This is a genomic window from Actinokineospora bangkokensis (assembly GCF_001940455.1).
GTDB lineage: Bacteria > Actinomycetota > Actinomycetes > Mycobacteriales > Pseudonocardiaceae > Actinokineospora > Actinokineospora bangkokensis.
This window is the reverse complement of sequence record NZ_MKQR01000026.1, coordinates 373,087-429,799: the sequence shown is the minus strand read 5'-3', so window position 1 is coordinate 429,799 and position 56,713 is coordinate 373,087. Positions and strand designations below refer to the sequence as shown.

Genomic DNA, 56,713 nt, shown 5'->3' with positions numbered 1-56,713 from the left:
CCCGCAAAGCAATCCGCGTTCTTTGACGCAGCTGCGCAGCAGCAAGCCAACCAGCAAGCCACCCTCACGTCACCCGGAACACCGGCCAGCCGATCTCCGTGCGCCACGCACCCGGGTCGCCCGCGTCCCGCGGACCGCAGACGTACACCTCCCGCACCGGCCCGGCCACCGACATCGCGTTCTCCACCACCCACGTCCCCAGCGCCCCGTACGTGACCTCGATGCCGTCGTGCTCCCCCACGTGCGTGGTGACGGCCAGCTCCGCGGCGGGCAGCTCCACGGGGTGCACGCGCCCGGTGCGGGGTGGCGCGGCGGTCGGCAGGTAGACCAGCGCGCGACCGCGTTCCTCCTCGAAGAGGGCGTTGTCGTAGCAGCCGCCCGGCGGCCCGGTCGCTGCGCCGCCGACCGCCGCCTCCAGCTCGGCCATCGCGCCCGCGAACCAGGCCGCGACGTCGCCGTGCCCGACCTCGGCCGCCACCGCCGCGACCGTCCTGGCCGGTTCCGCCCGCAGCTCGACGGCGATCGGCGCGGGGTCGGGCCGGAGCAGGCGGCGCAGCGACACGACCGCGGCCCTGGTGCGGTCGAGCACGTCCTCCAGGCGTTGCAGGTGGTCCGCGACCAGGGCCGACCGGGCGCCCGGGTCTGGGGTCCGCAGGATCTGCCGCACGTCGTTGAGCGGGACGTCCAGTTCGCGCAGGCGGTGGATCACCTGCGCGGTCGGGATCTGGTCGACGGCGTAGTAGCGGTACCCGGTGCCCTCGTCCACCACGGCGGGCTCCAGCAGGGCCGCTTCGTGGTACCGGCGCAGCGTCCGCACGCTCAGGTGGGTCAGCCGCGAGAACTCCCCGATGGTCAGCACCCCCCCATCGTGGACCCTCCCCCCGGGGGAGGGTCCACGGCTTGACCCTCCCGCGCGGCGACGCCGCAGGGTGGTCCCATGACGCAGAACACCGACCTGCTCCCCGCCACCGTGCGGGAGTTCTTCACCGCCCACATCGCCCGCGACGCCGACACCGCCTCGGCGCTGCTCACCGACGACGTCGTGGTCGTCGACCAGGACGAGACCTTCCGCGGCCGGGAGGCCGTGCACGCCTTCCTGCGCGACGCCGGGTCCGAGTTCGAGTACACGACCGAGCAGCTGGGCTCCCACCGCGTCGACGACGCGCACTGGGTGGTCACCGTGCGGATCGAGGGCACCTTCCCCGGCGGCGTCGCGGACCTCGACTACCGGTTCGCGCTGCGGGGCGACCTCGTCGCCGAGCTCGTCATCGCCAACCACGTCGCCTGACCCGGTCAGCACCACACCGACCATGAACGAGGAGAGAAGCATGTCTGGTCCCGACCGCGACCGTCTCGACGGTCGCCGGGCGCTGGTCACCGGCGGTTCCAAGGGCGCGGGCAAGGCCGTGGTGGCGCGGCTGCGCGAGCTGGGCGCCGACGTGTTCACCACGGCGCGGACGATGCCCGACGGGTACGAGCACCCCGACCGGTTCATCGCGGCGGACACCACGACGGTCGAGGGCACCGACGCGGTGGTCGCCCGGATCGCGGAGGCGGGCGGCGCGCTCGACGTCCTGGTGCACGTCGTCGGTGGCTCGTCGACGCCCGCCGGTGGGTTCGCCGCCATCACCGACGACCAGTGGCTCACCGAGCTGAACCTCAACCTGCTGGGCGCGGTGCGGCTCGACCGGGCGCTCGTCCCGGCGATGGTCGAGGCCGGGGCGGGCGTGGTGCTCCACTTCACCTCGATCCAGCGGGAACTGCCCCAGAACGAGGCGACCCTGGCGTACGCGGCGGCGAAGGCCGCCCTGCGCACCTACAGCAAGGGGCTGGCCAACGAGCTGGCGCCGCGCGGCGTGCGGGTCAACGCGATCAGCCCTGGCGGGATCGAGACCGAGGCCTACGAGCGGTTCGTGGACCGGATCGCGGAGGGCAACGGGCTCACCAGGGAGGCGGCCAAGCAGACCATCTTCGACTCCCTGGGCGGCGTCCCGCTGGGGCGCTTCGCGCGCCCCGAGGAGATCGCGGACCTGGTCGGGTTCCTGGTCTCCGACCGCGCCTCGTCGATCGTGGGCGCCGAGTACGTGATCGACGGCGGGACCGTCCCGACCGTCTGAGCCGCCCAGCACCGCACCCAGGTCCCCGCCGCGAGGAGAAACGCATGACCACGCACGTCACCGACCGGTCCGGCACCGGGCCGGTCGGACCACCGCCACCCTTCGACCCGGAACTGGCCCCCGTCCTGGAGGTGCTGACCGGCCTGCGCCCACCGGACGCTTACCGCCCGGACAACATCGCCGAGATGCGCGCGCCCGTCCCCGGGGTGCAGACCCCGACCGACGAGGTGCTCTCGCGGGGCGGCGCCTACAGCGTGCGGGAGCAGGTGGTGCCGGGGCCGGAGGGGCAGCCGGACATCTCGCTGCTGATCTGCCTGCCCCGGCACGCCGCTGCCCCGACGGCGGCGATCTACTTCGCCCACGGCGGCGGCATGGTCGTCGGGGACAACCGGTTCGGCCTGGTCGAGGTGCTGGACCTGGCCGAACCGCTGGGCGCGGCCGTGGTCTCGGTCGAGTACCGGCTCGCCCCCGAGACGCCCCACCCGGGCCCGGTCGAGGACTGCTACGCGGGCCTGGTGTGGGTGGCGGGGCACGCCCACGAGCTGAACGTCGACCCCGAGCGCGTCGTGGTCGCCGGGTCCAGCGCCGGGGGCGGCCTCGCGGCGGGGGTCGGCCTGCTGGCCCGCGACCGCGGCGGCCCGGCCGTGCTGGCCCAGCTGCTGCTGTCGCCGATGCTCGACGACCGCAACGACTCGCCGTCGGCCCGGCAGATGCGCGGCCTCGGCATCTGGGACAGCTCCTCGAACGAGACCGGGTGGAACGCGCTGCTCGGCGCGGGCGTGCGCGGCGGGCCGGACGTGTCGCCCTACGCCGCGCCCGCCCGCGCCGCGGACCTGTCGGGGCTGCCGCCCACGTTCATCGACGTCGGGTCGGCCGAGACGTTCCGGGACGAGGACGTCGCCCACGCCAGCCGCCTGTGGCAGGCGGGCTGCCGCGTCGAGCTGCACGTCTGGCCCGGCGGGTTCCACGGGTTCGACGTCGTGGCCCCCCGCGCCGCCCTCTCGCGGGACGCCGTCGCCGCCCGGGCGGCGTGGCTGCGCCGTCAGCTGGGGCCCGCCCCAGGGGCCGCGGAGGCCGCTCAGCGGTGACCGCGGGGCGACAACGCCCCGACACGCGCGAGGGCCCCTGACCGCACCAGCGGTCAGGGGCCCTCGCGTCGAACCGTCAGTCGGACAGCACGGTCCAGGTGTCCTTGCCGCGCAGCAGCGATTGCAGGTCCGGCGCCTTCGCCTCGACAGCCGCCTTCACCTGCCCCCGCGCCGCGTCGTCGTAGGTGGGGCGGGCCACGCTGCGGAACACGCCCGTGACCGTGTGCGACAGGTCCTGCGTCGACAGCCGCGACAGCGCGAAGGCGTAGCTCGGGTCGTCGGCGTGCGCGTCGTGCACGACGAGCGCGTCCTCCCCGACCGCGGCCACCTCGGCCACGGCCAGCGACCCGAAGCCCGACCGCACCACGCCGTACTCGCCGTCCTTGCCGAAGCGGATCGGCTTGCCGTGCTCCAGCGGGATCAACCGGCTGGCGGCCTCGTCGGCGTCCTTGAGCACGTCGAAGGCGCCGTCGTTGAAGATCGGGCAGTTCTGGTAGATCTCCACCAGCGCGGTGCCGCGGTGCTCGGCGGCCTGGCGCAGCACCTCGGTGAGGCCCTTGCGGTCGGAGTCCAGCGCCCGGCCGACGAAGGTGGCCTCGGCGCCCAGGGCCAGCGACACCGGGTTGAACGGGTTGTCCAGCGAGCCCATCGGCGTGGACTTGGTGACCTTGCCGGTCTCCGAGGTGGGCGAGTACTGGCCCTTGGTGAGCCCGTAGATCCGGTTGTTGAACAGCAGGATCTTGAGGTTCACGTTCCGGCGCAGGGTGTGCACCAGGTGGTTGCCGCCGATGGACAGCGCGTCGCCGTCACCGGTGACCACCCACACCGACAGGTCCTCGCGCGCGGTCGCCAACCCGGTGGCGATCGCGGTGGCGCGGCCGTGGATGGAGTGCATCCCGTAGGTGTTCATGTAGTACGGGAAGCGCGAGGAGCACCCGATCCCGGAGACGAACACGATGTTCTCGCGCTTGAGCCCCAGCGAGGGCAGGAACGACTGCACGGCGTTGAGCACCACGTAGTCGCCGCACCCGGGGCACCAGCGCACCTCCTGGTCGGACTTGTAGTCCTTGGCCTTCTGCGGCTCGTCGGTGGTCGGCACCCCGGCCAGGCCGCCCAGGCCGGGCAGCCCGAGGTCCACGGCGGTCATGCGGCAGCTCCCCTTGTCGAAACCCGATGTCCCCGGCGCACGGCGGTCCCGCTCACGCGTCGACCCCCTTCACCACGCCGGTCAGCACGTCCTGCAGCTCCTCGGCCATGAACGGCAGCCCCTGCACCTTGGTGTGGCTGATGATGTCGACGAGGTACTTCGCCCGCAGCAGCATGGCCAGCTGCCCCAGGTTCATCTCCGGCACCACGACCTCGTCGTAGGAGCGCAGCACCTCGCCCAGGTTGGCCGGGAACGGGTTGAGGTGGCGCAGGTGGGCCTGGGCGATCGCGTGGCCCTGCTTGCGCACCCGCCTGCACGCCGCGCCGATGGGCCCGTAGGACGAGCCCCAGCCCAGCACCAGCACCCGCGCCTTGCCGGAGGGGTCCTCCACCTCCAGGTCGGGCACCTCGACGCCGTCGACCTTGGCCTGGCGCAGCCGCACCATCTTGTCGTGGTTGGCCGGGTCGTAGGAGATGTTGCCGGTGCCGTCGGCCTTCTCCAGCCCGCCGATGCGGTGCTGGAGACCGGCGGTGCCGGGCACGGCCCAGGCGCGCGCCAGGGTCTCCGGGTCGCGCAGGTAGGGCCAAAACTCCCCGGAGCCGTCCGGGGCGTTGGGCTCGGTGGCGAATTCGACGGCCAGGTCGGGCAGCTCGGCCACGTCCGGCACCATCCACGGCTCGGCGCCGTTGGCGATCGCGCCGTCGGACAGCAGCAGCACCGGGGTGCGGTACTTCAGCGCGATGTGCGTGGCCTCCAGCGCCGCGGCGAAGCAGTCGCCGGGCGAGCGCGGGGCCACCACCGGCACCGGGGACTCGCCGTTGCGGCCGAACATCGCCTGCAGCAGGTCGGCCTGCTCGGTCTTGGTGGGCAGGCCGGTCGAGGGCCCGCCGCGCTGCACGTCGATGACCAGCAGCGGCAGCTCGGTCATCACGCCCAGGCCGATCGCCTCGGACTTGAGCGCCACACCCGGCCCGGAGGTCGAGGTCACGCCGAGCGCGCCGCCGTAGCTGGCGCCCAGGGCGGCGCAGATGCCCGCGATCTCGTCCTCGGCCTGGAAGGTGGTGATGCCGAACTGCTTGTGCTTGCTCAGCTCGTGCAGGATGTCCGAGGCCGGGGTGATCGGGTAGGTGCCCAGCAGCACCGGCAGCCCGGAGCGCTGCGCGGCGGCGACGATGCCGTAGGCCAGCGCGGTGTTGCCGGTGATCTGCCGGTAGGTGCCGGGGGCGAGCTTGGCGGGGGCGACCTGGTAGGTGGTCGCGAACGCCTCGGTGGTCTCGCCGTAGTTGTAGCCCGCGCGGAAGGCCAGCACGTTCGCCTCGGCGATGTCGGGCTTCTTGGCGAACTTCTCCCGCAGGAACCGCTCGGTGCCCTCGGTGGGCCGGTGGTACATCCACGACAGCAGGCCGAGGGCGAACATGTTCTTGCAGCGCTCGGCGTCCTTCTTGCCCAGCCCGGTGCCCGACAGCGCCTCCTGGGTGATCGAGGCCATGGCCACCGCGTGCACCTGGTAGGAGTCCAGCGAGTCGTCGTCGAGCGGGTTGGCGTCGTAGCCGACCTTGGTCAGGTTGCGCTTGACGAACTCGTCGGTGTTGACGATCAGCGTGCCGCCCGCGGGCAGGTCGGCGATGTTCGCCTTGAGCGCGGCCGGGTTCATCGCCACCAGCACGTCGGGGCGGTCGCCGGGGGTGAGGATGTCGTAGTCGGCGAAGTGCACCTGGAAGCTGGAGACGCCCGGGATGGTGCCCTGCGGGGCCCGGATCTCCGCGGGGAAGTTCGGCATGGTCGACAGGTCGTTGCCGAACGCCGCGGCCTCCGAGGTGAACCGGTCGCCGGTCAGCTGCATCCCGTCGCCGGAGTCGCCGGCGAACCGGATGACGACCCGGTCCAGTTTCGTGACGCCACCGCCGGTCGCCGCCGCGGCGCCGGTGCCGTCCAAGCCTGTGCTCATGAGCTGCCGATCCCTCTCTCCTGACAGCGGACCGTCCGCGGGTCAGGCCGTCCCGCGCCCGGGTGGCAGGCGCGCGGTGGCGCGGTGCAGAGGTTAGTCCTCGCCCGGGCACCGCCGGTGCGCTTGTCGCGGAGGTGTCGTGCGACCGCCGCTCGTTCCACGTTAGGCAACCCCGCACCCGCACGACCGGGGGGTGCGTCCCAGATCACAGGGCACCCCGCGAGCGCAGGTCAGCGGGTGAGTCGCGGGTGCACCGAACAGCGTAAGGGGTGCGGGCGGGGTTCCCGGATGGTGGACGCGGGTTACCGACTGGTGGTCGAGCCGCGGTCAAGCGGAGCCGGAGATGCGCGCCTTCATGGCCGCCAGCAGCTCGGCGAACTCGGGGGTGCCCATCGACTCGACCTGCACCGCCAGCTCGGCCTCCACCGCGCGGGCGTGCTCGGTCTCGTGCTCGGTGCCGCGCAGCGTCCGCTTGATGGACCTCACCAGCTCGCGCGGGCCCTTCGCCGCGGGGGCCGCCAGCTCCACGGCGGCGGCGACGAGCGCGTCGTGGTCGCCGTCGACCGTGCGCAGCGACAGCCCGACCCGCTCGGCCTCCGCGGCGCCGGGGACGTGCTTGAACAGGGTCATGGCGGTGGCGACCTGCGGGGTGACGAACCGCTGGAGCATCCAGGTCATGCCGCCGCCGGGGTGGATCCCCAGCTGGAGGAACCGGGCGTCGAACCGCGCCCCCGGCCCGCAGATCCGCACGTCGGCGGCCAGCGCCAGGTTGAGCCCGGCGCCCACCGCGGCCCCGCCCACGGCGGCGATCGTCGGCAGCGAGCAGCCCGCCACCGCCAGGAAGCCCGCGTAGATCCCGCGCAGCCCCTCGGCCTTGGACTCGCCCAGCACGGTGAGGTCGGCGCCCGCGCAGAAGGCGGGCGGCGCGCCGGTGACCACCAGCGCGTGCACCTCGGGGTCCTGCTCGCACCGCCCGACCAGCTCCGCGAGCCGCGCCGAGCTCGCCAGGGTCAGCGCGTTGCGCCGCCCGGGGTCGTTGAGGGTGAGCACCGCCACCCCGTCGCGCTTGTCCAGCAGCACGGCGCTCTCCAGCGCAGCGCTCTCCAGTGCAGCAGTCTCCGTCGACCCGTCCATGCCTGGGAACTTAGCCGGGTTCCGGCGCGGGGGAGCGCTCCAGCAGTGTGGAGAGCACCACGGTGGACACGGTCCGGGAGATCATGTCGACGCTGCGCAGCCGCTCCAGCGCCTCCTCCAGGTGGTGGATGTCGGCGGCGCGCAGGTGCACGATCGCGTCGGCCGCCCCGGAGACGGTGTAGGCGGCCACCACCTCCGGCAGCGGCTCCAACCGCTGCCGGATCCGGTCGGGGGAGACGTTGCCCTGGCAGTGCACCTCCACGAAGGCCTCGGTGCCCCAGCCCAGCGCCTCCGGGTCGACCACGGCGGTGAAGCCCTTGACCACCCCGCTCTCCAGCAGCCGGTCGACCCGCCGCTTCACCGCGGGGGCGCTGAGCGACACCGCCTTGCCGATCTCGGCGTAGCTGGCCCTGGCGTCGGCGACGAGCCGCGAAACGATTCGCTGATCGATGGCGTCCACGCGCAACATCCTGCCGGTGAACGGGCAAGGAAGCGACATTGTTGCCCGTGTTGTCGGCCCCTACATTGCGAATCATGACAGCCACCACGAGCACCACCACCCTCGTGCTCCCCGTCCCCAGCGCGGCCGTCAGCACCCCGGAGCGGCGGCGCACCACCCGGCACTACCTGGTCTGCGAACCCCGCCACTTCGCCGTCGAGTACTCCATCAACCCCTGGATGGACCCGTCGGCACCGCTGGACACCGACCTCGCCCTCGCCCAGTGGCGCGCGCTGGTGGAGGTCTACGAGGCCCTGGGCCACCGGGTCTCCCGCATCGCCCCGGTCCCTGGCCTGCCGGACATGGTCTTCGCCGCCAACTCCGGCACCGTCGTGCGCGGCCGCGTCCTCGGCGCCCGCTTCCGCGCCCCCCAGCGCGCCGCCGAGGCCGACCACTTCCGCACCTGGTTCCAGGCCAACGGCCACCCCCGCGTGGTCATGCCCACCCGCGTCAACGAGGCCGAGGGCGACTTCGCCTGGACCGGCGACCTGCTGCTCGCGGGCACCGGCTTCCGCACCGACCCCGCCGCCCACGCCGAAGCCCAGGAGGTCCTCGGCGTCCCCGTCGTCTCCCTCTCCCTGGTCGACCCCGCCTACTACCACCTCGACACGGCCCTGGTCGTCCTCTCCGAGGCCACCCCCGACCACCGCGCCCACATCGCCTACTACCCCGAGGCCTTCAGCGCGGGCTCCCGCGAAGCCCTGCGCACCCTCTACCCGGACGCCATCCTCGCCACCCCCGAGGACGCGGCCTGCCTCGGCCTCAACGCGGTCTCCGACGGCCACAACGTCGTCGTCCCCCGCGAAGCCACCCACCTCAGCGCCCGCCTCACCGAGTCCGGCTACACCGTCCACCCCGTCGACATCTCCGAACTCCGCAAGTCCGGCGGCGGCCCCAAGTGCTGCACCCTGGAGATCCGCGCCTGACCCCCCGAACGCGGCGGATGGGCACCGGTGGACCAGTGCCCATCCGCTGGTAGGCCCGCGCTAGCTGGGAGCGTCAGCGACCTGTTCATCTTCCCCTGGGGTGGATCACTCGCGGAACTCTTCGGCCGGGATCACCGCCCTGATACCCCGCACCGCGCAATCCGCTCGCATGATCACGTCATTGGTGACCACCACCGGCGCAGTGTCGGTGGCTCGCGCGTACTGGAGTATGCCGTTTATGATTTCGACGTCTCCTGACGCTTGCCGCTGGTGGTCTGATTCATCGAGGAGGATGTAGAGGCGCACGCCATCCCGCACCTCGGCGCCCTCGGGCTTGATGGCCTCCGGCAGCTTCTTGTCGAGGAACTTAGCCGTCCGCTTGGCTCGTTCGGGCACCTTCGACTTCGGCGCGCCGTGCTGCTTGGTGTCCAACTCCCTGACGACTTGGGCGTGAACAATCAATCGAAATTCCGCTGCTTTTGAAGTTGTGATCTGACGCCACTGATCCGGGGTTATGTCTTGCACCTGTTTGAAGTGAAGAAAGAAGTTGGTGTCGAGGAAGATTGGGGCGCCGCGCTGGTTTGCGAGGCGTATTTGAAGCTCTAGACCCGTGCTTATCTCCGCCAAGCGCCTCTCCTGAAACTCGATCTCCGACAGCAGGATCACCCATGGAAGGCGAGCAGTAGTGGTCATCTCCTGCAAGCGCCAGTATCTCTCTGAATATAGGCCATCCGCTATTTCGTGATCCTCGAATATGTGACGGAATACACTCTCCGCATTTGCGGCCCATTTGATGTAGAGATCTATAGCCATCATCGCGTTCTCGTATGCCGAACCGCCTGTAGCGCTGTTGATGACGTTCTTCAAGCCCGTCAGGTGTACAGCGATCACCTGAACGGCGGAGGCGGCAGTGTTGCCCTCGCGAAGGCGCGTAGTCATGCCCTGATGATGCTTGCGGGCACCGACAAAACGAGAGGCGCAGACGCCTGGCCCGTGCACCTCGTGCCTGCCAATCCCACGTTGGCCAGCGAGAAGCTTGAGCAGGGCGGCGTTCGACTCCTCGGGTGGGAGTCGTTGACCCCGTGGGGCCGCCTTCGATGATCATGGTCTGGTCGCCCGGAGGGTTTCGGCGGTGTGCTTGCCGCTGATCTCGAAGGGGACGACGGTGTCGCCGTGGATGACGAGGATGGGGACGATGACGGCCGTGCGGTTGGTGACCCCCTTGCTCGAAGAACTCGATGGTTGCGTCGTCGGGGTCGCCGCTCAGCGGGCGTTCGCCGCCGAGCGCGACCGGGCTGCCTGAGCCCGGTCGGTGTGGTGGGTGTCGACCTGGGAGTCGATGCGCAACGAGGCCATTAGCCCGAAAGGCACCTAGCCTGACCAGTGCGAACGTGCCACAGTGGCGGTCGTCACAGCGCTGTCGGTGTCAGCTGGGGTCGCAGTGGGAAATACCCGCATCGACACCGGCGATCTAGCCGGTGACACCGCATCCCCCGCAGAACAGGACCACCCCGTTGGACGACAACAGCCAGCGCCCCGCCACCCCGCAGCTGCCCGTGTTCCAGGCCGCCCCCGACAAGGACGCCCAGGAGCCGCCGCAGGTGACCCGCGCGGTCACCGCCGTGCCGCAGCCGGTGTTCACCAGCCGCCCGGCCTGACCAGCAGCTGGACCGCCTCCGCCAGCCCGGTGGCCCCGCCGCCGCCGGTGGCGAGCCTGCGCAGCTGCGTGCCCGCGACCAGGGCCACCACCGCCCCCGCCACCCGCTCGGGCGAGGGGACGCCGAGCGCGCGCAGCACGGTGACGGCGAAGGCGTCGTAGGCGGCGAAGCACTCCTCGGCCGCCGGTCGCAGCTGCGGGTCGCGCCCGGCGTGGACGTACAGCTCCAGCGGTGCGATCTCCTCGCGGCCGAAGGTGGTGCTCTCCACCACCTCGGCCACCAGCGCCGCCGCCTCGGCCACCCCCACCGGCCCCGGCCGCTCCCGCGCGAACTCCGCCAGCCGGGCGGTCTCCTCGCGCACGAACAGCAGCAGGGCCGCGCGCAGCATCTCGGTCTGCGTGGCGAAGTGGTAGGTGATCGACCCCAGCGACACCCCCGCCTCGGCGGCGATGCGCCGGTTGGTCAGCCCCGCCACCCCCACCGCGCCGAGCACCCGCAGCACCGCGCGCAGGATGCGCTCACGCACGCGGCGGCGTCCGCTCGTGCCAGCGCTCGACGCCCTCCAGCTCCGCGGCCAGCGACAGCAGCATGTCCTCGCTGTCGGCCGGGCCGAGCAGTTGCCCGCCCACCGGCAGGAACTCGTCGGTGAGCCCGGCCGGGACGTTGACCCCCGGCCAGCCCAGCACGTTCCACGGCCACGCGTACGGGCACGCCTTGATGATGCGCTGGTCGGTCTGCCAGCCGGTGAGGCCGTCGATGCCGCCCACCGGCAGCGGCTGCTCGGCGGTGGTGGGCGTGAGCACGACGTCGGCCCGCTCGAACACCCGCCCGACCCGGCGCTGGAACAGCCCGAGGGTGGCCCGCGCCGCGCCCAGCGCCCGCCCGCGCAGCAGCCCGCCCATGCGCCCGTTGTCCCGGGTGCGCGGGTCGAGCAGCAGCGGGTCGGGGACGCGCCCGTGCCAGTCGTGCAGGCCGCCCAGCGAGCGCGGCAGGAAGTTCAGCCCGATCAGCCCGTAGGCGGGGTCGGCCACCAGCACCTCGTGCCCGAGCCCGGTGAGCACCCTGGCCAGCCGCACCACGGCCGCGCGCACCTGCGGGTCGAGCCGCACCCGCACCCCGGTGAACGCGGGCCGCAGCGACAGCGCGACCCGCAGCCGCCGCGGCGGGGTGGCCGCGGCCCGCTGGAAGCGGGTGCCGGTGTCGGCGAGGACGTCGAGCAGCAGCGCGGCGTCGGCTACGGTCCTGGCCAGCACCCCGCTGGTGGTGATGCCGTGGAACAGCTCCACCTCCGGCAGCGGCGAGAGCCTGCCCCGGGTGGGCTTGACCCCCACCAGGTTCGTCCACGCCGCCGGGATGCGCACCGACCCGGCGCCGTCGGAACCCACGGCCGCGGGCACGACCCCCGCCGCGACCGCCGCCGCCGACCCGCCCGAGGAGCCGCCGGGGCTGTGGTCGAGCCGCCACGGGTTGCGGGTCACGCCGAACGCGGTGCCCTCGGTGATCGGCCACTGCCCGAACTCCGGGGTGTTGGTCTTGCCGACGATCACCGCCCCGGCCGCCTTGAGCAGCCGCACCAGCTCGCAGTCGGCGGTGCGCACCGGGAACTCGCCCGCGCAGCCGAACGCCGTGGGCGCGCCCTCGATGTCGACGTCGTCCTTGATCGCCAGCGGCACCCCGAGCAGCGGCGCCCGCTCGCCCGCGCGCAGCCGCTCGTCGGCCGCCGCGGCCTCCGCCCTGGCCCGCTCGGCGCGCACCACCCGGAAGGCGTTGAGCGTCGGCTGGGTGTCCTCGACCTCGGCCAGCGCTCGGTCGACCAGCTCGACCGAGGTCACCGCGCCGTCGGCAAGCGCTTGCGCGGTCGCCACCAGGCCCGCGAACCGCGCCGGGGGTGCCACCACCATGGGAGCCTCCTGTTCGTTCGGACGAACAGTAGGCCGGTCCCGGCGCCCGCGGTGCCGCCGAACGGGGGCCGCCGCGGCCCCTGCGAGGATGAGCAGGGTGAGCACGAACCCGCAGAGCCCGACCCGCCGCCGCTCCCGCAGGCAGGAGACCCGCCTCTGGCGCGTCCCGGTGGTGCGCGTCGAGCGGGTGACCCCGAACCTGGCCAGGGTCACCGTCCGCGACGACTCGCTGGCCGACCTCGCGGGCGCGGGCACCGACCAGAACGTGATGCTCTACTTCTACCCCGAGGGCACCGAGCTGCCGGAGCCGCTGACGCTGGAGTCCGCGCGCGGCATGTGGTCGCAGGTGCGCCCGCTGACCAGGACCTACACCATCCGCAGGCACGACCCGGCCACCAACGAGGTCGACTTCGACTTCGTCCTGCACGGCGACGCGGGCCCGGCCTCGGCGTGGGCGTCGCGGGTCGCGGTGGGCGACGAGGTGATCTTCGTCGGCCCGTCCCCGGTCTACCAGCCCGACCCGGCCGCCGACTGGTACCTGCTCGCGGGCGACGAGACGGCGCTGCCCGCGATCGCGAACATCATGGCCGCCGTCGACGCCCCGGTGCTGGCGTTCGTCGAGGTGGCGGGTCCCGAGGAGGAGCAGGACATCCCCGGGGTCACGTGGTTGCACCGCGACGCGCCCGCGGGGGAGAGCACCGTGCTGGTGGACGCCATCCGCGCGGCGCGGCTGCCCGAGGGCACGCCCGAGGTGTGGCTGGCGGGCGAGCGCGCGGCGATGGTCGCCGTCCGCGCGCACCTGCTGGAGGAGCGCGGGTTCCCCCGCAAGCAGGTGCGGCCCACGACGTACTGGCGCCGGGGCGAGAGTGGCAACTGACTCAGGGACCCGCTGGAACTTCTCCGGTTAAACCCGCGTTGGACCCAGCGGTGGGAAACGAGGACTTCACAACCCCCACCGGGTCCCGGAGCGGAGAGGAGCGCCCTGTGCACGGCCACGTCAACGGTCTCAAGACGGCGCTCCTGCTGGGCGGGCTCGGCGCGCTCATCATCGGTGTCGCCTCGCTGTTCGGCCGCACGGCGCTGCTGATCGGCATCGGCGTCGCCGTCGCGGTGAACGCCTACGCCTACTTCAACTCCGACAAGCTGGCCCTGCGCGCGATGCGCGCCCGCCCGGTGTCCGAGGCCGAGCAGCCCGCGCTCTACCGCATCGTCCGCGAGCTGGCCACCGCCGCCCGCCAGCCGATGCCGCGGCTGTACCTGAGCCCCACCCAGGCCCCCAACGCCTTCGCCACCGGCCGCAACCCGCGCAACGCCGCCGTGTGCTGCACCACCGGCCTGCTCGACCTGGTGGACGAGCGCGAGCTGCGCGGGGTCCTGGCCCACGAGCTGTCGCACGTGTACAACCGCGACATCCTCATCAGCTGCGTCGCGGGCGCGCTGGCCGGGATCGTCAGCACCCTGGCCAACATCGCCCTGTTCACCGGCCTGTTCGGCGGCGACGATGACGACGACAACCCGCTGGTGCTGCTGCTCGTGGCCATCCTCGGCCCGGTCGCCGCCACCCTCGTGCAGCTGGCCGTCAGCCGCAGCCGCGAGTACCAGGCCGACGAGAGCGCCGCCCGGCTCACCGGCGACCCCCTCGGCCTCGCCAACGCCCTGCGCAAGCTCGACGCGGGCACCCGCGCCGCCCCGCTGGCCCCCGAACCGGCCCTGGTCGCCCAGTCCCACCTCATGATCGCCAACCCGTTCCGCCCCGGCGACGGCCTGGCCAAGGCGTTCTCCACCCACCCGCCGATCCCCGACCGCATCGAGCGCCTGGAGCGGATGTCCTTCCCGGAGCTGTGAACCGGCCCGCGTGGACAGTCCCCTGTGGAATGAGGAGGACCCCCGCCCGGCGCCCGGGCGGGGGTCCTCGCGCTGTGCGGCGATCAGGCCCCGGCGGACTTCGCCAGCGCCATGATGTACTGGCCGTAGCCCGACTTCGCCAGCTTCTCCCCCAGCTTGTAGGCGTGGTCCGGGGTGATGAAACCGCGCTCCAGCGCGACTTCCTCCAGGCACGCGACCCGCACCCCGGTGCGGTGCTCAAGGGTCTGGACGAACTGGCCCGCTTCCAGCAGCGAGTCGTGGGTCCCGGTGTCCAGCCAGGCGAAGCCGCGGCCGAGGTCGAGCAGGCGCGCCCGGCCCTGGCGCAGGTACTCCAGGTTGACGTCGGTGATCTCCAGCTCGCCGCGCGGCGAGGGCTCCAGCGCCTTGGCGATCTTGACCACGTCGTTGTCGTAGAAGTACAGGCCGGTGATGGCCCGGTTGGACTTGGGCGCGGCGGGCTTCTCCTCGATGGAGACCAGCATCCCGTCCGGGCCGACCTCACCCACGCCGTAGCGCTCGGGGTCCTTGACCGGGTAGCCGAACAGGACCGCCCCGTCCAGCTGCTCGGTGTGGGCGCGCATGAGCTTGGAGAAGCCCGTGCCGAAGAAGATGTTGTCCCCGAGCACCAGCGCCACGTCGTCGGAGCCGATGAACGGCTCCCCGATGATGAACGCCTCGGCCAGCCCGTTGGGCTCGGCCTGCTCGGCGTAGCTGAAGCTCACCCCGAACTGCGACCCGTCCCCCAGCAGCCGCTGGAACATCGGCAGGTCGGTCGGCGTGCTGATGATCAGGATGTCGCGGATGCCCGCCAGCATCAGCACCGAGATCGGGTAGTAGACCATCGGCTTGTCGTAGACCGGCAGCAGCTGCTTCGACACCGCCTGGGTGATCGGGTGCAGCCTCGTGCCACTGCCCCCCGCGAGCACGATGCCCTTCATCACGACTCCCTGTCGTCTCGTCCCGGCAGGCACGACCACCTGCCCGCGTCGAGGCTACCGGGGCCCGCTGGAGCCCCCGCCCCCTCGTGCTCGGGCCTGGGTGGATCCCCGGTCGCGCCCCGGCACCCCCGGCACCGGGACGCCGCACGAGACCTCAGCGGTAGTTCGTGAACTGCGCCTGACTTGGGAAAACCCGAGCGGAAGCCGTCTGACCTGCGGACTGGTGCCGTTGCGTGATGGCTGGTAAGGCCTGGTATCAGGCTGGATCTGTACCGGACTTGTACCGGCCAGATGTCGAACCTGACAGTTGCCAACGTCATGAGGAACGCCTTCAGCCTCCACCGACGCGCGAACCACACCTCTCTACCCGCAGGTGTGACGAAGCTCAACTGGTGGCATCCTTGCGGGGTGAAGATTGACATGGTGCTCCGAATTCGCCTGGATGACGGCAGGTCCGGAGAGGTCCGTTGGTTCACCAAGCAGGTGCAGGCAGATGTCCCACACGTACCCCGTGTCGGGGAGGCTGTAGTTCTTCCAGGCGCGGATGGCAAGACCAATCTGGGTGCCCGGCGGGTGGAAGAGGTGATGTACCCGCTGAACGGACAGGTGCACCTCGACTTCCGATTGGACGGCGTGATTAACGATCCAGAGGCGCAAGTCGCTATCTTGAGAGCAGCGGGCTACCAGGAACTTCCTCCTCACTAGGAGGGGGCTTCCTTCCTCGCCGCCGTCTGGGCGCATTCGATCAGTCTGGTCCCCAGAGTGCAGCCCTTGGCGGGTCCGTCAGCCGAGTGACCGGGCTCTGCGTCTTGGTGGCCAGACTGATAGCCCGTGGATAGACGGCGGTGAGGCAGGCAGCCACCTCCGGACCGCAGCCCGACCGCTCTGCCTGCCTCGCTGCTGGCCTGCCCGCCCGGCGAGGGCATTTCTTTTGTCGGTAGGCCCGCTCGTTTGGCTCACAGTGGCCGCGTGGGTGGTTCTCGTGGTGGACGGCTGGGGCTCGCGTTGGGCACGCCTCGCCGGTCGGCGTCCGCGCGGGGACCGGCCGAAGGCCGCACGCCCCGTGCGGGGTTGAGCCGACCGGGGAAAGCACAGAGTGCCAGCGGGCCGCCCGAAGGGCGGGCCGCCTTGAGCCAGTAGAGAAAGTCCTCACCGCATCGCCGAGTGATGGAAGGCTCGTGCGGCTCACCGAGAAGCTCCGGCGCAGCAGTGGGGGCTATGTGCGGGAGATCAGGCGTGTTGTGAAGCCTGCCGCGACCAGTCGAGAGAAGGCTTCCTCGACTGCGGGAAGGATGTCCTGTGGGATGGCGTAGCCCTGTTCGGCGTAGATGCGGATGCGCTGGGTGTCGCCCACGAGCATGTTGATCATTCGTTGTGCGTCGCCGATCTGGTTGACGTAGTCGTCAAGCGTGAGGGGCAGAGATGCGCACAGGACTTCGACCTCGGGCCAGAGTTTGCGGCAGGTGGCATAGGCGCGGCGCTGTTGATAGGGACGCGTGATCAATGTGACCGACTGGACGGGGACGCTCTCACTGGCCAGAAGCTCGCGCGCGTAGGTGATGTTCTCGGCCGTATTGGTGGCCCTGGGCTCCACAAGGATGACGCTGCCAGGTACGCCCAACCTCAGCGCCTGCTCGCGGTAGTGGACGGCTTCGCCTCGGGGGAATCGGTCCACAGTGGTGGGGGCGTTGGCGCCTGTAAACAGGATGCGCGGGAACATGCCTTGGTGCCAGAGTTGGGCGGCGCAGGTGGCCACGCCAAGATCGTGACTGCCCAGCCCGATGCCGACGTCGGTCGGTTCCAACACGTGCCCGAGGTCGTGGTAGTTCCACAGGACCTCCACCGCCGCGCGGTCGCCCTCCGGGATCATCGCCACGGCTAGTCCGGCAGGATGAACGAGTAGGTCCAGGAAAAGCGGCTGGCGGAGTGGACGCCCGTCGCGTACTCGATCGCCACGTTGGCCTGCGTGTAGGTGGTTCGGTGCAGGATCATCACGGGCTCGCCTGCGGGGAGTTCGAGCATCTCCAACTCCTCGGGGGTCGGCATCCGGGCGAACACGGTCTCGGTCATGTGGTGAGGTTCGAGACCCCGGAGGGTGAGCACCGCGAAACCACCTCCCGGCGTGGCGGGGCCGGGTGTCGGGTCCACGAGAGGCGTGCCGTCTACGTGCTCGGGCCGGTAGTAGCTCGTGAGGGTGTGTGTGGGGACTCCAGCGTCCTTCACCAGCCTCGCCCGCTCCCACACCGGGGCGCCGACCTCGATCCCGAGCCTCGGCGGCGTCAGCGGAGACGCGGCGAACCTCGTTCGTCTGGTCGCCCGGCTTCCAGTCACGCCCCGACGCCTCCCGGTCGGCGGCGAACGCCACGAGGCCGAACTTCCACTTGCTCTTTGGCGTACCGAACAACTCCGAGGCGCTCCATGGGCGGCCTTGCCCGGCCCACGGTGCCCTTCGCTGAGCACACCCGGACCAACGAGTTGCCCGTGGTCGTCGCGGACGCGCTGCGGGATCCTATGAGGCGCTTCCCGGCCCTGTCGCCGGAGATCGCTGACGAGACCGACCCCCGGACCCCGGTCTCCCGGGCCGCGCGGCTGGTGTTCACCAGGGAGGACGGCCGACCGATCCACCGGGCCGACTGGTCGTACATCTGGCGTCCTGCGGTCAAGGCCGCTGGCCTGCCCGAGGGGTTCGGCCTTCGCGACCTGCGCCACTACTTTGCCACGGTCCTGATCTTCGGCGGAGCCAACGTCAAGACCGTGCAGCTCGCGATGGGCCACACCACGCCGACGGTCACCCTCAACACCTACGTCGGGTACTGGCCGGACGCCGTTGACCAGACTCGCAGCCTGGTGGATGCCTCACTCGGGTGTACCGGGGTTGTACCCGGCACCACCGCGTGAGGCATATCCCCAGGTCAGCGGCGTTGGATCAACGGTAGTTCGTGAACTGGAGGGCGATGCCGAAGTCGCCCGCCTTGAGCAGGGCGATGACCTCCTGCAGGTGGTCCTTCTTCTTGCCCGAGACGCGCAGCTGGTCGCCCTGGATCTGGGCCTGGACGCCCTTGGGGCCCTCCTCGCGGACCTTCTTGGCGATCTCCTTGGCCTTCTCGCTGGAGATGCCCTGCACGAGGGTGCCGGTGAGCCGGTAGACCTTGCCGGAGAGGGCGGGTTCGCCGTGGTCGAAGGCCTTCTGCGAGATGTTGCGCTTGACCAGCTTCTCCTTGAAGACCTCCAGCGCCGCCGCGCAGCGCTCCTCGGTCTCGGCCTGGATGGCGATGGCCTCCTCACCGGTCCACTTCACCTCGGCGCCGGTGCCGCGGAAGTCGAAGCGGGTCGACAGCTCCTTGGCGGTCTGGTTCAGGGCGTTGTCCACCTCTTGCCGGTCGACCTTGCTCACCACGTCGAACGACGGGTCTGCCACGTGACACGCACCTCCGCTACGCACTGCCGCTGGGATCGCGCCGATGCTACCGCCGCCCGCCCCCGCGACCCCGCCCCCGCGCCGGGGACCCCCGCAGCACCCCCCGCGGCGCGTCCGGTAAGGTCTCCGACGTCCACGAGGTGGACCCCGGCGGGTTGCCCGAGCGGCCAATGGGAGCGGACTGTAAATCCGTCGCGAAAGCTACAGAGGTTCGAATCCTCTACCCGCCACCACGAGGCCCGGTTCTCATCACGAGAACCGGGCCTCGTTGGATTCTCGGGGTATTCGGGATTCCCCTGCGCGGACCGCTCCGAAGTGGACGGCGACACCTTTCCGAGGGGTGTTCCGGACCGGTCCGCGGCGCCGGTGCCGACAGGGCCATCGGGGCGTGCGCGCTGGGTGTGGGGCTGGGTGGCGGGGTGTGGTGTGCTTTTCGGGGGAAAGAAATTCGACAGATATCGGTTCGGACACCCTTCACTGCTGCCGAATGGTCGCCGTCGATTGCGCTCTCTGTGGTAGCGCGGGTGGGTGTTCGGCCGAAAGTGCCTGGTGGGAGCGGGAAATCGAGGCGGTATCACCCGGGCGGGGGTCGATTGACCGGCGTGGTAGTCGTAGTTTCCGCAGCGTTGTCGTTTTCGCAGGGTTGTCGTCGAACGCGGGGGGTTTTCGCGTGAAGTGGGATGTCAGAGCAGGGGCGGTTCTCGCGGCCGTTGTGCTCGTCGGCGGGCTGGGTGGGCCGGGTGGGGTGGCGCAGGCCGCGCCCGCGCGGGAGGTGGACGCGGCGCGGGTGGGGGCGCCGCCGAAGGGGGCCGTGAAGCTGGACCTGCTGCCCGACACCGGGCAGGACCGGCCGTCGGGGCAGGTGGGGGTGCAGGCGTCGTACCTGCCGTTCACCTTCTCCTACGACTTCACCCGCAGCCTCACCTCGCGCACGTTCTGGCCGGTGGCCGGGCGGGCGTGCGTGAGCCTGCGGGGGGCGGGCAGCACGGACCCGGGGTACTTCTTCCAGGTCGTCAAGGTGGAGATGTGGGACGCCTACGGCACGGACCTGAAGAAGGGGCTCACCGCGCGGTACGCGCTCACCGGGGGCTACTTCGGGTACTGCTGGACGGGCCTGACCAACGGCCACGAGCACTACTTCCGCATCTACAAGGAGTGGAACACCGCCGCCAGGGTGTGGGGCGACGGGTGGACCTCCCCGATCTGAGGCGGCGGGCGCTCAGCCGACGGCCACCCGCAGCACCGCGGTGGCCGTCGACGGCGACGCCGCCTGCTCCACCCGCCACGGGTTCACCGAGGTGATGCGGCCGACGGTCACCTGGACCGACGGGTGCGCGGGCGGGGAGTACAGCACCCGGTTGCCGAGGGCGGGCAGGTCCGCCGTGGTGGGGGCGAACCGCAGCTCGCCGTCCCCGCGCACCAGCCTGCCGGGCACGCCGTCGACCGCGGTCGCCACCGGGCCCAGGGCGGCGGCCAGGTCGGTGTCGACCACCCCGTCCGCGCCGACCCGGCCCAGCACGCCGTCCTGGTCGCAGATCAGGTCGCCCGGGGTGGCGCCGCTGACCCGCAGCGCGGCCACCGACCCCGACCGGGTGACCGCGGTGACCTCCGGGTCGGCGGCGCCCGAGGCCAGCGGCACCACGGCCCGGCCCGCCAGCGCCACCGCGTTCCACGCGCCGATCCCGGGCCGGAACAGCGCCCAGGTCACCCCGGGCTCCACCGACGGGGTGGGCACCTGGTCGTCGAGGGTGGAGGTGCGCAGGGTGACCGCCTCGGCGCCGGGCGCCGAGAGCGCGAAGCCCAGCGACCCGCCGCCGGCGATCGGGTCGTCGCCGGGCAGCGGGGCCGCCGAGACGAAGCCCACCGCCTGCTGGCCGCGGGTGACCGGGGCGGTGGCGCGCAGCACGAACCGGCCCGGGTCGGGGGTGCCGTCGTCGCTGACGGCCGTGGTGGCGAAGGCCACCCGGGGGTCGCCGTGCTCGTCCACCGCGGCCAGCACCACCACGACCATCGACGCCGCCCGGTTGGGCGAGGTGCCCGCGTAGAGCACGCGCGCGCCGCCGCGCGGCCACACCGCCCTGGCCCGCTCGACCAGCCCGGCGTCGGCGACCAGCGGGCCGCGCGGCGACCACTCGGCCACCGCCTCGGCCACCGGGATGCCCGGGGCCGACCCGCGCTGCCAGGACACGACCCCGCCCGCGGCGACCGCGAGCACCACCGCCGCCGCGGCCCCCGCGACCGCGGTGCGCCGCCTGCGCTGCACCCGCCTGCGGTGGTGCAGGGCGCCCAGCAGCCCCTCGACGTCGTGGCCCCCGCGCACCTCGACCGCGTCGAGCTCGCGCCGGAGCCGGGCGACCACGTCGCGCTCCTCGGCGATCACGTGCCCCTCCTTCCCGGCGAGGCGGGCTCGTCGGCCCCCCACAGCTGTCTCACCCTGGCCAACCCCCGGCTGGTCAACGACTTCACCGTGCCCACCGAGCAGCCGAGCTCCTGGGCGGCCTGCGCCTCGGTCATGTCCAGCACCACCCGGCACACCACGGCGGCGCGCTGCCGGGCGGGCAGCTGCCCCAGCACCAGCAGCACGTGCTGGCGGTCCTCGACGGCGCCGGAGAAGTCGGCGACGTCGAGCCGGTCGACGTGGTCCTCCAGCGGCACCGGCGGCTTGCGCCGCACCGTGCGCAGGAACTCGTGGTACACCGCCTTGCGGGCGTAGGCGACCTGGTTGGCCGCGGGCACCCGCCGCCAGCGGGCCAGGCAGCGCAGCAGCGCCTCCTGCACGACCTCCTCGGCGTCGGGGCGGCGACCGGTGAGCATGACGGCGTACCGGAGCAGAGCCCCGTAGCGCTCCCGCACGAACGCGTCGAAGCTCGGGTCCTCACCCGGCACGCCGTCACCTCCCGATCACTGCCTAGAGCACCGGGTCACCCGGAAGGTTGCCGCGCTCCCGGGAGATTCTGCCGACCGCGCTACCGTGCGCCCCATGAGCACTGGAGCACGCCCGTGGACGTCGTAGCCCGCACGGTCGCGCAGGGCCTGGCCGGGCCCCGGGGCGGCGACCCGGTGGCCGCCGTCCGCCGGGTGGTCGGCCAGCCCGCGCGCGACGTGTTCGCCGCCGCGCTGGCCGTGCGCGCCCGCACCGCGGGCCTGGTGCTCTCCGACGTCGACGACGCGCTCACCTCCGGCGCGCTCGTGCGCACCTGGGCGATGCGCGGGGCGCTGCACGTGGTCGCCGCCGAGGACGCCGCCTGGTTGACCGCACTGCTGGGCCCGCGCGCCTCCGCCGAGCTGCGCGACCGGCGGCGCGCGCTGGGGCTCGACGACAGCCGCGTGGCGCACGGGGTGAAGGTGCTGGCCGAGTCCGTCGGCGCCGGGCCGCGCACGCGCGCGGAGCTGCTGTCCGACCTGGCCGCCTCCGGCATGGCCGTCGACGACAGCCGGGCCTTCGCCCAGCTCGTCGTGCACGCGGCGATGACCGGCGAGCTGGTGCGGGTCGCTGACCGCGACGGCGAACCCGCCTTCGCCCGCGGGCAGGGGTGCGCCGAGGACGAGGCCGTGCTGCTCGACCGGTTGGCGGGCCGCTACCTGGACGGCTACGGGCCCGCGGGCTGGGAGGACTTCGCCGCCTGGTCCGGGTTGCCCACCGGCAAGGCGAAGGCGGCGGTGTCCGGGCGCTTCCCGCCCGCCGCGCCTGCCGAACCGCCGCGCACGGTCCGGTTGCTCGGCAACGCCGACGCGTTCCTGGTGGGCTACCGGTCGCGGGTGGGGATCGTGCCCGCGGCGTTCGACGGGCGGGTGGTCGACGGCGGCGTCACCCTGCCGGTGGTGCTGGTCGACGGCGGGGTCGTGGGCACCTGGGGCACCGAGGGCGGCGTGGTGGAGGTGGCGCCGTTCGCGATCCTGCCCCGCGGGGTGGGGGCGTTGCTGCGGGCCGAGGTCGCTGACCTCGGGCGGTTCCTGGGCGTGGAGATGGTGCTGCGGGAACGGGCCTGAGCCGCGGGCGTCACGGGTGCGCCGGGCGGCGGACCCACGTCGTCCAGAGCGGGCGGTAGCCGTGGGAGTACCAGAACGGCGTCGAGCGCGGGTTGGGCAGCGCGTGGTGCAGCAGCGTCGCGGGCAGGCCCGACGCGTCGAGGACGTCGTGGGCGAAGCGGGCCAGCGCGTTGCCGATCCCACCGCCGCGGCAGGCCGCGGTGACGCCGAGGCTGGCCAGGTAGGCGACGTTCGGCAGCGACGTGAAGCGGGCCGCCCACGCCGAGAGCGGGGGCAGTTGCAGGTGGACGTGGCCCAGGGCGACCCCGTCCCGCTCCGCCACCCAGACCGCCGGGTCCGCCTCCGACAGCAGGTAGGTGAGCTGGTTGCGGAGGGCTTCGGCGGTGTCGTCCCGGGGCGTCACCTTCCCGAACGGCGCGTCGTAGTCGACGACCTCCAGGTTCAGCGCCACCAACCGGTCGAGGTCGTCGGGGGTGGCCTGCCGGATGGTCACCTCCGACGACCCCGCCGGGCCGGGGCGGTGCGGGGTGCGGACGGCCACCGCGCTCACGGGCGTGAACCCGCGGTGCACCAGGGCGAGCACCGGCCGCGTGTCCCGGCTGGGGACCTCCACCACGGCCGCCGCGTCGAGGTCGCCCCGGGCGGCGCGCGACCGCACGAGGGGCAGCCACTGGTCGAGCAGCGCGCCGAGGGACCCCGCCGGGTCTTCGCCCGCGAGGCGCACGGTGAGGGTGTGCCTGCGGGCGGCGTCCCACGTGCGGGCCGCGGTGCCCACGGGGGACTCGACGAAGCCCGCGACCCCCACGCCACCGGGGCACTGGAGCAGCTCGCCCGCCGCGGGGTCCAGCGGCGCGGGCGGGGGGAGCAGGGGGTCGAGGTCCGCGAGGCGGGCGGCGTGCTCGTCGGCGGTGGCCAGGGCGGCGTCGAGGTCCACGGGGGCATCCAAGCGCACCCGGACCGTGCCGCCGCGGGGGAGCGGGGTTGGACCGACGGGGTGATTCCGCGCGCGCCGCGGTCGCCGTCCGCAGTGATGACCGTCGCTCACTGATCGGGGAGCCGGGGCACCGGACGTGCGATGACGAGCCACGACCGGCGCAGGGCGGTCCCCGCGCGGCGGGGAAGTGGTCTCCACCAGTGACTAGCACACGTGCTTGCTTCGCCTGATCGGGGTACAGTCAGCGGGCCGTCGGGGGACCTGCCATGCGCGGGGGAGGCCAGCAGGGCCACCCACCGGCCGTCCGAGGAGGTTGCATGCCGGACCACCGTGGCGCGGCCGACACCGGTGCGCCGGTGGTGGCGGGCGCCGATCCCGACTACCCCCGCACCACCGACGAGGGCCAGGGGTGGGCCGCCGCCGACGCGCCCCCCGACCACCGCTTCCTCGTCTTCTCCGTCCTCGTGCTCGTCTCCTCGCTCGTCGGCGCCGGCCTGGTCTCGGCCTGGGAACCGCCCGCGGGCGGGGTGCGGCTGGTGTGGATCGGGCTCGTGCTCGCCCTCGGCTTCCTCGTCGCCGAGCAGCTGGCGATCAACGTCGACGTGCGCGGCGGGGTCTCCTGGACGATCTCCTTCTCCGAGATACCGCTGGTGATAGGGCTGTTCGTCGCCCCGTTCGAGGTGGTGCTCGCCGCCCACCTGGTCGCGGGCGTGGGCACCCTGCTGGTGCGCAGGGTCAACGACCGCATCCTCTACAACGCGGGCGCCATGGTCTTCGAGATCACCGCGGCGTTCGCCGTCTGCGGGCTGGTCGACCGGGCGATGGCGGGCAGCGGGCCCGCGTGGGCGGGCGCGCTCGCAGGCGCCCTGGCAGCCCCGCTGACCTCCACCCTGCTCGCCCTGGTGTGCGTGCGCGTGCTCGGCCGCCGGATGCGGCTGGGCGCCGCTGTCCGGCTCATGCTGCGCACCCTGGTGCTGGGCCTGGTCAACGCCTCCGTCGGCGTCGTCGGCTACCAGGTCGTCGCGCACGCCGAGGCCGGGTGGCCGCTGCTGGTGCTGGCCCTGGGCGGGCTGGCCGCGCTCTACATCGCCTACTCCGGGCTGCTGCGCGAGCAGCGCGACCTGGAGGCGCTGTCCGAGGTCAGCCTCATCGTCGCCCGCTCCGGCCACCAGGCCGCCGCCCGCCCCTCGCTCGGCCTGGCCGACCCGCACGAGGTCGCGGGCGCCACCGAGATCGACGAGTGGCAGGCCATCGCCGAGCGGATCAAGGAGCAGCTCGGCGCGGCCAGGGTGGTGCTGCGGCTGCGCTTCGACCCGCAGCTGCCGCTGCACACCGTCGTCTCCGGCTCCGACCTGCCCGCCGAGGTGCACGCCGCGCAGGCCTCCGGCCCGCGCGCCGACGCCCTGCTGCGGCTGCCCGGCTCGCACGTGCGCCACTTCCGCCGCGGCGACGCGGTCCCCGAGGTGCGCCACGCGCTGCTGCGCCGCGGCGCCGACGAGGCGCTGGTGGTGCCGCTGCGCAGCGCCAGCCACCTGCTCGGCGTGGTCGAGGCGCACGACAAGCTCTCCCGCTGGCGCGGCTTCGGCCAGGCCGACACCCGGCTGATCGGCACCATGGCCAGCCACCTGGCGACCGCCATGGACAACCGCAGGCTGCTGGCCACCCTGCGCCACGACGCCTACCACGACCCGCTCACCGGCCTGCTCAACCGGCCCGGCTTCCGCCGCGCGGCGGGCGAGCCGCTGCGCAAGCACCCCGACTCGGTGGTGCTGCGGGTCGACCTCGACGTGCTCTCCACCGTCAGCGACGCCCTCGGCTACGCCTGGAGCGACCGGATGGTCGTCGCCGCGGGCAGGCGGCTGCGCGACGCGCTCGGCCCGGACGTGGCGCTGGCCAGGCTGGAGGGCGGGCAGTTCGCGGTGCTGCTGCTCGACACCACCCCCGAGCAGGCGCACGAGGTCGCCGAGCTGCTGCGCGCCGGGCTGGCCGCGCCCTACCCGGTGGACCGGCTCACCGTCGAGGCCGCCGCCGTCGTCGGCTACTGCACCCCGCGCACCGCCGACGCCGAGGAGGACTCCCTCGAACTCGACGTCGACGCGCTGCTCCAGCGCGCGGACGTGGCGCTGCGCGCGGCCCGCTCCGGCGGCGACACCGTGCGCGCCTACCTGCCCACCATGGGCCAGGTCTTCCTGCGCCGCTTCCAGCTGGTCACCCAGTTCCGGCACGCGCTGGAGTCCGGCCAGGTCAAGGTGCACTACCAGCCGAAGGTGGCGCTGCCGTCGCGGCAGGTGATCGGCGTGGAGGCGCTGGTGCGCTGGCGGCACCCGGAGTTCGGCCGCCTCGACCCGGACGAGTTCGTCCCCGCCGTGGAGGCCGCGGGCCTGGTGGACGCGCTCACCGGCTTCGTCATGGACCAGTCGCTGATCCGGGTGCGCAAGTGGCTCGACCGCGGCCTGCGCATCGCCGCCGCGGTGAACCTGTCCGTGCGCAGCCTCGACGACCCGCACTTCCCCGACCGCGTGGCCGAGGCCCTGGCCCGCCACGACGTCCCGCCGGAGCTGCTGACCCTGGAGCTGACCGAGTCCGGGGTGATGGCCGACCCGCAGCGCGCGCTGCCGGTGCTGCGCCGCCTGCACACCCTCGGGGTCACCCTGGCCGTCGACGACTTCGGCACCGGCTACTCCTCGCTGGCCTACCTGCGCCAGCTGCCGGTGGACGAGGTGAAGATCGACAAGAGCTTCGTGCTCGGCATGGGCACCGACCTGGGCGACCTGGCCGTGGTGCGCTCCATCGTCGAGCTGGGCCACTCGCTCGGGCTGACCGTGGTGGCCGAGGGCGTCGAGGACGACGCCGCCCGCGACCAGCTGGCGTCGATGGGCTGCGACGTCGCCCAGGGCTACCTGATCTCCCGGCCGCTGTCGGAGAGCAGGCTGGAGGCCTGGTTGCAGGCCAGGACGACGCAGGCCAGGGGCCTGCGGGACGAGACGGTGCTGACCCTGCTCTCCTGAAGTGACCCCCCGGTTTTGAGCCCGCCGGGGGGCCGTGTATGGTTCTCCACGTCGCCAGGGAAACCGGGCGGCGCGAGCAAGACCTGCCCCTTTAGCTCAGTCGGCAGAGCGTCTCCATGGTAAGGAGAAGGTCTACGGTTCGATTCCGTAAAGGGGCTCGCAGGGTGAAGCCGCGGTCACACCGGGAATAGTGCGGTGTAGTCGCGGCTTCTACCATGTACCATGGTCACTGCACAGCGGCGTAGCTCAGTCGGTAGAGCAAACGGCTCATAATCGTTGTGTCGCCGGTTCGAGTCCGGCCGTCGCTACGTGGATGGGTGACCCCTGCCAGCGGACCGCGCTGGCCTGGGCCACCTCGCTTTTGACCCGGGGGGCGACCCCCGGACCCCCGACTCGGGGGAGCGGGTGGGTGGACGACTTCGGGTGGCCGGGTGCGGCCGACCGGGGAATGCCGCCCGGGAGTGGTGGGTTGTCCTGGTGGTCGGGTTCGGCTGACCGGGAGTTACACTCGGCCCGCGTCGATTCGATCCCCGCCCGGGGGGTGCTGCCGGGAACCGGCCCCAGGGTCGGTCATCGGTTACGAAAGGCATTGCTGTGGCTTCTACTGACGTGCGGCCGAAGATCACGCTCGCGTGCGAGAGCTGCAAGCACCGCAACTACATCACCAAGAAGAACCGGCGCAACGACCCGGACCGCGTGGAGCTGAAGAAGTTCTGCCCGAACTGCGGCACCCACCAGCTCCACAAGGAGACCCGCTGACCCCAGCGGCTGCCTGAACCGGGCGGCGTCGACCGGAGCCGTCCCACCGCGAGGTGGGGCGGCTTTCGTCATTCCCGGGGGCCGTGCGGGGGGCGGGGGGCGGCGCGCGGGGGTCGGTAAGGTGCCGGGGTGGCACTTGACCAGTCGTTCGCGGGGCGCACCTACCCGCCGGGCCCGGTGTACGAGGTGGGCCGGGAGAAGATCAGGGAGTTCGCCGACGCCGTCGGCGCCGACGACCCGCTGCACCGCGACCCCGCCGCGGCCCGCGCCGCCGGGTACCCCGACGTGGTGGCCCCGCCGACCTTCACCACCATCCTCAACCTCGCCGCGATCAACGAGATCGTCGGCGACCCGCAGCTGGGGCTGGACTACGACCGGATGGTGCACGGCGACCAGTCCTTCACCTACCACGCGCCGGTGGTCGCGGGCGACCGGCTGGTCTGCACCCCGGCGGTCGAGTCGATCATGCACCGGGCGGGCAACGACTTCATCACCCTGCGCGCGGAGATCACCACCGAGGCGGGCGAGCCCCGGGTGACCACCCGGGCCCAGCTGGTCGTGCGCGACGCGGGGGTGGCGTGATGGCACCGGCCAAGGGCGACGAGCTGGCGCCGCTGGAGGTCTGGCTCACCCGCTCCGACCTGGTCCGGTACGCGGGCGCGTCGCTGGACTTCAACCCGATCCACTGGAACCAGCGCTTCGCCACCGAGGTCGGGCTCCCCGACGTCATCGCGCACGGGATGCTGACGATGGCCGTGGCCGGGCGCGTGGTCACCCAGGCCCGGCTCGGGACCCTGGTGTCCTACTCGGCCCGGTTCACCCGGCCCGTGGTGGTGCCCGACGACGACAAGGGCGCGCTCGTGGAGCTGACCGCGAAGGTCACCGACGTCGCCGAGGGCGGCGACCTCACCGTGACCATCACGGCCAAGGCGGGCGGGCGCACCGTGCTGGGCAAGGCCGTGGCGGTCGTGCGGCCCTGACCGCCGCAATTGCTCCGGCGCCGAGGTGAGATCTCGCAACATTTGTCGCGCGGGCCTGGCCAAACCGCAACGCGATCGGGTAGTGAAACCCACTTGTCGCCGCGCCGCGCCCCAGGACTAGATTCCCGGGCGTGACGGCTTCCGACCTCATCTCCTTCGCCCGCGGCGCCCCCTCCCTCGACATCATCGACGTCGAGGGCCTCAAGGCGGCCACCGACGCCGCGCTGACCGAGGACCCGGGCGGCGCGCTCGGGTACGGCACCGCGATCGGCTACCCCAAGCTGCGCAAGCTCCTCGCCGACCGGCACGGCGTGGCCGAGGAGCAGGTGCTGGTCACCAACGGCTCCATGCAGGCCGACGCCTTCCTGTTCGACCAGCTGGTCGTCAGCGGCGAGCCGGTGGTCGTCGAGCGCCCCACCTACGACCGGACCCTGCTCGGGCTGCGCGAGCGCGGCGCCGTGGTGACCCCGGTGTCGCTGGCCACCGACGGCATCGACGTCGACGAGCTGGCCGCGGCCCTCGACGGCGGTCTGCGCCCGACGTTCGCCCACGTCATCCCGAACTTCCAGAACCCGGCGGGCTACACGCTGAGCCTGGCCAAGCGGCAGCGGCTGCTGGAGCTGGCCGAGCAGCACGACTTCATCATCTTCGAGGACGACCCGTACGTCTCGATCCGCTTCGCCGGTGAGCCGCTGCCGACGATGCTGGAGCTCGACGGGGGCAAGGGCCGCGTGGTCTACGCCAGCTCGTTCTCCAAGACCGTCGCCCCCGGGGTGCGCATCGGCTACCTCGTCGGCCCGGCGGACCTGATCGCGAAGGTGCGGGTGCGGGCGACCAACACCTACATCTCGCCGAACATGTTCGCCCAGGCCGTGATCTACCAGTTCGCCGCGAGCGGCGGCCTGGACCGGTCGGTGGCCAAGGTGAACGCCGCGCTGGCCGAGCGGGTGGCCACGCTGTGCTCCGCGCTGGAGAAGCACCTGCCCGAGGCGAAGTTCACCGCTCCCGAGGGCGGCTACTTCATGTGGGTGGAGCTGCCCGAGGGCGTCGACGTGGCGCAGCTGCTCACCGCCGCCGAGGAGCGCGGGGTCACCTTCGTCAAGGGCACCGACTTCCTGCTGGAGGGCGGGCGCTCGTCGCTGCGCATGGCCTACTCCGGCGTGCGCGACGACCAGATCGAGGAGGGCGTGAGCCGCCTCGCGGACGCGCTCAAGTCGCTGGGCGTGGCCGCGGGCTGACCCCCGGCACCCGGTGGGGTGGGCCTCGGTTGCGGGGCCCGCCCCCGGGTGCCGTATGCTCCCGTACTCGGAACCACCTGGCGCCCACTGGCCCGCGCGAGCAGGCTAAGCTGGGTTGGTCAGGCGCGGCCCCCGGGCCGCGGAGGGGCGTAGCTCAATTGGCAGAGCAGCGGTCTCCAAAACCGCAGGTTGCAGGTTCGATTCCTGTCGCCCCTGCGTTGGACGTCGGGGCCGGCTGAGGTGTTCAGCCGGCCCCGACGAACACACACACCGAGTGGAGGATGGCGTGGCCGAGGACCAGGAGCGGGAAGAGGGGCAGGAGTCCGCCCCCCGTCCGTCCACCGCCGCTGCCCGGCGCGAGCGCCGCGGCGCGAACCGCCCCGCCGCGCGCAAGGACGCCGACCCCAAGACCGAGAAGGTCAAGGCGGTCCGCCCCGCGGGCAAGACCGCCGCTGGCGCCGGTGCGGACAAGCCCGCCGCCGACAAGAAGGGGCGCCCGACCCCGAACCGCGAGCGCAAGGCCGAGAAGGTCGGCTTCTTCGCCCGCATCGCGCGGTACCTGCGCGAGGTCGTCGCCGAGCTGCGCAAGGTCATCTGGCCCACGCGCAAGCAGATGGCCACCTACACCCTGGTGGTGCTGGTGTTCGTCGCGTTCATGGTCGCGCTGGTCTCCGGCCTCGACCTGCTCCTCGGCAAGGGCGTCTTCTGGCTGTTCGCCTGAGGCGGCCTCAAGGCACCGCGCCGCCCGCGGCGCGCCCGGGGCCCGGCCTGGGGACGTGATGCAAGGAAAGGAAGCGAGACCAACCGTGACCGCCGAGAACGGCGCCGCTGACCCAGGCGAGCTGTCCCCCCGCACCGACGACGACCTGCTCGCGGAGTCCGACGAGGCCACCGCCGACGTCGACACCGACGACACCGCAGGCGCGGCCGTGGACGCCGGGGCCCCCGAGTCCGACGACGCCGACTCCGCCGCCGAGGGCTCCGACGACGAGGACCCGGCGGACACCGAGGACTCCGACACCGACACCGCCGAGAGCGACGACGTCGACACCGCCGAGAGCGCTGACGCTGACGACGCTGAGGGTGCGGCGGCCGACGCCGACGAGGCGCCGATCGACGCCCCGCCCGCCGACCCGGTGGCCGAGATGCGCGACGCGCTGCGCAGCGCCCCCGGCGACTGGTACGTCGTGCACTCCTACGCCGGGTACGAGAACAAGGTCAAGACCAACCTCGAGACCCGCATCCAGACCCTCGACCAGGAGGACTACATCTTCCAGGTCGAGGTGCCGACCGAAGAGGTCACCGAGATCAAGAACGGCCAGCGCAAGCAGGTGCAGCGCAAGGTGCTGCCCGGCTACATCCTGGTCCGGATGGACCTGACGGACGCCTCCTGGTCCGCGGTCCGCAACACCCCCGGCGTCACCGGCTTCGTCGGCGCGACGAACAAGCCGTCCCCGCTGACCATCGACGACGTGCTGAAGTTCCTGCTCCCGCAGGTGGAGGAGGCCAAGCCCGCCGCGGCCAAGGCGGGCGGCGGCACCGCCACCGCGGTGCGCCCGACCGTCGAGGTGGACTTCGAGGTGGGCGAGTCGGTCACCGTCATGGACGGCCCGTTCGCCACGCTGCCCGCCACGATCAGCGAGGTCAACGCCGACCAGCAGAAGCTGAAGGTCCTGGTGTCGATCTTCGGCCGGGAGACCCCGGTCGAGCTCTCCTTCACCCAGGTCTCCAAGATCTGACCGGGCGCCCGCGCCGTGCGCGGGTCCCCGGGCGGCCGACCGCGGCGCAGCCATTCGCCGCGGCCGGGTGACCGTGGCCGGTCCGCCGGTCACCCAGCACAGGAACAGGAATCGAGATGCCCCCCAAGAAGAAGAAGCTCGCAGCGATCATCAAGCTGCAGATCAAGGCGGGGTTGGCCAACCCCGCCCCGCCGGTCGGCCCCGCGCTGGGCCAGCACGGCGTGAACATCATGGAGTTCTGCAAGGCCTACAACGCCGCCACCGAGTCCCAGCGCGGCTCCGTGGTGCCGGTCGAGATCTCGGTCTACGAGGACCGCTCGTTCGACTTCAAGCTCAAGACCCCGCCCGCGGCCAAGCTGCTGCTCAAGGCCGCCGGGGTGGAGAAGGGCTCGGCCGAGCCGCACAAGACCAAGGTCGCCAAGGTGACCTGGGACCAGGTGCGCGAGATCGCCGAGACCAAGAAGACCGACCTCAACGCGGTCGACATCGACCAGGCCGCCAAGATCATCGCGGGCACCGCCCGCTCGATGGGCATCACCGTCGAGTAGGGGCCCCCGCCCCAGCTCAGCACGCGTGGGAGGGCCAGGCGCTGGCCCCTACCACGACTGATCGGCGGGACCGGGCTTCCTGACCGGGACCGCACTCCAGGACTTCTGCAGAGGAACAGCAATGGCAAAGCGCAGCAAGGCGTACCGTCAGGCGGCGGAGCTGGTCGACCGCGAGCGGCTCTACAGCCCGCTCGAGGCGGCCACCCTCGCCAAGGAGACCTCCAAGGTCAAGCTGGACGCGACCGTCGAGGTCGCCATCCGGCTCGGCGTGGACCCCCGCAAGGCCGACCAGATGGTCCGCGGCACCGTCAACCTGCCGCACGGCACCGGCAAGACCGCCCGCGTCATCGTCTTCGCCACCGGCGACAAGGCCGCCGAGGCCGAGGCCGCCGGTGCCGACGCGGTGGGCTCGGAGGAGCTGATCGAGCGCATCCAGGGCGGCTGGCTCGACTTCGACGCCGCGATCGCCACCCCGGACCAGATGGCCAAGGTGGGCCGCATCGCCCGCATCCTCGGCCCGCGCGGCCTGATGCCCAACCCCAAGACCGGCACCGTGACCCCGGACGTCACCAAGGCCGTCGCGGACATCAAGGGCGGTAAGATCAACTTCCGGGTGGACAAGCAGGCCAACCTGCACCTGGTGATCGGCAAGGTCTCCTTCGACAAGGAGAAGCTGGTCGAGAACTACGCCGCGGCGCTGGACGAGGTCCTGCGGGCCAAGCCGTCCGCGGCCAAGGGCCGGTTCCTGAAGAAGATCACCTTCTCCACCACCATGGGCCCGGGCATCCCGGTCGACCCGGCGCGCACCCGCAACCTGCTGGAGGACGAGGCCGCGGTCTGACGGACCCGACCCCGCACCACGCCGAACGGGCGGCCCCCCACACCGGGGGGCCGCCCGTTCGGCGTCCGGGGGCGGGTCAGGAGGTCGGGCAGGTCTCGCGGGAGTGCGCGGTGATGATCCACTGCCCGCCCGCGGAGCCCGCGATCTTCTCGGCGGTGAACTGGCCGAGGCGGGGACCGGTGCCGGTGTCGAGCCCGCACCCGCTGAACACCTGGGCGTCCGGGTCGGGCTGGGCCGAGGTGTCCCGGTCGACCTTGAGGAAGGACGCCTCGGCGAAGGTGTTCACCGCGCCGGTCCGCTTGGGGATCTGGGCGTGCAGGCGGTGCACGGCCGTCTCGCAGTCGGGGGCGTTGAAGTGGTCGGCGAAGCTCTGCTCCACCTCGGCCGTGGCGAACCGGTCGCAGGCGTTGCGGGACAGGTCCTGGGCGATGTCGTTGTAGACCTTGCGGACCGCTTCCTCGCCGCTGAACTCGAAGACCTTGTTGCGCTCGGTCTTGCCGCCGCCGGTCACCGAGGCGGGCAGGTTCTCGTCCGGGCCGCCGAAGTAGTGCTGGTAGGCCCAGTTGAGCACCAGCACCACGACCAGCAGGTAGAGGACCCGGCGCGACCACTTGGACAGCAGGACCCTGCGCCACAGCGGCTTGCCCTTGCGCGGGGGCCGGTCCTCGGTGGGCCCGGCGTCCGGGGTGCCGAACTGCGACGAGCGCTGCCACTCCTGGAAGCGCTGGAACTCCTGGAACTGCCGCCAGCGCTCCTGCTCGTCCGGGCCCACCGGGGTCGGGGGCGGGACGGGCGTGCCGGGCAGCGGGGGCTGGGCGGGGGGCGCGGCGGGCGGCGTGGGCGGGCGCAGCGCCGGGGGTCGGGACTGCTCCGGGCGCTGCTCGGGGTCCTCGGGGCGCTGGTTGTCGGCCACGTCGACCATCATGCCGTGACCCGATTTGGAGAGTCGACCGGCGGGGGCGTACTCTCGTCACCGGTTCTACCGAAGACCGCTGGTTTCCCGCGCTGCCCCCCCCGGGGTCGCAACGGACGAAGGCCCCGTGACACGGGCGGCCCGCGCAGGGGAACGTGGTCTGCTGAGCTTCCTGTCTCGTGCGCCCCGTGCCGCTCTGCGCCGGGGCGCTTCGTCGTTGCTGGGCTCTCGCGTGCCGGCGTCACCACGCACACGAGAGGAGGCAACCATGGCGAAGCCCGACAAGGTCTCCGCGGTCGCCGAGATCGCGGACCGGTTCCGCACCAGCTCGGCCGCCGTCGTCACCGAGTACAGCGGCCTCACCGTGGCGCAGATCACCACGCTGCGGCGCGCTCTCGGCACCGGCACGTCCTACCGCGTCGCCAAGAACACCCTCGTCCAGCGCGCCGCCGCGGACGCGGGCGTGGAGGGCCTCGACAGCCTGTTCGTCGGCCCGACCGCCATCGCGTTCGTCACCGGCGAGCCGGTCGAGGCGGCCAAGGCCCTGCGCGACTTCGCGAAGGACAACAAGGGCCTGGTCGTCAAGGGCGGCTACATGGACGGCAAGGCGCTGTCCGTGGACGAGGTCACCGCCATCGCCGACCTGGACAGCCGCGAGGTCCTGCTCGCGAAGCTGGCCGGTGCGATGAAGGGCAACATGGCCAAGGCCGCAGGCCTGTTCAACGCCCCCGCCTCGCAGGTCGCGCGCCTGGCCGCCGCCCTGCAGGACAAGAAGGCCGCCGCGGGCGAGCCTGCCGAGAGCTGAACCACCACCCGGTAAGTACACCGCGCCCGTTCGACCGGGTGTGCTAGCGAAAGGACCGCCACCATGGCGAAGCTCAGCAACGACGAGCTCATCGACGTCTTCAAGGAGATGACCCTCCTGGAGCTGTCGGCGTTCGTGAAGCAGTTCGAGGAGGTCTTCGAGGTCACCGCCGCCGCGCCGGTCGCCGCCGTGGCCGCCGCCGCGCCGGGTGCCGCCCCGGCCGAGGCCGCCGAGGAGCAGGACGAGTTCGACGTCATCATCGAGGCCGCCGGTGACAAGAAGATCCAGGTCATCAAGGTCGTCCGCGAGGTCGTCTCGGGCCTGGGCCTGAAGGAGGCCAAGGAGCTGGTCGAGGCCGCTCCCAAGGCCCTCCTGGAGAAGGTCAACAAGGAGGCCGCGGACGCCGCCAAGGAGAAGCTCGAGGCCGCGGGCGCCAAGGTCACCGTCAAGTAACCTGCTCCGCGACTGCGCGAAGGGCCCGGTACCGTCGAGGTACCGGGCCCTTTTGCGCGCACGTGCACAACCCCGGTGAGCGCCGCGAGAGCTGTCCGAGTATTTTTCCAACTCGGCAGTAACTTGCCCATAACCCGGGTGGGTCGCCGTCGTTGCATCCACTGACGCGGTTCCCGGCAGGGCGGTCGGGGCGGCGGAGCACAGGTCGGGAGGTCCGATGGGCGCCGAGGTGGTCATCGAGGGGCTGACGAAGTCCTTCGGCAAGCAGGCCATCTGGCGGGACGTGACGCTGACGCTCCCGCCGGGCGAGGTCTCGGTGATGCTCGGCCCGTCGGGCACCGGCAAGTCGGTCTTCCTCAAGTCGATGATCGGCCTGCTCAAGCCGGACCGGGGCAGCTGCGTGATCAACGGCGTGGACATCGTGACCTGCTCGGAGGCCAAGCTCTACGAGGTCCGCAAGCTGTTCGGGGTGCTGTTCCAGGACGGCGCGCTGTTCGGGTCGATGAACCTGTTCGACAACGTGGCCTTCCCGCTGCGCGAGCACACCAAGAAGTCCGAGGCCGAGATCAAGCGGATCGTCCTGGAGAAGCTGGAGCTCACCGGCCTGCAGGGCGCCGAGGGCAAGCTGCCCGGCGAGATCTCCGGCGGCATGCGCAAGCGCGCCGGCCTGGCCAGGGCGCTGGTGCTCGACCCCGAGATCATCCTCTGCGACGAGCCGGACTCCGGCCTCGACCCGGTGCGCACCGCCTACCTCTCGCAGCTGCTCATCGACCTCAACGCCCAGATCGACGCGACGATCCTCATCGTCACCCACAACATCAACCTGGCCCGCACGGTGCCGGACAACCTGGGCATGCTCTTCCGCAAGGAGCTGGTCATGTTCGGCCCCCGCGAGGTGCTGCTGACCTCGGAGGAGCCGGTGGTCGAGCAGTTCCTCAACGGCCGCCGGATCGGGCCGATCGGCATGTCCGAGGAGAAGGACGCCGCGCAGATGGCCCAGGAGCAGGCGCACCTGGACGCCGGGCACTCCGACGGCACCGTGGGCGAGGACCTGCGCGGCATCGTCCCCCAGCTGGTGCCCACCCCCGGGTTGCCCGAGCGGCAGGCCGTGCGCCGCCGCAAGGACCGGGTCATGCAGATCCTGCACACCCTCCCGCAGGCCGCCCAGCAGGGCATCGTCGAGTCGCTGACCGACGAGGACCGGGCGCGCTACGGCCTCGGCGGCCACGGCGCGCGGTCCGGCGCCCAGGCAGCCGTCACCCACGCGGGTGGCCGCCCGGCCCCGCACCCCCGTGCCGGGTACCCCGGCGACATGAGCTCCACGCAGGAGATCCCGCGGGTCGGCGGCGGGCGCCCGTGAGCAGCCGGGTCGCCCGGGGCGACTTCTTCGGGGCGGGGGCGCTGCGCGAGACCGGCAGGCTCTGCGCGCTGGGCATCGACGTCATCGTCCTGACCTTCAAGCGGCCCTTCCAGCTGCGCGAGTTCATCCAGCAGTGCTGGTTCATCGCCAGCGTCACCATCCTGCCGACGGCCCTGGTCGCGATCCCGTTCGGCGCGATCATCGCCCTGCAGCTGGGCACGCTGATCGTGCAGCTGGGCGCGCAGTCGTTCACCGGCGCCGCCTCGGTGCTGGCGATCATCCAGCAGGCCGCGCCGCTGGTCACCGCCCTGCTGGTGGCGGGCGCGGGCGGGTCGGCCATCTGCGCCGACATCGGCTCGCGCACCATCCGCGAGGAGATCGACGCCATGGAGGTGCTCGGCGTCTCGGCGGTGCAGCGGCTGGTGGTGCCCAGGGTGCTCGCGTCGATGCTGGTCGCGGTGCTGCTCAACGGCCTGGTCAGCGTGGTCGGGGTGATGGGCGGCTACTTCTTCAACGTGGTGCTCCAGGGCGGGACGCCGGGGGCGTACCTGGCCAGCTTCTCCGCCCTGGCGCAGCTGCCGGACCTGTGGATCAGCGAGCTCAAGGCGCTGATCTTCGGCTTCATCGCCGGGGTCGTGGCCGCCTACCGGGGGCTCAACCCCAAGGGCGGCCCCAAGGGCGTCGGGGACGCGGTGAACCAGTCGGTCGTCATCACGTTCCTGCTGCTGTTCTTCGTGAACTTCGTGCTGACCGCGGTCTACCTCCAGGTCGTCCCGGCGAAGGGGAGCTGAGCCATGGCCATCGCCGACTCGGCGAAGCGGGTCGCCCGCAAGGCCTACGACGGGCCGGTGCGCACGCTCGACGACCTGGGCGACCAGATGTCGTTCTACGTGCGCGCCATCCTGTGGATCCCGCGCGCGCTGCGCCGCTACACCCGCGAGGTGATGCGGCTGCTGGCCGAGGTGAGCTTCGGCTCCGGCGCGCTGGCGGTCATCGGCGGCACGGTCGGGGTGATGGTCGGGCTGACGGTGTTCACCGGCGTCGTGGTCGGCATCCAGGGCTACTCGGCGCTGGAGCAGATCGGCACCGCGGCGTTCTCCGGGTTCACCTCCGCCTACATCAACACCCGCGAGATCGCGCCGCTGATCGCCGGGCTGGCGCTGTCGGCGACGGTGGGGTCGGGCTTCACCGCGCAGCTGGGCGCGATGCGCATCTCCGAGGAGATCGACGCGCTGGAGGTCATGGCCGTCCCCAGCCTGCCGTTCCTGGTGACCACGCGGATCATCGCCGGGTTCATCGCGGTCATCCCGCTCTACATCATCGGGCTGCTGACCTCGTACCTGGCGTCCCGATCGATCGTGGTCTACGCCTACGGGCAGTCCTCGGGCACCTACGACCACTACTTCAACCTTTTCCTGCCACCGGGTGACGTGTTCTGGTCGTTCGGCAAGGTGCTGATCTTCGCCGTGATCATCATCCTGTCGCACTGCTACTACGGCTACACCGCCAGCGGCGGCCCGGCGGGGGTCGGGGTGGCCGTGGGCCGCGCGGTGCGCACCACGATCGTCACCGTCGCGATCGTCAACTTCTTCATCGGCTTCGCCATCTGGGGCACGACCACGACGGTGAGGATCGCCGGATGAGCCTCGGGAAAGTCATTCGCAGGCGGCTCGCCGGGCTGTCGTTCATCGTCGTGGTGGCGGCGCTGGTGGCGCTGAGCATCGCGATGTACAACAAGGCGTTCACCACCGTGGCCTCGGTGTCGCTGACCACCGACGAGGTGGGCAACCAGCTCGCGGTGCACTCCGACGTCAAGGTGCGCGGGCTCATCGTCGGGGAGGTCCGGGGCATCACCCCGACCGCGAACGGCGCCGAGCTGGACCTGGCGATCGAGCCGGACAAGATCGACATCATCCCGGCCAACGTCTCCGCCCGGTTCCTGCCCAAGACCCTGTTCGGCGAGCGGTACGTCGCCCTGCAGATCCCCGACGACCCCGCGCCGGAACCGCTCAGGGCGGGCGACACCATCCCGCAGGACACCTCGGTGCGCGCGGTCGAGCTCCAGCAGGCGTTCGACAGCCTGCTCCCGGTGCTCCAGGCGGTGCAGCCGGAGAAGCTGTCGAGCACGCTGACCGCCATCTCCACCGCGCTCAAGGGCCGCGGCGACCAGCTCGGGCAGACCCTGTCCGACCTGGGCTCGCTGGTCGGTGAGCTCAACCCGCACCTGCCGCAGCTGCGCGCGGACCTGGCCCAGCTGGCCACGGTCGCGGACACCTACGCCGACGCCGCGCCCGACCTGGTGCAGGCGCTGTCGGACCTCACGGTCACCTCGCAGACGATCGCCGACCAGCGCGCCGAGCTGGCGACGCTGTTCGCCACGACCACCACCGCCTCGCGCGACCTGGAGACCTTCCTCCGGATCAACCAGGACAACATCATCCAGCTGGCCGACAAGTCCCGGCCGACGCTGGAGACCCTGGCCCGCTACGCCCCCGAGTACCCCTGCCTGCTCAAGCTCATGGCCGAGAACGTCGACCTGCTCGACAAGGCCTTCGGCAAGGGCACGAACCAGCCCGGCCTGCACGCCACCATCGAGGTCACGGTGAACCGGGGCAAGTACGAGCCCGGCGTGGACACCCCGCGCTACGACGACGACCGCGGCCCCCGCTGCTACGACCTGACCCCCCGGCCGGACCCGTTCCCGCAGAACCCGCCGGACGGCAAGATCCAGGACGGCAGCGCGGCCAAGCCCGCCGCGCGCAGCCAGGCGGACGGCCTCGACCCCAGCGTGGGTGTGATCACCACCCCGCAGTCGGCCGCCGCCACCACCACCCCCGCCGCCGACAGCCTGCCCAACTCCCCGGGTGAGCGGGAGTTCCTGGGCCAGCTGCTCTCCGGGCAGCTGGGCGTGCCCGCGGGCCAGGTCCCGGACTGGTCGTCGCTGCTGGTCGGACCGCTGTACCGGGGCGCGGAGGTGAGCGTGCAGTGAGGAGCCTCGTCGCACCGCTGGTCAAGCTGGCCGTCTTCATGGTGGTCACCGTCGGCGCCACCGCCGTGCTCGCGCTGAGCATCGCCAACGTCGACCTGTCCGACACCGACACCTACAGCGCCCGGTTCACCGACGCCACGCAGCTGCTGCCCGGCGACGACGTGCGCATCGCGGGCGTGCGGGTCGGTCAGGTGGAGAAGGTCGAGATCGCCGACCGCAAGCAGGCCCAGGTCAGCTTCTCGGTGGCCTCGGGCCGCACGCTGCCCGCCTCGGTGACCGCGACCATCAAGTTCCGCAACCTCGTCGGCCAGCGCTACATCAGCCTCGCCCAGGGGGCGGGCGGCGACACCAACGCCGTGCTGGAGCCCGGCGGCACCATCCCGGTCGAGCAGACCAAGCCCGCCCTGGACCTGACCCAGCTGTTCAACGGCTTCAAGCCGCTGTTCCAGGCGCTGTCCCCCGACGACGTCAACAAGCTGTCCTACGAGGTCATCCAGGTCCTGCAGGGCGAGGGCGGCACCGTGCAGAACCTGCTCGCCCACACCGCGTCGCTGACCACCACCATCGCCAACAAGGACCAGGTGATCGGGCAGGTCATCGACAACCTCAACGGCGTGCTGACCACCGTCAACGCCCGCGGCGACCAGCTCGGCCAGCTGGTGGCGCAGGTGCAGCAGCTGGTCAGCGGCCTGGCCCAGGACCGCAAACCCATCGGCGACGCCATCGAGTCCCTGGGCGGGCTGGCCACCACGACCACCGGCCTGCTCACCGAGGCCCGCCAGCCGCTGCGCGACGACATCGCCGCCCTGGGCGGGCTGGTGGACAACCTCAACGCCAACGAGCCCACCGTGGAGCGGTTCATCCAGTTCCTGCCGGAGAAGACCGCGACGCTGAGCCGCACGGTCGGCTACGGGTCCTGGTTCAACTTCTTCCTGTGCTCGGCCACCGGCCAGGTGGGCGTGCCGGGGCTCGTCGAGCAGCCGATCAGCCTCCCGCTGCTGCCCGCGAACCAGCCGAGGTGCGTGACCGCATGAGCCCGATGAAGCCCTTCCGCTCGCGCAACCCGATCCCGATCGGGCTGGTCAGCGTCCTGACCATCGGCCTGGTGATGGTCGCCGCGGTCTACTCCGACGACCTGCCGGTGATCGGCGGCGGCACCACCTACAGCGCCGCGTTCTCCGAGGCCGCGGGCATCCAGCCCGACGACGAGGTGCGCATCGCGGGGATCAAGGTGGGCAAGGTCGAGTCCGTCGAACTCGACCACGCCGACGTGGTGGTCAACTTCAAGGTCAAGGACGCCTGGCTGGGCGACCGCACCCGGGCCGACATCAAGATCAAGACCCTGCTCGGGCAGAAGTTCCTGTCCCTGGAGCCCGACGGGCAGGCCGTGCTGGACCCGGGCACCCGCATCCCGCGGGCGCGCACCACCGCCCCCTACGACGTGCTGGAGGCCTTCCGCGGCCTGGCCGAGACCACCAACGAGATCAACACGACCCAGCTCGCGCAGAGCTTCGAGGTGATCTCGCAGACCTTCGCCGACACCCCGGCCGACGTCCGCGGCGCGCTCACCGGCCTGCAATCGCTCTCGCGCACGATCTCCTCGCGCGACCAGCAGCTGGCGAGCCTGCTCGACGGCACCCGGCAGATCACCCGGACGCTGGCGGACCGGGACGCCGAGATCACCAAGCTCCTCCAGGACGGCAACCTGCTGCTGGCCGAGCTCGACGCCCGCAAGCGGGCCATCGACGCGCTGCTCACCGGCACCCAGTCGCTGTCGCGGGAGCTGCTCGGGCTGGTCTCGGACAACCAGGGGCAGCTCGGGCCGGTGCTGACCAAGCTCGACCAGCTCACCGCCATGCTCCAGCGCAACCAGACCTCGCTGGCCGAGGGCATCGCCAAGTTCGCGCCGTTCGTCCGCCAGTTCACCAACGTCATCGGCAACGGGCGCTGGTTCGACTCCTACATCTGCGGCCTGCTGCCCCCGGCGCTGGGCCCGCTCAACAGCAAGGGCTGCCTGGGGGACGCCGGATGAGCACCTTCGCCAGCAAGTTCCGCCGGGACCTGTCCCGGACCGTCGTCATCGCCTGCGTGCTGGGCCTGGTGGTGGCCGCCGCCCTGTGGTGGCTGCTGCGCGAGCCGAACGAGAAGCGCTACACCGCGATGTTCACCGGCGTCGTCGGCCTCTACGAGGACAACGACGTGCGGGTGCTCGGGGTCAAGGTCGGGCACGTCGACAAGATCACCCCGCGCGGCGACCTGGTCGAGGTGCAGGTGCTCGTCGACCGCTCGGTCGAGGTCCCCGCCGACGCCCAGGCGCTGATCGTGGCGCCGTCGCTGGTCTCCGACCGCTACGTCCAGCTCGTCCCCGCCTACACCGGCGGCGCGGTCATGGCCACCGGCGCGGTGATCCCCAACGAGCGCACCGGCACCCCGCTGGAGGTCGACGACCTCTACGCCAGCCTCACCCGGGTCGCCCAGACCCTCGGCCCGAACGGGGCCAACAAGAACGGCGCCCTGTCCGACCTGCTTAACACCGCGGCGAAGAACCTCGACGGCAACGGCCAGCTGATCAACGACACGGTCAGCCAGCTCGGGCAGCTCTCCAGCACGCTGTCGGGCAACTCCGACGACCTGTTCGCCACCATCACCAACCTGCAGGAGTTCACCTCCAACCTGGCCGCCAGCGACGACCAGGTGAACCGCTTCCAGCAGCAGTTGGCCCAGGTGACGACCTTCCTGGCCTCGGAGAAGGGCAACATCTCCGCCTCGGTGGACCAGCTCGGGCAGGCGCTCGGCGCCGTGCAGCAGTTCATCAACGACAACCGCGGGCGCATCCGCTCCAACGTCGGCAAGCTCGCCTCGGTGACCCAGGTGCTCACCGACCAGCGCGCCGCCCTCGCCGAGTCGCTGGACATCGCCCCGCTGGCCCTGAGCAACGTGCTCAACAGCTACAACGCCGCCTCCGGCACCCTGGACGCGCGGGCCAACATCAACGAGCTGACCCAGCCGGTGATCGTGACCCTGTGCAACCTGGTCAAGCAGGGCACCCCGCAGAACCTGCCCAGCACCCTCGGGGACGTGTGCACCCAGCTCGCGCCGATCGTCAACGGGCTGGTCCCGCTGCCCACCCCGGCGCAGGTGCTGGAGTCGCTGCGCAGCGGCAAGCTGCCCACCCTGCCCCTGCCGCTGGCGGGGCAGGCGTTCGGCGCCTCGACGGGGGGCAACTGATGGTGCGCGCGAAGACCACCCTGGCCGCCGTCCTCGCGGCCGCGGCCACCGCCGTCAGCGGCTGCGGGTTCACCGGCATCTACGACCTGCCGCTGCCCGGCGGCGCCGACCTCGGGCCCAGCCCGGTCAAGGTCAAGGCCGACTTCCGCGACGTGCTCGACCTGGTGCCGCAGTCCGCGGTCAAGGTCAACGAGGTCTCGGTCGGCCGGGTCGACTCCATCGACCTGGCCCCCGACGGCTGGACCGCCGAGGTGACCATGCTGGTGCGCGCCGACGTGCGGCTGCCCGCCAACGCCTTCGCCAACGTCCGCCAGTCCAGCCTGCTGGGGGAGAAGTACATCGAGCTGAGCCCGCCCCCGCGCGGTGCCCAGGCCGAGGGCGAGCTGGCCGACGGCGCGCTCATCCCGCTGGCGCGCACCAACCGCAACACCGAGGTCGAGGAGGTCCTGGGCGCGCTGTCGCTGCTGCTCAACGGCGGCGGCGTCGAGCAGCTGCAGAGCATCACCCAGGAGCTCAACAAGGCCACCGAGGGCCGCGAGACCGACGTGCGGGCGCTGCTGGAAAACGTCGACGCCATGGTCACCACCCTCGACGCGGGCAAGGACGACATCACCCGCGCCCTCGACGGGGTCAACCGGCTGTCGATGACCCTCAACGCCCAGAAGGAGCAGCTGGCGGGCGCCATCGACAACCTCGGGCCCGGCCTGCGGGTGCTCACCGAGCAGCGCACCCAGCTGGTCACGATGCTCCAGAGCCTCCAGTCGCTGTCCGGGGTCGCCATCGACACGGTGAACAAGAGCCAGGCGGACCTGGTCGCCGACCTCAAGGCGCTCACCCCCACGCTGCAGAAGCTCGGGGAGGCGGGCAACAACCTGCCCAAGTCGCTGGAGCTGCTGCTCACCTTCCCGTTCACCGACTCGGCGCTGGCCGGGGTGAAGGGCGACTACTTCAACCTCTACGCCGACATCGACCTCGACCTCGGCAACATCGTCGCGAACCTGGGCCGGTCCCGGCAGAACCCGCTCGCGGGCCTGATCCCCGGCCTGGAGGGCATCACCGGCGGCACCACGGCCCCCACCGCGGGCGGCACGGCGGCGCCGACCACCGCGGGCACCGGCGCCGCGCCCACCGGCGGCACCGCGGCCCCGCCCGCGACCACCGCGCCGGGGCTGCTGCCCGGCGCCACCACGTCCACCGGGCAGGGTGGCGGGCAGCGCTCCGGCGGCCTGCCCAGCCTGTTCGACGTCCTGACCGGGGGCGGTGCCTGATGCTGACGAAGACGGTCCGCCTGCAGCTCGTCGCGTTCGTCGTGATCGCCGTGGTCGCGGTGGTCTACGCGCTGTTCCGGTTCACCGACATCGGCAGGGTGTTCGGCGCCAACGGCTACCGGGTGACCCTCCAGCTGGTCGACTCCGGCGGCATCTTCACCAACGCCGAGGTCACCTACCGCGGCGTCAACGTCGGCCGGGTGGGCGAGATCCACCTGACCAGGCAGGGCATGGACGTCGACCTCAACATCGACCCCGAGGCCCCGGCGATCCCCGCCGACCTCGACGCCGTGGTCGCCAACCGGTCGGCGGTCGGTGAGCAGTTCGTCGACCTGCGCCCCCGCCACGACGGCGGCGCGGTGCTCCAGGAGGGGACGGTGATCCCCGCCGACCGCGCCAAGACCCCGGTCAGCACCGACACCGTCCTGCGCGACCTGGACGCCCTGGCCACCTCGGTGCCCACCGACTCGCTGCGCACCGTCGTCGACGAGCTGGACCGGGCGTTCACCGGCACCGGCCCGGACCTGCAGGTGCTGCTCGACACCGCCAGCGAGTTCACCCAGGCGGCCAAGGACAACCTGCCGCAGACGATCAAGCTGATCCAGGACGGCCAGGTCGTGCTGGACACCCAGGCCGCCAACTCCGGCGACATCACGTCCTTCGCCGACTCGCTGGCCCAGGTCACCGCCCAGCTCAAGGCCTCGGACCCGCAGCTGCGCACGCTCATCGCCACCACGCCCGCCGCCGCCCAGGCCGTCACCGACCTGCTGCGCGAGTCGGGCCAGGGCCTGGGCGTGGTCACCGCGAACCTGCTGACCACGGCCAACATCTTCTCCACCCGCAACAACGGCATCGAGCTGGCGCTGGTCGTCTACCCGGCGCTGGCCGCGGGCACCAAGTCCGTGGTCCCCGGCGACGGCACCGCCCACCTCGGGCTGGCGCTGAACCTGTTCGACCCGCCGCCGTGCACCAAGGGCTACGAGGGCACCGAGCGCCGCGCGGGCGACGAGCTGACCCCCATCCCGGAGAACGACAAGGCCTACTGCGCCGAGCCGCTGGGCAGCCCGATCAACGTCCGCGGTGCGCAGAACGCCCCGTTCGGCGGCACCCCCGAGGTGCCCACCCAGGGCGACATCGACGCCAACCGGGACCGCTCGGCCGAGCAGCTGGCGGCGATGGCCGCGCTGCAGGGCCAGGCCGCCCCGCAGGCGGCGGGCAACCCGCTGACCAGCATCGCGGGCCTGCTCGGGATCGGCTGAGCCCGCCAGGACGACCCCGGGCTTGTTACCGGCGAGTCAAACACGGCCCTCACCGGCCACCCTCTACCCTGGAGCGCCATGAGCGGTAAGGACGAGCGCCCCGACGCCGACGACCAGGTCGACACCCCGGCCGGGGACGCGGGCAGCGACGGCGCCGCGACGGCCGCCGACGAGGCGCCCACCGCCGACCACGCCGGTGCCGACGACCCGGACGGTGCCGACGACCAGACTGACGACGGTGCCGACGCTGAGGCGGACGACGCGGACCCGGCTCCCGCGCGCAAGCCGAACTGGCTGGTGCTGGGGGCCGCCGCGCTGGCGGTGGTGACGACCGCGGCCGCGGTGTGGTTCGGCATCTCCTGGATCAGCGCCGCCAACGACGACGACCTCGCCCTCGACCGCACCCGCGACGAGGTCTCCCGGGTGGCCGAGGCCGCCGTGGTCACCCTCAACACCCTCGACTACCGCGACCCCGACAAGAGCCTGGACCAGTGGGAGGCCGCCGTCACCGGCGACCTCTACAACGACATCCACAACGGCCGCAAGGGCGCCGACGCCAAGATCGCCGAGGGCAGGACCTCCACCTCGGCGAAGGTGCTCAAGCTGGCCGTGACCTCGCTCAACGACCACGAGGGCACCGCCCAGGTCATGACCGCGGTCTCCTGGACCAAGGCCGTGGACGGCAAGGCGCCGGAGTCGGAGTACCGGCGCTACCAGGCCAGCCTGCTGCGCACGGACACCGGGTGGAAGGTCAACGGCATCGCCCAGGTGCCCTACAACCCGGGCACCTGACCCCGCCGCACCCCGCACCACCCCGCGTAGCCCGCCGAGAGGACCCGCTGTGACCACCCCGCCGCGCCGCCGCCCGAGCCTCCCCACCGGGCAGCCCCTCCGCCGCACCGGTCGCGCCGCGGGCCTGCGCAGGCCCGGCACCCCCGCCGACGCGGGCACCCCGCAGGACACCGGCGTCGGGCAGGACACCGACGAGCGGGCGGGCACCGCGCCGGTCGAGCAGGCGCCGTCCGCACCTGCCCCGGCCGACGACCGCGCTGACCTGGTGCGCGACGGCGTGGTGGGCACCAGCACCGACCAGGACGAGGACACCGCCGAGCAGGAGGCCGCCGAGGCCGCTGCTGAGCAGGATGCCGCCGACCGACGCGCCCGCGAGGTGGAGCAGGCCGCCGCCGCGGCCGCCGCGAAGACCACCAAGACCAGCAAGACCACCGGGTCCAAGGCCCCCACCACCGACGACGCCGACGCGGAGGACGCGGAGGACTCGGTCGACGCGGACGACGAGGTCGCGGCGCCCGCCGCCGCGCCCAAGCCCAGGCCGCGGCCCGCCGCGCGCAGGCCAGCGGGCAAGCGCCGCTCCACCGGCACCCTGGTCGGCGACGAGCCGCGCGGGGGCCGCAGGCGCCCGGCGGCCCGCCCGGCCCCCGCCACCCGCACCGCCCCCGCCCGCCCCGGCCTCAACCTGGCGATCGTGCTGGCCGTGGTCGCCCTGATCACCGCGGGCCTGGCGTTCTGGTTCAAGGTCAAGGCCGACGCGCTGACCACCGGCGCCGACACCGACAACTCCGCGATCACCGACGTGGCGTCCACCGAGCAGGTGAAGAACCAGGTGCGCACCGCCATCGAGAAGGTGTTCACCTACGACTACACCAACCTCGCCGCCACCCAGGAGGCGGTGAAGGCCAACCTGGACCAGGCCGCGCTGTGCGACTACAACGCGATCTTCGGCCAGGTCCAGCAGGCCGCCCCGGCCCAGCAGCTCAAGCTGACCTCGCAGGTGCGCGACGTCGGCGTGGTCTCGCTGCGCGGGTCCGACGCGGAGCTGCTGGTGTTCGTCGACCAGACCGTCGTCCGCGGCGCCACCGTCGGCCAGGCCCAGGCGGGCACCTCCGCGGGCGGGGCGCAGCTGGCCGTCCGGGCGCACCTCGACGGCGGTGTCTGGAAGATCACTGCCTTCGACACCCTGGGCCAGTCCGGGGCCGCCCAGCAGCAGGCCGCAGGCTGCTGACCAGTCCGGATCCGGGCGGTGTTTGCCCTGGTCAGACCGTGTGCGGTGAGTAGCGGCACACTGGTGCAAAAGTGGTGTTGATGGCGTGGCATCTTGACTCCCGGACCGGTCCAGGTCACCCTGTTACCCAGCAGGACGGAGCTGGGAGAACCGTGGTGAGCAGCGGGCCTCGACAGTCGCCCCTTTAGTGGCTAGACTGCCCCTTTGCGCTGCCCACTTTCCGCACGCCCTTTGCCGAGAGCTAGGATGTTGGGCACCACGGCACCCTTGACAGCCACGCTGACTGTTGCTAGCGCGGCTGTCAACCGCTCATAGTCCTGGAAGGACGCATCTTGGCAGTCTCCCGCGCGACCAAGGCCACTGCTGCGACCAACTCCACCCCGTCGAACTCGGGCATCCCGGGCGCCCCCCGCAGGGTCTCGTTCGCGAAGATCCGCGAGCCCCTGGGCACGCCCAACCTGCTGGACCTGCAGATCCAGTCGTTCGAGTGGTTCACCGGCAACGAGGCGTGGTTCCAGCGCCGCGTCGACGCCGGCGAAGACGACCCGGTCGGCGGCCTGGAAGAGGTCCTCAACGAGATCTCCCCGATCGAGGACTTCTCCGGCTCCATGTCGCTGTCCTTCTCCGACCCGCGCTTCGACGAGGTCAAGGCCTCGGTCGAGGAGTGCAAGGACAAGGACATGACCTACGCGGCGCCGCTGTTCGTCACCGCGGAGTTCACCAACAACACCACCGGCGAGATCAAGAGCCAGACGGTGTTCATGGGCGACTTCCCGGTCATGACCAACAAGGGCACGTTCATCATCAACGGCACCGAGCGCGTCGTGGTCTCGCAGCTGGTGCGGTCGCCGGGCGTGTACTTCGACACCTCGATCGACAAGACGACCGACAAGGACGTCTTCTCGGTCCGCATCATCCCCAGCCGCGGCGCGTGGCTGGAGTTCGACGTCGACAAGCGCGACACCGTGGGCGTGCGCATCGACCGCAAGCGCCGCCAGCCGGTGACCGTGCTGCTCAAGGCCCTGGGCTGGACCACCGAGGCGATCCGGGAGCGCTTCTCGTTCTCCGAGACGCTGCTGGCCACCCTGGAGAAGGACCACACGGCGGGCACCGACGAGGCGCTGCTGGACATCTACCGCAAGCTGCGCCCGGGCGAGCCGCCGACGAAGGAGTCCGCGCAGACCCTGCTGGAGAACCTGTTCTTCAAGGACAAGCGCTACGACCTGGCCAAGGTCGGCCGCTACAAGGCCAACAAGAAGCTCGGCCTGCAGCTGCCCACCAACACCGGGGTCCTCACCGAGGACGACATCGTCACCACCATCGAGTACCTGGTCCGCCTGCACGCGGGCGAGACCCAGATGACCGTGGGCACCGGTGACGACGCCGTGGTCGTGCCGGTCGAGGTCGACGACATCGACCACTTCGGCAACCGGCGCCTGCGCACCGTCGGCGAGCTGATCCAGAACCAGATCCGCGTCGGCCTCTCCCGCATGGAGCGCGTCGTCCGCGAGCGGATGACCACCCAGGACGTCGAGGCGATCACCCCGCAGACCCTGATCAACATCCGCCCGGTGGTGGCGGCGATCAAGGAGTTCTTCGGCACCTCGCAGCTGTCGCAGTTCATGGACCAGACCAACCCGATCGCGGGCCTGACCCACAAGCGCCGCCTCTCGGCGCTGGGCCCCGGCGGCCTGTCCCGCGAGCGGGCGGGCATGGAGGTCCGCGACGTCCACCACTCGCACTACGGCCGCATGTGCCCGATCGAGACCCCCGAGGGCCCGAACATCGGCCTGATCGGGTCGCTGTCGAGCTACGCGCGGGTCAACCCGTTCGGCTTCATCGAGACCCCGTACCGCAAGGTCATCGAGGGCCAGGTCACCGACCAGATCGACTACCTGACCGCGGACGAGGAGGACCGGCACGTCATCGCCCAGGCGAACGCGCCGCTCGACGACCAGGGCCACTTCGCCGAGGACCGCGTGCTGGTCCGCAAGAAGGGCGGCGACGTCGAGTTCATCGAGCCCTTCGACGTCGACTACATGGACGTCTCGCCGCGGCAGATGGTCTCGGTCGCGACCGCGATGATCCCGTTCCTGGAGCACGACGCGGCCAACCGCGCGCTGATGGGCGCGAACATGCAGCGCCAGGCCGTGCCGCTGCTGCGCTCGGAGTCCCCGCTGGTGGGCACCGGGATGGAGCTGCGCGCCGCGGTCGACGGCGGCGACCTGGTCACCGCCTCCAAGGCCGGTGTCATCGAGGAGCTGTCCGCGGACTTCATCACCGTGATGGCCGACGACGGCACCCGCCAGACCTACGCGCTGCACAAGTTCCGCCGCTCCAACCAGGGCACCTGCATCAACCAGAAGCCGATCGTCTCCGAGGGCGACCGGGTCGAGGTCGGGCAGGTCATCGCGGACGGGCCGTGCATCGAGGACGGCGAGATGGCCCTGGGCAAGAACCTGCTCGTGGCGATCATGCCGTGGGAGGGCCACAACTACGAGGACGCGATCATCCTGTCGCAGCGCCTCGTGCAGGACGACGTGCTCACCTCGATCCACATCGACGAGCACGAGATCGACGCGCGCGACACGAAGCTGGGCGCCGAGGAGATCACCCGGGACATCCCGAACGTCTCCGAGGAGGTGCTGGCCGACCTCGACGAGCGCGGCATCATCCGGATCGGCGCCGAGGTCGGCGCGGGCGACATCCTGGTCGGCAAGGTCACGCCCAAGGGCGAGACCGAGCTGACCCCGGAGGAGCGGCTGCTGCGCGCGATCTTCGGCGAGAAGGCCCGCGAGGTCCGCGACACCTCGCTGAAGGTGCCGCACGGCGAGACCGGCAAGGTCATCGGCATCCGGGTGTTCTCCCGCGAGGACGAGGACGAGCTGCCCCCGGGCGTCAACGAGCTGGTCCGGGTCTACGTGGCGCAGAAGCGCAAGATCCAGGACGGTGACAAGCTCGCGGGCCGCCACGGCAACAAGGGCGTCATCGGCAAGATCCTCCCCGTGGAGGACATGCCGTTCCTGCCCGACGGCACCCCGATCGACATCATCCTCAACACCCACGGCGTGCCCCGCCGGATGAACATCGGCCAGATCCTGGAGAGCCACCTCGGGTGGATCGCCAAGCAGGGCTGGCAGATCGAGGGCAAGCCGGAGTGGGCGCAGCTGCTGCCCGAGGACCTCTACGACGTCGAGCCCGACACCAACACCGCCACCCCGGTGTTCGACGGCGTGCGCGAGAACGAGCTGACCGGTCTGCTGGGCTCCACCCGGCCCAACCGCGACGGCGAGCGCATGGTCGGCGAGGACGGCAAGGCGCAGCTGTTCGACGGGCGCTCCGGCGAGCCGTTCCCGTACCCGGTGTCGGTCGGCTACATGTACATCCTCAAGCTGCTGCACCTGGTCGACGACAAGATCCACGCCCGCTCGACCGGCCCGTACTCGATGATCACCCAGCAGCCGCTCGGCGGCAAGGCCCAGTTCGGCGGCCAGCGCTTCGGTGAGATGGAGTGCTGGGCGATGCAGGCCTACGGCGCGGCCTACACGCTGCAGGAGCTGCTGACGATCAAGTCCGACGACGTCCTGGGCCGGGTCAAGGTCTACGAGGCGATCGTCAAGGGCGAGAACATCCCCGAGCCGGGCATCCCGGAGTCGTTCAAGGTGCTCCTCAAGGAGCTCCAGTCGCTGTGCCTGAACGTGGAGGTCCTCTCCAGCGACGGTGCCGCGATCGAGATGCGCGACGGGGACGACGAGGACCTGGAGCGCGCCGCCGCGAACCTGGGCATCAACCTCTCCCGCAACGAGTCGCCCTCCGTGGACGACGTCGTCAACTGACCTCGCCGCCGGGGGGCGGGCACACCGCCCCCCGGCCCGCTGGCCCTCTTATCTGAGCTGTAACCAAGAAGGGGAGAAGACCAGACGTGCTGGACGTCAACTTCTTCGACGAGCTCCGCATCGGTCTCGCGACCGCCGACGACATCCGCCAGTGGTCCTACGGCGAGGTCAAGAAGCCGGAAACCATCAACTACCGCACGCTCAAGCCCGAGAAGGACGGCCTCTTCTGCGAGAAGATCTTCGGCCCCACCCGGGACTGGGAGTGCTACTGCGGCAAGTACAAGCGCGTCCGCTTCAAGGGCATCATCTGTGAGCGCTGCGGCGTCGAGGTGACCCGCGCCAAGGTGCGCCGCGAGCGGATGGGCCACATCGAGCTGGCCGCCCCGGTCACCCACATCTGGTACTTCAAGGGCGTGCCCTCGCGCCTGGGCTACCTGCTCGACCTGGCCCCGAAGGACCTCGAGAAGATCATCTACTTCGCGGCCTACGTGATCACCTCGGTGAACACCGAGCTGCGCCACAACGATCTGCCGACCCTGGAGTCGGAGATGGGCGTCGAGCGCAAGCAGGTCGAGAACAAGCGCGACGCCGACATCGAGGCCCGCGCGCAGAAGCTGGAGTCCGACCTGGCCCAGCTGGAGGCCGAGGGCGCCAAGTCCGACGTGCGCCGCAAGGTCAAGGAGGGCGGCGAGCGGGAGATGCGCCAGCTCCGCGACCGCGCCCAGCGCGAGCTGGACCGCCTCGACGAGATCTGGACCACCTTCACCAAGCTCGACGTCAAGCAGCTCATCGCCGATGAGATGCTCTACCGCGAGCTGGTCGACCGCTACGGCGACTACTTCACCGGCTCCATGGGCGCGGAGGCCATCCAGACCCTCGCCCGCGACTTCGACGTCGACGCCGAGGCCGCCAACCTGCGCGAGACCATCCGCTCGGGCAAGGGCCAGAAGAAGCTGCGCGCGCTCAAGCGGCTCAAGGTCGTGGCCGCCTTCCAGGCGACCCGCAACTCCCCGATGGGCATGGTCCTGGACTGCGTCCCGGTCATCCCGCCGGACCTGCGCCCGATGGTGCAGCTCGACGGTGGCCGCTTCGCCACCTCCGACCTCAACGACCTGTACCGCCGCGTGATCAACCGCAACAACCGGTTGAAGCGGCTGATCGACCTCGGCGCGCCCGAGATCATCGTCAACAACGAGAAGCGGATGCTGCAGGAGGCCGTCGACGCGCTGTTCGACAACGGCCGCCGCGGCCGTCCGGTCACCGGCCCGGGCAACCGGCCGCTGAAGTCGCTGTCCGACCTGCTCAAGGGCAAGCAGGGCCGGTTCCGCCAGAACCTGCTCGGCAAGCGCGTCGACTACTCCGGCCGCTCGGTCATCGTCGTCGGCCCGCAGCTCAAGCTGCACCAGTGCGGCCTGCCCAAGGCGATGGCGCTGGAGCTGTTCAAGCCGTTCGTGATGAAGCGCCTGGTGGACCTCAACCACGCGCAGAACATCAAGTCGGCCAAGCGCATGGTCGAGCGCGCCCGCCCGGCGGTGTGGGACGTGCTGGAGGAGGTCATCACCGAGCACCCGGTGATGCTCAACCGCGCGCCCACCCTGCACCGGCTGGGCATCCAGGCCTTCGAGCCGCAGCTGGTCGAGGGCAAGGCCATCCAGCTGCACCCGCTGGTCTGCGAGGCGTTCAACGCCGACTTCGACGGCGACCAGATGGCGGTCCACCTGCCGCTGTCGGCCGAGGCCCAGGCTGAGGCGCGCATCCTGATGCTGTCGTCGAACAACATCCTGTCCCCGGCGTCGGGCCGCCCGCTGGCCATGCCCCGCCTGGACATGGTGACCGGCCTGTACCACCTGACCCGGCCGCGGTCGGGCTGCAAGGGCGAGGGCCTGGCGTTCTCGTCCCCGGCCGAGGCCATCATGGCCTTCGACCGCGGCGTGATCGACCTGCAGTCCGAGGTCAAGATCCGCATCACCGACCGCAACCCGGGCCCGGGCATGGCGCCCGAGGACTGGGTGCCGGGCACCCCGTGGCTGGCCGCCACCACCCTGGGCCGGGTCATCTTCAACGACCTGCTCCCGGCGGACTACCCGTTCCTCAACGAGCCGATGCCCAAGAAGCGGCAGGCCGCGATCGTCAACGACCTCGCCGAGCGGTACCCGATGGTCACCGTGGCGCGGACGATGGACAAGCTCAAGGACGCGGGCTTCCACTGGGCCACCCGCTCGGGTGTCACCGTCGCCATCTCCGACGTCGTCGTGCCGCCCGCCAAGAAGGGCATCCTCGACGAGTACGAGAAGAAGGCCGACATCGTCGAGAAGCGCTACCAGCGCGGTCAGCTCTCCGCCCAGGAGCGCAACAACGAGCTGGTGAAGGTGTGGTCGAACGCGACCGAGGACGTCGCCAAGGCCATGGAGGACTACTTCCCCGACGAGAACCCGATCCCGACCATCGTCAAGTCGGGCGCGGCGGGCAACATGACCCAGATCCGCCAGCTGGCGGGCATGAACGGCCTGGTGACGAACCCGCGCGGCGAGTTCATCCCCCGGCCGATCAAGGCGAACTTCCGCGAGGGCCTGTCCGTGGTCGAGTACTTCATCGCCACGCACGGCGCCCGCAAGGGCCTCGCCGACACCGCGCTGCGCACCGCCGACTCGGGCTACCTGACCCGGCGCCTGGTGGACGTCTCGCAGGACGTCATCGTCCGCGAGGTCGACTGCGGCACCACCCGCGGCATCGTGATGCCGCTGGGCCAGGCCGGGCCGGACGGGCGGGTCACCCGCGACCAGCACGTCGAGACCAGCGTCTACGCCCGCTGCGTCTCCGACGACGTGCTCGACGGCGAGGGCAACGTCCTGCTCAACCGGGCCGACGACCTCGGCGACCCGGCCATCGAGAAGCTGGTCGGCTCGGGCATCACCCAGGTCAAGGTGCGCTCGGTGCTGACCTGCGAGGCCGCGGTCGGCGTCTGCGCCACCTGCTACGGCCGCTCGATGGCCACCGGCCAGCTGGTCGACATCGGTGAGGCGGTCGGCATCGTCGCCGCCCAGTCCATCGGTGAGCCGGGCACCCAGCTGACCATGCGCACGTTCCAGCAGGGCGGTGTCGTCAACGACGACATCACCACCGGTCTGCCCCGCGTGCAGGAGCTCTTCGAGGCCCGCGTCCCCAAGGGCAAGGCGCCGATCGCCGACGTCGACGGCCGGGTGCGGATCGAGGACGGCGACCGCTTCTGGAAGATCACCCTGATCCCGGACGACGGGTCGGAGGAGATCATCTTCGAGAAGCTGTCCAAGCGGCAGCGGCTGGCCAACACCCCCGACGGCCCGCTGGCCGACGGCGACCACGTCAAGGTCGGCCAGCAGCTGCTGGAGGGCACCAGGGACCCGCACGAGGTGCTGCGCGTGATGGGCCCCCGCGAGGCCCAGCTGCACCTGGTCGAGGAGGTCCAGAAGGTCTACCGCGCCCAGGGCGTGTCGATCCACGACAAGCACATCGAGGTCATCGTCCGGCAGATGCTGCGCCGGGTCACGATCCTCGACAGCGGCGCCGCGGAGTTCCTGCCGGGCGCGCTCATCGAGCGCGCGCAGTTCGAGGCGGAGAACCGCCGCGTGGTGGCCTCCGGCGGCGAGCCCGCCTCCGGCCGCCCGGTGCTCATGGGCATCACCAAGGCCTCGCTGGCCACCGACTCGTGGCTGTCGGCGGCGTCGTTCCAGGAGACCACCCGCGTGCTCACCGACGCGGCCATCAACGGCCGCTCGGACAAGCTGGTGGGCCTCAAGGAGAACGTGATCATCGGCAAGCTGATCCCGGCCGGTACCGGCATCAACAAGTACCGGAACATCCAGGTGCAGCCCACCGAGGAGGCCAGGGTCGCCGCCTACGCCATCCCGAGCTACGACGACGGGTACTACACCCCCGACGTGTTCGGCACCGGCACCGGCGCGGCCGTCCCGCTGGACGACTACGACTTCGGTCGCGACTACCGCTGATCTGCTCGGTAGCGAGGAAAGCCCCCCGGCACGCTGTGCCGGGGGGCTTTCCCTTTGCCGGGGGAAACGACGTCCGGAGCAGCGGAGAACTGGACCGACGGGGTGTTCACACGGCCCAGGAGAGGCCCCGCACGCCACTGGTGTGCGGGGCCTTCCCGTGTGCGAAGCCGTGAACGAAAACCTTTGCGCATTACCCGATCCCCGTGCGGCGGAGCACAATGCGAAGTCCGTGACCTCCTCCGGCGTAGGCGAGACAAATTCGGATTGCCCGCGTCCCGAATAGCTGCGGGCCACGTCGCCGGTTCTCCACGGGCTTTCGGAGAAGGGGTGCAATGGGAGTGCCGCGCATTCGGCGGGCACCCGTTCAGGGCAACCTCCACCCACCCCCTATTCGGTCCGTGAATCGTTGACCGGCCGGTGGCGCGCCGCCAGGATCCGGGGTGTCTCCCCTTCCCAACGGAGGTGCTCTGTGAAGCGACTCGCCAAGCTCCTGGCGGTCCTGCCCCTGCTCGCCGCCACCGTCCTGACGACCATCACCCTCAGCGCCGCGCCCGCGTCCGCGGCGTCCTGCTACGGCTTCTCCCGCACCCTGTCCCAGGGCGCCTCCGGGGAGGACGTCCGCCAGCTCCAGATCCGCGTCTCCGGCTACCCCGGCTACGGCGCCGTGCTGGCGATCGACGGCCAGTTCGGGGCGGGCACCAAGGCCGCCGTCACCCGCTTCCAGCAGGCCTACGGCCTCGCCGCGGACGGCGTCGCGGGTGCGGCCACCTTCAGCAAGCTGTCGTCGCTGGAGGACTCCGACTGCACCCCGGTGAACTTCAGCTACGCCGAGCTCAACCGGTGCAACGGCGACTGGTCCGGCGGTGCGGTGTCCGCGGCCACGGCGAAGTCGAACGCGCTGGTGACGATGTGGAAGCTCCAGGCCATGCGGCACGCCCTGGGCGACCGGCCGATCGTGGTCAACGGCGGCTTCCGCAGCGTGGCGTGCAACAACGCCGTCGGCGGTGCCGCGGGCAGCCGCCACCTCTACGGCGACGCCGCTGACCTGGGCGCGGGCACGATCGGCTTCTGCAAGCTGGCCCAGCAGGCGCGCAACCACGGCTTCAACGAGATCCTCGGCCCCGGCTACCCCGACCACAACGACCACACCCACGTGGCCAACCGCTCCGGCCGGTTCTGGTCGGCGCCCAGCTGCGGGATCTGACACCCCGTCCCGCGCCCCTGCACACGACCCCCGCCGGTGGGAATACCCCGGCGGGGGTTTGTGTTGCACGACACGGCGACACCACCTGGGACGCGGGCGCCGGGGCCGCGCGGCGGGTGTAGGGGGACCCCGTTTTGACCCCCCGGATCGCGGCGAGGTATCTTTGCTACTCGTGCCCGACCCATGTCGGGTCGGTCCGTGTGCCTGTGCCGCGCGGTCGGAGCGCAGGCGGGGAGTTCACCTCCACGCCCGCGGTCGGACTCCTGCCAGTCACGCCGGAGTTCCTCCCGAACACCGCAGGGGTGGTGCGATACCCCCCGGGCGCTTCGGGGCCGGGCGACACGCCCGACCTCGGGGGACGGGCGGAGCAGCAGGAACCGCAAGTACACAGTGCCTTCGGCGGCCGGCAGGGCCGTCGGGAGTGAGATAGAGAAAGCCGGTCTATGCCCACGATCCAGCAGCTGGTCCGCAAGGGCCGCCAGGACAAGGTCGCCAAGCAGAAGACTGCGGCTCTCAAGGGGAGCCCGCAGCGTCGAGGCGTGTGCACCCGCGTGTACACCACGACCCCGAAGAAGCCGAACTCCGCGCTCCGCAAGGTCGCCCGCGTGCGCCTGACCAGCGGCATCGAGGTCACGGCCTACATCCCCGGTGAGGGTCACAACCTGCAGGAGCACTCGATGGTGCTCGTCCGCGGTGGCCGAGTGAAGGACCTCCC

General features: G+C 71.6%; 53 protein-coding genes and 4 tRNA genes (1 of these 57 cut by a window edge). 41 read left to right on the top strand and 16 right to left on the bottom strand.

Going from position 1 to position 56,713, the window contains the following annotated elements:
• Positions 1-64: 64 nt before the first annotated feature.
• Positions 65-859 carry a MerR family transcriptional regulator gene (locus BJP25_RS24645; RefSeq protein WP_075977360.1) on the bottom strand — a complete coding sequence of 265 codons (795 nt, stop codon included), beginning with the start codon at positions 857-859 and terminating at the stop codon, positions 65-67.
• 78 nt (positions 860-937) lie between these two features.
• On the opposite strand from BJP25_RS24645, the gene BJP25_RS24640 reads away from it, so the two are divergent.
• From BJP25_RS24640 to BJP25_RS24630, 3 genes are read left to right on the top strand one after another with little or no spacing between them, the layout of a single operon-like run.
• Positions 938-1,288 carry a nuclear transport factor 2 family protein gene (locus tag BJP25_RS24640; RefSeq protein ID WP_075977359.1) on the top strand — a complete coding sequence of 117 codons (351 nt, stop codon included), beginning with the start codon at positions 938-940 and terminating at the stop codon, positions 1,286-1,288.
• A gap of 40 nt (positions 1,289-1,328) precedes the next feature.
• A complete protein-coding gene (locus BJP25_RS24635; protein ID WP_075977358.1) occupies positions 1,329-2,117 on the top strand; it encodes an SDR family oxidoreductase in 789 nt (262 codons plus the stop codon).
• A 44-nt stretch (positions 2,118-2,161) separates the two neighbouring features.
• A complete protein-coding gene (locus tag BJP25_RS24630; RefSeq protein WP_075977357.1) occupies positions 2,162-3,205 on the top strand; it encodes an alpha/beta hydrolase in 1,044 nt (347 codons plus the stop codon).
• A 76-nt stretch (positions 3,206-3,281) separates the two neighbouring features.
• Here the strand turns inward: BJP25_RS24630 and BJP25_RS24625 are convergent, their stop codons facing one another.
• The 4 genes from BJP25_RS24625 to BJP25_RS24610 form a co-directional block, all read right to left on the bottom strand.
• Positions 3,282-4,352 (bottom strand): 2-oxoacid:ferredoxin oxidoreductase subunit beta, encoded by a 1,071-nt coding sequence (locus BJP25_RS24625; protein WP_075977356.1) that lies wholly within the window; start codon positions 4,350-4,352, stop codon positions 3,282-3,284.
• 52 nt (positions 4,353-4,404) lie between these two features.
• The gene (locus BJP25_RS24620; RefSeq protein WP_075977355.1) at positions 4,405-6,300 is read right to left on the bottom strand and encodes a 2-oxoacid:acceptor oxidoreductase subunit alpha; all 1,896 of its coding nucleotides are present in this window, start codon (positions 6,298-6,300) and stop codon (positions 4,405-4,407) included.
• A gap of 327 nt (positions 6,301-6,627) precedes the next feature.
• The gene (locus BJP25_RS24615; protein ID WP_075977354.1) at positions 6,628-7,434 is read right to left on the bottom strand and encodes an enoyl-CoA hydratase; all 807 of its coding nucleotides are present in this window, start codon (positions 7,432-7,434) and stop codon (positions 6,628-6,630) included.
• 10 nt (positions 7,435-7,444) lie between these two features.
• Complete coding sequence (locus BJP25_RS24610) at positions 7,445-7,894, bottom strand: Lrp/AsnC family transcriptional regulator (RefSeq protein ID WP_075977353.1); 450 nt, start codon at positions 7,892-7,894, stop codon at positions 7,445-7,447.
• Positions 7,895-7,968: 74 nt separating this feature from the next.
• Here BJP25_RS24610 and ddaH point away from each other — a divergent pair, with 74 nt between their 5' ends.
• On the top strand, positions 7,969-8,859 hold the full coding sequence (ddaH, locus tag BJP25_RS24605; RefSeq protein WP_075977352.1) for a dimethylargininase: 891 nt from the start codon (positions 7,969-7,971) through the stop codon (positions 8,857-8,859).
• 105 nt (positions 8,860-8,964) lie between these two features.
• On the opposite strand, the gene BJP25_RS24600 is transcribed toward ddaH, so the two are convergent.
• On the bottom strand, positions 8,965-9,798 hold the full coding sequence (locus BJP25_RS24600) for a PIN domain-containing protein (RefSeq protein ID WP_084794457.1): 834 nt from the start codon (positions 9,796-9,798) through the stop codon (positions 8,965-8,967).
• 575 nt (positions 9,799-10,373) lie between these two features.
• Between BJP25_RS24600 and BJP25_RS34335 the strand changes: the two genes are divergently transcribed.
• Positions 10,374-10,517: a hypothetical protein gene (locus BJP25_RS34335; protein WP_158075713.1), complete on the top strand. Its 144-nt coding sequence runs from the start codon at positions 10,374-10,376 to the stop codon at positions 10,515-10,517.
• On the opposite strand, the gene BJP25_RS24595 is transcribed toward BJP25_RS34335, so the two are convergent.
• On the bottom strand, positions 10,498-11,043 hold the full coding sequence (locus tag BJP25_RS24595) for a TetR/AcrR family transcriptional regulator (RefSeq protein ID WP_075977350.1): 546 nt from the start codon (positions 11,041-11,043) through the stop codon (positions 10,498-10,500). The two genes, BJP25_RS34335 and BJP25_RS24595, sit on opposite strands and share 20 nt — an antisense overlap.
• Entirely contained in the window at positions 11,036-12,418 is a 1,383-nt protein-coding gene (locus BJP25_RS24590; RefSeq protein ID WP_075977349.1) for an amidase, read from the bottom strand. The genes BJP25_RS24595 and BJP25_RS24590 overlap by 8 nt, the downstream gene beginning before the upstream one ends.
• Before the next feature lie 97 nt (positions 12,419-12,515).
• Between BJP25_RS24590 and BJP25_RS24585 the strand changes: the two genes are divergently transcribed.
• Positions 12,516-13,295, top strand: coding sequence for a siderophore-interacting protein (locus BJP25_RS24585; RefSeq protein ID WP_158075712.1), 780 nt, complete (start codon positions 12,516-12,518; stop codon positions 13,293-13,295).
• A gap of 107 nt (positions 13,296-13,402) precedes the next feature.
• Complete coding sequence (htpX, locus tag BJP25_RS24580) at positions 13,403-14,263, top strand: zinc metalloprotease HtpX (protein ID WP_075977347.1); 861 nt, start codon at positions 13,403-13,405, stop codon at positions 14,261-14,263.
• 83 nt (positions 14,264-14,346) lie between these two features.
• Here the strand turns inward: htpX and rfbA are convergent, their stop codons facing one another.
• Positions 14,347-15,222 (bottom strand): glucose-1-phosphate thymidylyltransferase RfbA, encoded by an 876-nt coding sequence (gene rfbA, locus BJP25_RS24575; protein ID WP_075977346.1) that lies wholly within the window; start codon positions 15,220-15,222, stop codon positions 14,347-14,349.
• Positions 15,223-15,630: 408 nt separating this feature from the next.
• Between rfbA and BJP25_RS33675 the strand changes: the two genes are divergently transcribed.
• Positions 15,631-15,927: a hypothetical protein gene (locus BJP25_RS33675; protein ID WP_143219282.1), complete on the top strand. Its 297-nt coding sequence runs from the start codon at positions 15,631-15,633 to the stop codon at positions 15,925-15,927.
• 511 nt (positions 15,928-16,438) lie between these two features.
• Here the strand turns inward: BJP25_RS33675 and BJP25_RS24570 are convergent.
• Both BJP25_RS24570 and BJP25_RS24565 read right to left on the bottom strand, forming a co-directional pair.
• On the bottom strand, positions 16,439-17,092 hold the full coding sequence (locus BJP25_RS24570) for a YdcF family protein (RefSeq protein ID WP_075977810.1): 654 nt from the start codon (positions 17,090-17,092) through the stop codon (positions 16,439-16,441).
• Positions 17,093-17,100: 8 nt separating this feature from the next.
• Positions 17,101-17,553, bottom strand: coding sequence for a UTRA domain-containing protein (locus BJP25_RS24565; protein ID WP_233158237.1), 453 nt, complete (start codon positions 17,551-17,553; stop codon positions 17,101-17,103).
• A 150-nt stretch (positions 17,554-17,703) separates the two neighbouring features.
• Between BJP25_RS24565 and BJP25_RS24560 the strand changes: the two genes are divergently transcribed.
• Positions 17,704-18,120, top strand: a complete 417-nt coding sequence (locus BJP25_RS24560; protein WP_233158236.1) for a site-specific integrase — start codon at positions 17,704-17,706, stop codon at positions 18,118-18,120.
• 28 nt (positions 18,121-18,148) lie between these two features.
• Here BJP25_RS24560 and BJP25_RS24555 read toward each other — a convergent pair whose 3' ends face one another.
• Positions 18,149-18,640 carry a YajQ family cyclic di-GMP-binding protein gene (locus BJP25_RS24555; protein WP_075977345.1) on the bottom strand — a complete coding sequence of 164 codons (492 nt, stop codon included), beginning with the start codon at positions 18,638-18,640 and terminating at the stop codon, positions 18,149-18,151.
• Positions 18,641-18,789: 149 nt separating this feature from the next.
• Here BJP25_RS24555 and BJP25_RS24550 point away from each other — a divergent pair.
• Together BJP25_RS24550 and BJP25_RS24545 are read left to right on the top strand one after the other, a co-directional pair.
• A tRNA-Tyr gene (locus tag BJP25_RS24550) sits at positions 18,790-18,873 on the top strand.
• A 437-nt stretch (positions 18,874-19,310) separates the two neighbouring features.
• Positions 19,311-19,847 (top strand): hypothetical protein, encoded by a 537-nt coding sequence (locus tag BJP25_RS24545; protein WP_143219281.1) that lies wholly within the window; start codon positions 19,311-19,313, stop codon positions 19,845-19,847.
• A gap of 12 nt (positions 19,848-19,859) precedes the next feature.
• Here BJP25_RS24545 and BJP25_RS24540 read toward each other — a convergent pair whose 3' ends face one another.
• Together BJP25_RS24540 and BJP25_RS24535 are read right to left on the bottom strand one after the other, a co-directional pair.
• Positions 19,860-21,020, bottom strand: coding sequence for a hypothetical protein (locus BJP25_RS24540; RefSeq protein WP_075977343.1), 1,161 nt, complete (start codon positions 21,018-21,020; stop codon positions 19,860-19,862).
• On the bottom strand, positions 21,017-21,526 hold the full coding sequence (locus tag BJP25_RS24535; protein ID WP_075977342.1) for a SigE family RNA polymerase sigma factor: 510 nt from the start codon (positions 21,524-21,526) through the stop codon (positions 21,017-21,019). Before BJP25_RS24535 ends, BJP25_RS24540 begins: the two co-directional genes overlap by 4 nt.
• Positions 21,527-21,640: 114 nt before the next feature.
• Here BJP25_RS24535 and BJP25_RS24530 point away from each other — a divergent pair, with 114 nt between their 5' ends.
• A complete protein-coding gene (locus BJP25_RS24530) occupies positions 21,641-22,630 on the top strand; it encodes a DNA glycosylase AlkZ-like family protein (RefSeq protein ID WP_075977341.1) in 990 nt (329 codons plus the stop codon).
• A 10-nt stretch (positions 22,631-22,640) separates the two neighbouring features.
• Here the strand turns inward: BJP25_RS24530 and BJP25_RS24525 are convergent, their stop codons facing one another.
• On the bottom strand, positions 22,641-23,576 hold the full coding sequence (locus BJP25_RS24525; RefSeq protein ID WP_143219280.1) for a GNAT family N-acetyltransferase: 936 nt from the start codon (positions 23,574-23,576) through the stop codon (positions 22,641-22,643).
• 305 nt (positions 23,577-23,881) lie between these two features.
• Between BJP25_RS24525 and BJP25_RS24520 the strand changes: the two genes are divergently transcribed.
• From BJP25_RS24520 to rplA, 12 genes are all read left to right on the top strand, one after another.
• Positions 23,882-26,572, top strand: a complete 2,691-nt coding sequence (locus BJP25_RS24520) for a putative bifunctional diguanylate cyclase/phosphodiesterase (RefSeq protein WP_084794451.1) — start codon at positions 23,882-23,884, stop codon at positions 26,570-26,572.
• 85 nt (positions 26,573-26,657) lie between these two features.
• Positions 26,658-26,730: transfer RNA gene (locus BJP25_RS24515), tRNA-Thr, on the top strand.
• A 77-nt stretch (positions 26,731-26,807) separates the two neighbouring features.
• Positions 26,808-26,880 (top strand) — tRNA-Met (locus BJP25_RS24510).
• Positions 26,881-27,166: 286 nt separating this feature from the next.
• Positions 27,167-27,331: a 50S ribosomal protein L33 gene (rpmG, locus tag BJP25_RS24505; RefSeq protein WP_075977339.1), complete on the top strand. Its 165-nt coding sequence runs from the start codon at positions 27,167-27,169 to the stop codon at positions 27,329-27,331.
• A 129-nt stretch (positions 27,332-27,460) separates the two neighbouring features.
• Positions 27,461-27,913, top strand: coding sequence for a MaoC family dehydratase N-terminal domain-containing protein (locus BJP25_RS24500; protein ID WP_075977338.1), 453 nt, complete (start codon positions 27,461-27,463; stop codon positions 27,911-27,913).
• The gene (locus tag BJP25_RS24495) at positions 27,913-28,311 is read left to right on the top strand and encodes a MaoC/PaaZ C-terminal domain-containing protein (RefSeq protein ID WP_075977337.1); all 399 of its coding nucleotides are present in this window, start codon (positions 27,913-27,915) and stop codon (positions 28,309-28,311) included. The genes BJP25_RS24500 and BJP25_RS24495 overlap by 1 nt, the downstream gene beginning before the upstream one ends.
• A 131-nt stretch (positions 28,312-28,442) precedes the next feature.
• Positions 28,443-29,549: an aminotransferase-like domain-containing protein gene (locus BJP25_RS24490; protein WP_075977336.1), complete on the top strand. Its 1,107-nt coding sequence runs from the start codon at positions 28,443-28,445 to the stop codon at positions 29,547-29,549.
• Positions 29,550-29,692: 143 nt separating this feature from the next.
• Positions 29,693-29,765, top strand: a tRNA-Trp gene (locus BJP25_RS24485).
• A gap of 70 nt (positions 29,766-29,835) precedes the next feature.
• Complete coding sequence (secE, locus tag BJP25_RS24480) at positions 29,836-30,270, top strand: preprotein translocase subunit SecE (RefSeq protein WP_075977335.1); 435 nt, start codon at positions 29,836-29,838, stop codon at positions 30,268-30,270.
• Positions 30,271-30,355: 85 nt separating this feature from the next.
• A complete protein-coding gene (gene nusG, locus BJP25_RS24475) occupies positions 30,356-31,288 on the top strand; it encodes a transcription termination/antitermination protein NusG (RefSeq protein ID WP_143219279.1) in 933 nt (310 codons plus the stop codon).
• Between the two features lie 116 nt (positions 31,289-31,404).
• Complete coding sequence (rplK, locus tag BJP25_RS24470; protein WP_075977334.1) at positions 31,405-31,836, top strand: 50S ribosomal protein L11; 432 nt, start codon at positions 31,405-31,407, stop codon at positions 31,834-31,836.
• 121 nt (positions 31,837-31,957) lie between these two features.
• The gene (gene rplA / locus BJP25_RS24465) at positions 31,958-32,677 is read left to right on the top strand and encodes a 50S ribosomal protein L1 (RefSeq protein ID WP_075977333.1); all 720 of its coding nucleotides are present in this window, start codon (positions 31,958-31,960) and stop codon (positions 32,675-32,677) included.
• Between the two features lie 76 nt (positions 32,678-32,753).
• On the opposite strand, the gene BJP25_RS24460 is transcribed toward rplA, so the two are convergent.
• A complete protein-coding gene (locus tag BJP25_RS24460; RefSeq protein ID WP_075977332.1) occupies positions 32,754-33,602 on the bottom strand; it encodes a hypothetical protein in 849 nt (282 codons plus the stop codon).
• Positions 33,603-33,858: 256 nt separating this feature from the next.
• Between BJP25_RS24460 and rplJ the strand changes: the two genes are divergently transcribed.
• From rplJ to rpsL, 17 genes are all read left to right on the top strand, one after another.
• The gene (gene rplJ, locus BJP25_RS24455; RefSeq protein WP_075977331.1) at positions 33,859-34,395 is read left to right on the top strand and encodes a 50S ribosomal protein L10; all 537 of its coding nucleotides are present in this window, start codon (positions 33,859-33,861) and stop codon (positions 34,393-34,395) included.
• Between the two features lie 63 nt (positions 34,396-34,458).
• Positions 34,459-34,848, top strand: a complete 390-nt coding sequence (rplL, locus tag BJP25_RS24450; protein WP_075977330.1) for a 50S ribosomal protein L7/L12 — start codon at positions 34,459-34,461, stop codon at positions 34,846-34,848.
• 217 nt (positions 34,849-35,065) lie between these two features.
• Positions 35,066-36,208 carry an ABC transporter ATP-binding protein gene (locus tag BJP25_RS24445; protein ID WP_075977329.1) on the top strand — a complete coding sequence of 381 codons (1,143 nt, stop codon included), beginning with the start codon at positions 35,066-35,068 and terminating at the stop codon, positions 36,206-36,208.
• Positions 36,205-36,999 (top strand): MlaE family ABC transporter permease, encoded by a 795-nt coding sequence (locus BJP25_RS24440; protein WP_075977328.1) that lies wholly within the window; start codon positions 36,205-36,207, stop codon positions 36,997-36,999. The genes BJP25_RS24445 and BJP25_RS24440 overlap by 4 nt, the downstream gene beginning before the upstream one ends.
• Before the next feature lie 3 nt (positions 37,000-37,002).
• Entirely contained in the window at positions 37,003-37,851 is an 849-nt protein-coding gene (locus BJP25_RS24435) for an MlaE family ABC transporter permease (protein WP_075977327.1), read from the top strand.
• A complete protein-coding gene (locus BJP25_RS24430) occupies positions 37,848-39,197 on the top strand; it encodes an MCE family protein (protein ID WP_075977326.1) in 1,350 nt (449 codons plus the stop codon). The genes BJP25_RS24435 and BJP25_RS24430 overlap by 4 nt, the downstream gene beginning before the upstream one ends.
• Positions 39,194-40,231 (top strand): MCE family protein, encoded by a 1,038-nt coding sequence (locus BJP25_RS24425; protein WP_075977325.1) that lies wholly within the window; start codon positions 39,194-39,196, stop codon positions 40,229-40,231. The genes BJP25_RS24430 and BJP25_RS24425 overlap by 4 nt, the downstream gene beginning before the upstream one ends.
• A gap of 5 nt (positions 40,232-40,236) precedes the next feature.
• Positions 40,237-41,229 (top strand): MCE family protein, encoded by a 993-nt coding sequence (locus BJP25_RS24420; protein WP_075977324.1) that lies wholly within the window; start codon positions 40,237-40,239, stop codon positions 41,227-41,229.
• Positions 41,226-42,425, top strand: a complete 1,200-nt coding sequence (locus BJP25_RS24415; protein ID WP_075977323.1) for an MCE family protein — start codon at positions 41,226-41,228, stop codon at positions 42,423-42,425. The genes BJP25_RS24420 and BJP25_RS24415 overlap by 4 nt, the downstream gene beginning before the upstream one ends.
• The gene (locus tag BJP25_RS24410) at positions 42,425-43,693 is read left to right on the top strand and encodes an MCE family protein (RefSeq protein WP_075977322.1); all 1,269 of its coding nucleotides are present in this window, start codon (positions 42,425-42,427) and stop codon (positions 43,691-43,693) included. Before BJP25_RS24415 ends, BJP25_RS24410 begins: the two co-directional genes overlap by 1 nt.
• Positions 43,693-44,952 carry an MCE family protein gene (locus BJP25_RS24405; RefSeq protein WP_075977321.1) on the top strand — a complete coding sequence of 420 codons (1,260 nt, stop codon included), beginning with the start codon at positions 43,693-43,695 and terminating at the stop codon, positions 44,950-44,952. Before BJP25_RS24410 ends, BJP25_RS24405 begins: the two co-directional genes overlap by 1 nt.
• Before the next feature lie 78 nt (positions 44,953-45,030).
• Positions 45,031-45,744, top strand: a complete 714-nt coding sequence (locus tag BJP25_RS24400) for a hypothetical protein (protein ID WP_084794449.1) — start codon at positions 45,031-45,033, stop codon at positions 45,742-45,744.
• A 49-nt stretch (positions 45,745-45,793) separates the two neighbouring features.
• Positions 45,794-46,972 carry a hypothetical protein gene (locus BJP25_RS24395; protein WP_075977320.1) on the top strand — a complete coding sequence of 393 codons (1,179 nt, stop codon included), beginning with the start codon at positions 45,794-45,796 and terminating at the stop codon, positions 46,970-46,972.
• 332 nt (positions 46,973-47,304) lie between these two features.
• Positions 47,305-50,808, top strand: a complete 3,504-nt coding sequence (rpoB, locus tag BJP25_RS24390) for a DNA-directed RNA polymerase subunit beta (protein WP_075977319.1) — start codon at positions 47,305-47,307, stop codon at positions 50,806-50,808.
• 86 nt (positions 50,809-50,894) lie between these two features.
• The gene (locus BJP25_RS24385; RefSeq protein ID WP_075977318.1) at positions 50,895-54,794 is read left to right on the top strand and encodes a DNA-directed RNA polymerase subunit beta'; all 3,900 of its coding nucleotides are present in this window, start codon (positions 50,895-50,897) and stop codon (positions 54,792-54,794) included.
• A gap of 523 nt (positions 54,795-55,317) precedes the next feature.
• On the top strand, positions 55,318-55,998 hold the full coding sequence (locus tag BJP25_RS24380; RefSeq protein WP_408607216.1) for a D-Ala-D-Ala carboxypeptidase family metallohydrolase: 681 nt from the start codon (positions 55,318-55,320) through the stop codon (positions 55,996-55,998).
• 443 nt (positions 55,999-56,441) lie between these two features.
• Positions 56,442-56,713, top strand: partial view of a 30S ribosomal protein S12 gene (rpsL, locus tag BJP25_RS24375; protein ID WP_075977316.1) — the 5' portion only. The gene runs 103 nt beyond the window's last position; the window shows 272 of its 375 coding nt (coding positions 1-272); its start codon is at positions 56,442-56,444; its stop codon lies off the right edge, out of view.

Bases quoted from the DNA above. Each gene is read 5' to 3' on its own strand.
- BJP25_RS24640 (WP_075977359.1), top strand. From the start codon at position 938: ATGACGCAGAACACCGACCTGCTCCCCGCCACCGTGCGGGAGTTCTTC.
- BJP25_RS24635 (WP_075977358.1), top strand. From the start codon at position 1,329: ATGTCTGGTCCCGACCGCGACCGTCTCGACGGTCGCCGGGCGCTGGTC.
- BJP25_RS24630 (WP_075977357.1), top strand. From the start codon at position 2,162: ATGACCACGCACGTCACCGACCGGTCCGGCACCGGGCCGGTCGGACCA.
- BJP25_RS24625 (WP_075977356.1), bottom strand. From the start codon at position 4,352: ATGACCGCCGTGGACCTCGGGCTGCCCGGCCTGGGCGGCCTGGCCGGG.
- BJP25_RS24620 (WP_075977355.1), bottom strand. From the start codon at position 6,300: ATGAGCACAGGCTTGGACGGCACCGGCGCCGCGGCGGCGACCGGCGGT.
- BJP25_RS24615 (WP_075977354.1), bottom strand. From the start codon at position 7,434: ATGGACGGGTCGACGGAGACTGCTGCACTGGAGAGCGCTGCGCTGGAG.
- ddaH (WP_075977352.1), top strand. From the start codon at position 7,969: ATGACAGCCACCACGAGCACCACCACCCTCGTGCTCCCCGTCCCCAGC.
- BJP25_RS24600 (WP_084794457.1), bottom strand. From the start codon at position 9,798: ATGACTACGCGCCTTCGCGAGGGCAACACTGCCGCCTCCGCCGTTCAG.
- BJP25_RS24590 (WP_075977349.1), bottom strand. From the start codon at position 12,418: ATGGTGGTGGCACCCCCGGCGCGGTTCGCGGGCCTGGTGGCGACCGCG.
- rfbA (WP_075977346.1), bottom strand. From the start codon at position 15,222: ATGAAGGGCATCGTGCTCGCGGGGGGCAGTGGCACGAGGCTGCACCCG.
- BJP25_RS24570 (WP_075977810.1), bottom strand. From the start codon at position 17,092: ATGATCCCGGAGGGCGACCGCGCGGCGGTGGAGGTCCTGTGGAACTAC.
- BJP25_RS24520 (WP_084794451.1), top strand. From the start codon at position 23,882: ATGCCGGACCACCGTGGCGCGGCCGACACCGGTGCGCCGGTGGTGGCG.
- BJP25_RS24495 (WP_075977337.1), top strand. From the start codon at position 27,913: ATGGCACCGGCCAAGGGCGACGAGCTGGCGCCGCTGGAGGTCTGGCTC.
- rplK (WP_075977334.1), top strand. From the start codon at position 31,405: ATGCCCCCCAAGAAGAAGAAGCTCGCAGCGATCATCAAGCTGCAGATC.
- rplA (WP_075977333.1), top strand. From the start codon at position 31,958: ATGGCAAAGCGCAGCAAGGCGTACCGTCAGGCGGCGGAGCTGGTCGAC.
- BJP25_RS24460 (WP_075977332.1), bottom strand. From the start codon at position 33,602: ATGATGGTCGACGTGGCCGACAACCAGCGCCCCGAGGACCCCGAGCAG.
- rplJ (WP_075977331.1), top strand. From the start codon at position 33,859: ATGGCGAAGCCCGACAAGGTCTCCGCGGTCGCCGAGATCGCGGACCGG.
- rplL (WP_075977330.1), top strand. From the start codon at position 34,459: ATGGCGAAGCTCAGCAACGACGAGCTCATCGACGTCTTCAAGGAGATG.
- BJP25_RS24445 (WP_075977329.1), top strand. From the start codon at position 35,066: ATGGGCGCCGAGGTGGTCATCGAGGGGCTGACGAAGTCCTTCGGCAAG.
- BJP25_RS24435 (WP_075977327.1), top strand. From the start codon at position 37,003: ATGGCCATCGCCGACTCGGCGAAGCGGGTCGCCCGCAAGGCCTACGAC.
- BJP25_RS24430 (WP_075977326.1), top strand. From the start codon at position 37,848: ATGAGCCTCGGGAAAGTCATTCGCAGGCGGCTCGCCGGGCTGTCGTTC.
- BJP25_RS24420 (WP_075977324.1), top strand. From the start codon at position 40,237: ATGAAGCCCTTCCGCTCGCGCAACCCGATCCCGATCGGGCTGGTCAGC.
- BJP25_RS24415 (WP_075977323.1), top strand. From the start codon at position 41,226: ATGAGCACCTTCGCCAGCAAGTTCCGCCGGGACCTGTCCCGGACCGTC.
- BJP25_RS24410 (WP_075977322.1), top strand. From the start codon at position 42,425: ATGGTGCGCGCGAAGACCACCCTGGCCGCCGTCCTCGCGGCCGCGGCC.
- BJP25_RS24405 (WP_075977321.1), top strand. From the start codon at position 43,693: ATGCTGACGAAGACGGTCCGCCTGCAGCTCGTCGCGTTCGTCGTGATC.
- BJP25_RS24400 (WP_084794449.1), top strand. From the start codon at position 45,031: ATGAGCGGTAAGGACGAGCGCCCCGACGCCGACGACCAGGTCGACACC.